The sequence below is a fragment of the Companilactobacillus sp. genome (assembly GCF_022484265.1).
Lineage (GTDB): Bacteria > Bacillota > Bacilli > Lactobacillales > Lactobacillaceae > Companilactobacillus.
Map to the genome: position 1 here is coordinate 1 of NZ_JAKVLR010000001.1, position 57,671 is coordinate 57,671.

49 protein-coding genes, 5 tRNA genes, 2 rRNA genes, 2 riboswitches and 1 other annotated feature (1 of these 59 running past the window's edge) are annotated in these 57,671 nt (G+C 37.8%); of the genes, 36 read left to right on the forward strand and 20 right to left on the reverse strand.

The genetic code is table 11. The features are described from left to right. Nucleotides 1-106 precede the first annotated feature (106 nt). The 4 genes from LKF16_RS00005 (at nucleotide 107) to LKF16_RS00020 (ending at nucleotide 3,406) form a co-directional block, all read left to right on the forward strand. A 23S ribosomal RNA gene (locus LKF16_RS00005) occupies nucleotides 107-3,024 on the forward strand. 75 nt (nucleotides 3,025-3,099) lie between these two features. Beyond that, nucleotides 3,100-3,216: ribosomal RNA gene (gene rrf, locus LKF16_RS00010) — 5S ribosomal RNA — on the forward strand. A gap of 11 nt (nucleotides 3,217-3,227) precedes the next feature. Next, nucleotides 3,228-3,300, forward strand: a tRNA-Asn gene (locus LKF16_RS00015). A gap of 15 nt (nucleotides 3,301-3,315) precedes the next feature. Beyond that, nucleotides 3,316-3,406 (forward strand) — tRNA-Ser (locus LKF16_RS00020). A 197-nt stretch (nucleotides 3,407-3,603) separates the two neighbouring features. Here LKF16_RS00020 and dapF read toward each other — a convergent pair. Together dapF and LKF16_RS00030 are read right to left on the reverse strand one after the other, a co-directional pair. Further along, the gene (dapF, locus tag LKF16_RS00025) at nucleotides 3,604-4,581 is read right to left on the reverse strand and encodes a diaminopimelate epimerase (protein ID WP_291471748.1); all 978 of its coding nucleotides are present in this window, start codon (nucleotides 4,579-4,581) and stop codon (nucleotides 3,604-3,606) included. Nucleotides 4,582-4,583: 2 nt separating this feature from the next. Continuing rightward, entirely contained in the window at nucleotides 4,584-5,957 is a 1,374-nt protein-coding gene (locus LKF16_RS00030; protein ID WP_291471750.1) for an aspartate kinase, read from the reverse strand. Between the two features lie 163 nt (nucleotides 5,958-6,120). Further along, nucleotides 6,121-6,302: riboswitch (Lysine riboswitch) on the forward strand. Nucleotides 6,303-6,406: 104 nt separating this feature from the next. Here LKF16_RS00030 and lysA point away from each other — a divergent pair. From lysA to LKF16_RS00085, 11 genes are all read left to right on the forward strand, one after another. Continuing rightward, entirely contained in the window at nucleotides 6,407-7,708 is a 1,302-nt protein-coding gene (lysA, locus tag LKF16_RS00035) for a diaminopimelate decarboxylase (RefSeq protein WP_291471752.1), read from the forward strand. A 17-nt stretch (nucleotides 7,709-7,725) separates the two neighbouring features. Next, nucleotides 7,726-8,430 (forward strand): 2,3,4,5-tetrahydropyridine-2,6-dicarboxylate N-acetyltransferase, encoded by a 705-nt coding sequence (dapD, locus tag LKF16_RS00040; protein ID WP_291471754.1) that lies wholly within the window; start codon nucleotides 7,726-7,728, stop codon nucleotides 8,428-8,430. A 2-nt stretch (nucleotides 8,431-8,432) separates the two neighbouring features. Next, entirely contained in the window at nucleotides 8,433-9,581 is a 1,149-nt protein-coding gene (locus LKF16_RS00045) for an N-acetyldiaminopimelate deacetylase (RefSeq protein WP_291471755.1), read from the forward strand. Between the two features lie 11 nt (nucleotides 9,582-9,592). Then, nucleotides 9,593-10,480, forward strand: coding sequence for a 4-hydroxy-tetrahydrodipicolinate synthase (dapA, locus tag LKF16_RS00050; RefSeq protein ID WP_291471756.1), 888 nt, complete (start codon nucleotides 9,593-9,595; stop codon nucleotides 10,478-10,480). Further along, nucleotides 10,477-11,253 carry a 4-hydroxy-tetrahydrodipicolinate reductase gene (dapB, locus tag LKF16_RS00055; protein ID WP_291471757.1) on the forward strand — a complete coding sequence of 259 codons (777 nt, stop codon included), beginning with the start codon at nucleotides 10,477-10,479 and terminating at the stop codon, nucleotides 11,251-11,253. Before dapA ends, dapB begins: the two co-directional genes overlap by 4 nt. A gap of 17 nt (nucleotides 11,254-11,270) precedes the next feature. Beyond that, nucleotides 11,271-12,473, forward strand: a complete 1,203-nt coding sequence (locus LKF16_RS00060; protein ID WP_291471759.1) for an aminotransferase class I/II-fold pyridoxal phosphate-dependent enzyme — start codon at nucleotides 11,271-11,273, stop codon at nucleotides 12,471-12,473. A gap of 19 nt (nucleotides 12,474-12,492) precedes the next feature. Continuing rightward, nucleotides 12,493-13,677: an aminotransferase class I/II-fold pyridoxal phosphate-dependent enzyme gene (locus LKF16_RS00065; RefSeq protein WP_291471761.1), complete on the forward strand. Its 1,185-nt coding sequence runs from the start codon at nucleotides 12,493-12,495 to the stop codon at nucleotides 13,675-13,677. A gap of 39 nt (nucleotides 13,678-13,716) precedes the next feature. Continuing rightward, the gene (locus LKF16_RS00070; RefSeq protein WP_291471762.1) at nucleotides 13,717-14,913 is read left to right on the forward strand and encodes an aminotransferase class I/II-fold pyridoxal phosphate-dependent enzyme; all 1,197 of its coding nucleotides are present in this window, start codon (nucleotides 13,717-13,719) and stop codon (nucleotides 14,911-14,913) included. Between the two features lie 30 nt (nucleotides 14,914-14,943). After that, nucleotides 14,944-16,008, forward strand: coding sequence for an aspartate-semialdehyde dehydrogenase (locus LKF16_RS00075; RefSeq protein ID WP_291471764.1), 1,065 nt, complete (start codon nucleotides 14,944-14,946; stop codon nucleotides 16,006-16,008). 105 nt (nucleotides 16,009-16,113) lie between these two features. Then, nucleotides 16,114-16,824, forward strand: a complete 711-nt coding sequence (locus LKF16_RS00080) for a hypothetical protein (RefSeq protein WP_291471765.1) — start codon at nucleotides 16,114-16,116, stop codon at nucleotides 16,822-16,824. 113 nt (nucleotides 16,825-16,937) lie between these two features. After that, nucleotides 16,938-18,737 (forward strand): heavy metal translocating P-type ATPase, encoded by a 1,800-nt coding sequence (locus LKF16_RS00085; protein ID WP_291471766.1) that lies wholly within the window; start codon nucleotides 16,938-16,940, stop codon nucleotides 18,735-18,737. Here LKF16_RS00085 and LKF16_RS00090 read toward each other — a convergent pair whose 3' ends face one another. Next, nucleotides 18,738-19,376: a DNA-3-methyladenine glycosylase gene (locus LKF16_RS00090; RefSeq protein WP_291471767.1), complete on the reverse strand. Its 639-nt coding sequence runs from the start codon at nucleotides 19,374-19,376 to the stop codon at nucleotides 18,738-18,740. A gap of 102 nt (nucleotides 19,377-19,478) precedes the next feature. Between LKF16_RS00090 and LKF16_RS00095 the strand changes: the two genes are divergently transcribed. Together LKF16_RS00095 and LKF16_RS00100 are read left to right on the forward strand one after the other, a co-directional pair. Continuing rightward, nucleotides 19,479-19,550 (forward strand) — tRNA-Glu (locus LKF16_RS00095). Between the two features lie 6 nt (nucleotides 19,551-19,556). Next, nucleotides 19,557-19,629 (forward strand) — tRNA-Val (locus tag LKF16_RS00100). Between the two features lie 13 nt (nucleotides 19,630-19,642). Here LKF16_RS00100 and LKF16_RS00105 read toward each other — a convergent pair. Then, nucleotides 19,643-19,828 (reverse strand): hypothetical protein, encoded by a 186-nt coding sequence (locus LKF16_RS00105; protein WP_291471769.1) that lies wholly within the window; start codon nucleotides 19,826-19,828, stop codon nucleotides 19,643-19,645. Nucleotides 19,829-19,963: 135 nt separating this feature from the next. Beyond that, the gene (locus LKF16_RS00110) at nucleotides 19,964-20,638 is read right to left on the reverse strand and encodes a hypothetical protein (RefSeq protein ID WP_291471771.1); all 675 of its coding nucleotides are present in this window, start codon (nucleotides 20,636-20,638) and stop codon (nucleotides 19,964-19,966) included. Between the two features lie 90 nt (nucleotides 20,639-20,728). Beyond that, a riboswitch (SMK box riboswitch) is annotated at nucleotides 20,729-20,811 on the forward strand. Between LKF16_RS00110 and metK the strand changes: the two genes are divergently transcribed. Both metK and LKF16_RS00120 read left to right on the forward strand, forming a co-directional pair. Further along, the gene (gene metK, locus LKF16_RS00115) at nucleotides 20,809-22,014 is read left to right on the forward strand and encodes a methionine adenosyltransferase (protein WP_291471773.1); all 1,206 of its coding nucleotides are present in this window, start codon (nucleotides 20,809-20,811) and stop codon (nucleotides 22,012-22,014) included. Its footprint overlaps the riboswitch before it by 3 nt. A gap of 66 nt (nucleotides 22,015-22,080) precedes the next feature. Further along, nucleotides 22,081-23,559 (forward strand): MDR family MFS transporter, encoded by a 1,479-nt coding sequence (locus LKF16_RS00120; RefSeq protein WP_291471775.1) that lies wholly within the window; start codon nucleotides 22,081-22,083, stop codon nucleotides 23,557-23,559. Here LKF16_RS00120 and LKF16_RS00125 read toward each other — a convergent pair. Further along, a complete protein-coding gene (locus LKF16_RS00125; protein WP_291471777.1) occupies nucleotides 23,494-24,159 on the reverse strand; it encodes a phosphatase PAP2 family protein in 666 nt (221 codons plus the stop codon). The two genes, LKF16_RS00120 and LKF16_RS00125, sit on opposite strands and share 66 nt — an antisense overlap. 78 nt (nucleotides 24,160-24,237) lie before the next feature. On the opposite strand from LKF16_RS00125, the gene LKF16_RS00130 reads away from it, so the two are divergent. The 3 genes from LKF16_RS00130 (at nucleotide 24,238) to LKF16_RS00140 (ending at nucleotide 30,090) form a co-directional block, all read left to right on the forward strand. Then, nucleotides 24,238-25,587, forward strand: a complete 1,350-nt coding sequence (locus LKF16_RS00130) for a glucosaminidase domain-containing protein (RefSeq protein WP_291471779.1) — start codon at nucleotides 24,238-24,240, stop codon at nucleotides 25,585-25,587. Continuing rightward, nucleotides 25,585-25,801, forward strand: a binding site (T-box leader). (Overlaps the previous gene by 3 nt.) Before the next feature lie 42 nt (nucleotides 25,802-25,843). Next, on the forward strand, nucleotides 25,844-28,264 hold the full coding sequence (gene leuS, locus LKF16_RS00135; RefSeq protein ID WP_291471781.1) for a leucine--tRNA ligase: 2,421 nt from the start codon (nucleotides 25,844-25,846) through the stop codon (nucleotides 28,262-28,264). 230 nt (nucleotides 28,265-28,494) lie between these two features. After that, on the forward strand, nucleotides 28,495-30,090 hold the full coding sequence (locus LKF16_RS00140) for a putative polysaccharide biosynthesis protein (RefSeq protein ID WP_291472176.1): 1,596 nt from the start codon (nucleotides 28,495-28,497) through the stop codon (nucleotides 30,088-30,090). Nucleotides 30,091-30,262: 172 nt separating this feature from the next. Here LKF16_RS00140 and LKF16_RS00145 read toward each other — a convergent pair whose 3' ends face one another. Beyond that, the gene (locus LKF16_RS00145; protein ID WP_291471783.1) at nucleotides 30,263-31,102 is read right to left on the reverse strand and encodes an NAD(P)H-hydrate dehydratase; all 840 of its coding nucleotides are present in this window, start codon (nucleotides 31,100-31,102) and stop codon (nucleotides 30,263-30,265) included. Nucleotides 31,103-31,159: 57 nt separating this feature from the next. Between LKF16_RS00145 and LKF16_RS00150 the strand changes: the two genes are divergently transcribed. Beyond that, nucleotides 31,160-31,243, forward strand: a tRNA-Leu gene (locus tag LKF16_RS00150). 49 nt (nucleotides 31,244-31,292) lie between these two features. On the opposite strand, the gene LKF16_RS00155 is transcribed toward LKF16_RS00150, so the two are convergent. The 4 genes from LKF16_RS00155 to LKF16_RS00170 all read right to left on the reverse strand — a co-directional run bounded on the left by LKF16_RS00155 (nucleotide 31,293) and on the right by LKF16_RS00170 (nucleotide 35,259). Then, nucleotides 31,293-31,976 (reverse strand): type 1 glutamine amidotransferase domain-containing protein, encoded by a 684-nt coding sequence (locus LKF16_RS00155; RefSeq protein ID WP_291471784.1) that lies wholly within the window; start codon nucleotides 31,974-31,976, stop codon nucleotides 31,293-31,295. 65 nt (nucleotides 31,977-32,041) lie between these two features. Next, the gene (locus LKF16_RS00160) at nucleotides 32,042-32,488 is read right to left on the reverse strand and encodes a GNAT family N-acetyltransferase (RefSeq protein WP_291471785.1); all 447 of its coding nucleotides are present in this window, start codon (nucleotides 32,486-32,488) and stop codon (nucleotides 32,042-32,044) included. A 375-nt stretch (nucleotides 32,489-32,863) separates the two neighbouring features. After that, a complete protein-coding gene (locus LKF16_RS00165) occupies nucleotides 32,864-34,321 on the reverse strand; it encodes a catalase (protein WP_291471787.1) in 1,458 nt (485 codons plus the stop codon). Nucleotides 34,322-34,464: 143 nt separating this feature from the next. Next, nucleotides 34,465-35,259, reverse strand: a complete 795-nt coding sequence (locus LKF16_RS00170; protein WP_291471789.1) for an SDR family NAD(P)-dependent oxidoreductase — start codon at nucleotides 35,257-35,259, stop codon at nucleotides 34,465-34,467. A 225-nt stretch (nucleotides 35,260-35,484) separates the two neighbouring features. On the opposite strand from LKF16_RS00170, the gene LKF16_RS00175 reads away from it, so the two are divergent. After that, nucleotides 35,485-37,728: an LPXTG cell wall anchor domain-containing protein gene (locus tag LKF16_RS00175; RefSeq protein ID WP_291471791.1), complete on the forward strand. Its 2,244-nt coding sequence runs from the start codon at nucleotides 35,485-35,487 to the stop codon at nucleotides 37,726-37,728. A gap of 63 nt (nucleotides 37,729-37,791) precedes the next feature. Here LKF16_RS00175 and LKF16_RS00180 read toward each other — a convergent pair whose 3' ends face one another. The 3 genes from LKF16_RS00180 to LKF16_RS00190 form a co-directional block, all read right to left on the reverse strand. Then, entirely contained in the window at nucleotides 37,792-38,091 is a 300-nt protein-coding gene (locus tag LKF16_RS00180) for a hypothetical protein (protein WP_291471793.1), read from the reverse strand. 157 nt (nucleotides 38,092-38,248) lie between these two features. After that, the gene (locus LKF16_RS00185; protein ID WP_291471794.1) at nucleotides 38,249-39,184 is read right to left on the reverse strand and encodes a DHH family phosphoesterase; all 936 of its coding nucleotides are present in this window, start codon (nucleotides 39,182-39,184) and stop codon (nucleotides 38,249-38,251) included. A gap of 85 nt (nucleotides 39,185-39,269) precedes the next feature. Further along, nucleotides 39,270-40,046: a metallophosphoesterase family protein gene (locus tag LKF16_RS00190; RefSeq protein WP_291471796.1), complete on the reverse strand. Its 777-nt coding sequence runs from the start codon at nucleotides 40,044-40,046 to the stop codon at nucleotides 39,270-39,272. A 355-nt stretch (nucleotides 40,047-40,401) separates the two neighbouring features. On the opposite strand from LKF16_RS00190, the gene LKF16_RS00195 reads away from it, so the two are divergent. The 3 genes from LKF16_RS00195 (at nucleotide 40,402) to LKF16_RS00205 (ending at nucleotide 41,759) form a co-directional block, all read left to right on the forward strand. Further along, nucleotides 40,402-40,638: a P8 family protein gene (locus tag LKF16_RS00195; RefSeq protein WP_291471798.1), complete on the forward strand. Its 237-nt coding sequence runs from the start codon at nucleotides 40,402-40,404 to the stop codon at nucleotides 40,636-40,638. A 287-nt stretch (nucleotides 40,639-40,925) separates the two neighbouring features. Further along, complete coding sequence (locus LKF16_RS00200) at nucleotides 40,926-41,126, forward strand: cold-shock protein (protein WP_291471800.1); 201 nt, start codon at nucleotides 40,926-40,928, stop codon at nucleotides 41,124-41,126. Between the two features lie 246 nt (nucleotides 41,127-41,372). After that, nucleotides 41,373-41,759, forward strand: a complete 387-nt coding sequence (locus LKF16_RS00205) for a DNA-directed RNA polymerase subunit beta (protein WP_291471801.1) — start codon at nucleotides 41,373-41,375, stop codon at nucleotides 41,757-41,759. A 45-nt stretch (nucleotides 41,760-41,804) separates the two neighbouring features. Here the strand turns inward: LKF16_RS00205 and LKF16_RS00210 are convergent, their stop codons facing one another. Both LKF16_RS00210 and LKF16_RS00215 read right to left on the reverse strand, forming a co-directional pair. After that, nucleotides 41,805-42,140 carry a DUF1048 domain-containing protein gene (locus LKF16_RS00210; protein WP_291471802.1) on the reverse strand — a complete coding sequence of 112 codons (336 nt, stop codon included), beginning with the start codon at nucleotides 42,138-42,140 and terminating at the stop codon, nucleotides 41,805-41,807. Between the two features lie 2 nt (nucleotides 42,141-42,142). Further along, a complete protein-coding gene (locus LKF16_RS00215) occupies nucleotides 42,143-42,463 on the reverse strand; it encodes a PadR family transcriptional regulator (RefSeq protein ID WP_291471803.1) in 321 nt (106 codons plus the stop codon). Between the two features lie 167 nt (nucleotides 42,464-42,630). Between LKF16_RS00215 and LKF16_RS00220 the strand changes: the two genes are divergently transcribed. The 4 genes from LKF16_RS00220 (at nucleotide 42,631) to LKF16_RS00235 (ending at nucleotide 47,576) form a co-directional block, all read left to right on the forward strand. Beyond that, complete coding sequence (locus LKF16_RS00220) at nucleotides 42,631-43,923, forward strand: Y-family DNA polymerase (RefSeq protein WP_291471805.1); 1,293 nt, start codon at nucleotides 42,631-42,633, stop codon at nucleotides 43,921-43,923. 199 nt (nucleotides 43,924-44,122) lie between these two features. Beyond that, on the forward strand, nucleotides 44,123-44,788 hold the full coding sequence (locus LKF16_RS00225; protein ID WP_291471806.1) for a TetR/AcrR family transcriptional regulator: 666 nt from the start codon (nucleotides 44,123-44,125) through the stop codon (nucleotides 44,786-44,788). After that, entirely contained in the window at nucleotides 44,781-46,568 is a 1,788-nt protein-coding gene (gene lepA / locus LKF16_RS00230) for a translation elongation factor 4 (RefSeq protein WP_291471808.1), read from the forward strand. The genes LKF16_RS00225 and lepA overlap by 8 nt, the downstream gene beginning before the upstream one ends. A gap of 870 nt (nucleotides 46,569-47,438) precedes the next feature. Next, entirely contained in the window at nucleotides 47,439-47,576 is a 138-nt protein-coding gene (locus LKF16_RS00235) for a hypothetical protein (RefSeq protein WP_291472185.1), read from the forward strand. A gap of 98 nt (nucleotides 47,577-47,674) precedes the next feature. Here the strand turns inward: LKF16_RS00235 and LKF16_RS00240 are convergent, their stop codons facing one another. Continuing rightward, entirely contained in the window at nucleotides 47,675-48,025 is a 351-nt protein-coding gene (locus LKF16_RS00240) for a hypothetical protein (protein ID WP_291471810.1), read from the reverse strand. Between the two features lie 215 nt (nucleotides 48,026-48,240). On the opposite strand from LKF16_RS00240, the gene mscL reads away from it, so the two are divergent. From mscL to pnuC, 5 genes are all read left to right on the forward strand, one after another. Next, entirely contained in the window at nucleotides 48,241-48,633 is a 393-nt protein-coding gene (mscL, locus tag LKF16_RS00245) for a large-conductance mechanosensitive channel protein MscL (protein ID WP_291471811.1), read from the forward strand. Nucleotides 48,634-48,794: 161 nt separating this feature from the next. Continuing rightward, a complete protein-coding gene (locus LKF16_RS00250; protein ID WP_291471813.1) occupies nucleotides 48,795-50,021 on the forward strand; it encodes an argininosuccinate synthase in 1,227 nt (408 codons plus the stop codon). After that, complete coding sequence (argH, locus tag LKF16_RS00255; RefSeq protein ID WP_291471814.1) at nucleotides 50,021-51,403, forward strand: argininosuccinate lyase; 1,383 nt, start codon at nucleotides 50,021-50,023, stop codon at nucleotides 51,401-51,403. Before LKF16_RS00250 ends, argH begins: the two co-directional genes overlap by 1 nt. A gap of 143 nt (nucleotides 51,404-51,546) precedes the next feature. Continuing rightward, nucleotides 51,547-52,494 (forward strand): phosphatase PAP2 family protein, encoded by a 948-nt coding sequence (locus LKF16_RS00260; protein ID WP_291471815.1) that lies wholly within the window; start codon nucleotides 51,547-51,549, stop codon nucleotides 52,492-52,494. Nucleotides 52,495-52,621: 127 nt separating this feature from the next. Beyond that, nucleotides 52,622-53,344, forward strand: a complete 723-nt coding sequence (pnuC, locus tag LKF16_RS00265) for a nicotinamide riboside transporter PnuC (RefSeq protein ID WP_291471816.1) — start codon at nucleotides 52,622-52,624, stop codon at nucleotides 53,342-53,344. Between the two features lie 40 nt (nucleotides 53,345-53,384). Here pnuC and LKF16_RS00270 read toward each other — a convergent pair whose 3' ends face one another. The 3 genes from LKF16_RS00270 to LKF16_RS00280 form a co-directional block, all read right to left on the reverse strand. Next, nucleotides 53,385-55,862 (reverse strand): hypothetical protein, encoded by a 2,478-nt coding sequence (locus tag LKF16_RS00270; protein ID WP_291471817.1) that lies wholly within the window; start codon nucleotides 55,860-55,862, stop codon nucleotides 53,385-53,387. Nucleotides 55,863-56,039: 177 nt separating this feature from the next. Continuing rightward, nucleotides 56,040-57,335: a hypothetical protein gene (locus tag LKF16_RS00275; protein ID WP_291471818.1), complete on the reverse strand. Its 1,296-nt coding sequence runs from the start codon at nucleotides 57,333-57,335 to the stop codon at nucleotides 56,040-56,042. Between the two features lie 58 nt (nucleotides 57,336-57,393). Continuing rightward, a protein-coding gene (locus LKF16_RS00280; protein WP_291471820.1) for a hypothetical protein crosses the window boundary here: on the reverse strand, nucleotides 57,394-57,671 show its 3' end. The gene runs 1,420 nt beyond the window's last position; 278 of the gene's 1,698 nt are visible here — the last part of the coding sequence; its start codon lies beyond the right edge, outside the window; its stop codon occupies nucleotides 57,394-57,396.

A 57,671-nucleotide genomic window follows, 5' to 3' on the forward strand; every position in this document is an offset into this window, starting at 1 on the left:
ACCTCGTACCTTGAAAACTGGATATTAAGAAATAATGAATTAAAGAAACACCGAAAACTGCGGACAGAGTAAAATCTGTCAAAAAAGAATTACCTTTGTAATTTAAGGTTAAGTTATAAAGGGCGCACGGTGGATGCCTAGGCACTAGGAGCCGAAGAAGGACGTAACTAACGACGATACGCCTCGGGGAGCTGTAAGTAAGCTATGATCCGGGGATTTCCGAATGGGGGAACCCAATCATCGTAATGGATGATTACTTGCAAGTGAATACATAGCTTGTAAGAGGAAGACGCAATGAACTGAAACATCTAAGTAGTTGCAGGAAGAGAAAGAAAAATCGATTCCCTGAGTAGCGGCGAGCGAAACGGGAACAGCCCAAACCAGAGAGCTTGCTCTTTGGGGTTGTAGGACTGATGTAGTGAGAACAAAAGGCAAGGATAGTAGAATCAGTTGGAAAGCTGAGCCAAAGAGAGTGAAAGCCTCGTAAATGAAATCCGAACCACTCCAATCAGTATCCTGAGTACGGCGGGACACGAGAAACCCCGTCGGAATCTGGGAGGACCATCTCCCAAGGCTAAATACTCCCTAGTGACCGATAGTGAACCAGTACCGTGAGGGAAAGGTGAAAAGAACCCCGGAAGGGGAGTGAAATAGATCCTGAAACCGTGTGCCTACAAGTAGTCAAAGCCCGTTAAGGGGTGATGGCGTGCCTTTTGTAGAATGAACCGGCGAGTTACGTTAACATGCAAGGTTAAGATGAAGAGTCGGAGCCGGAGCGAAAGCGAGTCTGAATAGGGCGACTAAGTATGTTGATGTAGACCCGAAACCAAGTGACCTACCCATGTCCAGGTTGAAGATGCGGTAAAACGCATTGGAGGACCGAACCCATGTATGTTGAAAAATGCTGGGATGAGGTGTGGGTAGCGGTGAAATTCCAAACGAACTTGGAGATAGCTGGTTCTCTCCGAAATAGCTTTAGGGTTAGCCTCGGGGAAAAGGATCGTGGAGGTAGAGCACTGTTTGGACTAGGGGCCCGTCTTGGGTTACTGAATTCAGATAAACTCCGAATGCCATAGATCTATACCCGGGAGTCAGACGGTGAGTGATAAGATCCATCGTCGAAAGGGAAACAGCCCAGATCACCAGTTAAGGTCCCAAAATTCATGCTAAGTGGAAAAGGATGTGGAAATGCACAGACAACTAGGATGTTGGCTTAGAAGCAGCCATTCATTCAAAGAGTGCGTAATAGCTCACTAGTCGAGTGATTCTGCGCCGAAAATGTACCGGGGCTAAGCATGATACCGAAACTGTGGATGTATCGTAAGATACGTGGTAGGAGAGCGTTGTAAGAGCATTGAAGCTGTACCGTGAGGAGCAGTGGAGTTCTTAGAAGTGAGAATGCCGGTATGAGTAGCGAAAGATCAGTGAGAATCTGATCGGCCGAAAGACTAAGGTTTCCTGGGGAAGGCTCGTCCTCCCAGGGTTAGTCGGGACCTAAGATGAGACCGAGAGGTGTAATCGATGGAAAACAGGTTGAGATTCCTGTACTAGTTTATATTGTTTGAACGATGGAAGGACGCAGGAGGATGATGTGTGCATACGGCTGGAAAAGTATGTTCAAGCAGAAAGTCTTGGAAAGAGTCAAATGCTTTTACCTATAAGGACAATCTGTGATGAGGAGCGAAATTTAAGTAGCGAAGCACAATAACTCACACTGCCGAGAAAAGTTTCTAGTTAGATATAAACTACCCGTACCGCAAACCGACACAGGTAGTCGAGGAGAGAATCCTAAGGTCAGCGAGTGAACTCTCGTTAAGGAACTCGGCAAAATGACCCCGTAACTTCGGGAGAAGGGGTGCTGGTGTAACAGCCAGCCGCAGTGAATAGGCCCAAACAACTGTTTATCAAAAACACAGGTCTATGCTAAATCGTAAGATGACGTATATGGGCTGACGCCTGCCCGGTGCTGGAAGGTTAAGAGGATCAGTTAGCTTATGCGAAGCTGAGAATTGAAGCCCCAGTAAACGGCGGCCGTAACTATAACGGTCCTAAGGTAGCGAAATTCCTTGTCGGGTAAGTTCCGACCCGCACGAAAGGCGTAATGATTTGGGCACTGTCTCAACGAGAGACTCGGTGAAATTATAATACCCGTGAAGATGCGGGTTACCCGCGACAGGACGGAAAGACCCCATGGAGCTTTACTGTAGCTTGATATTGAGTTTTTGTGTGACATGTACAGGATAGGTAGGAGCCATTGAATTCGGAACGCTAGTTTCGAAGGAGGCGTTGGTGGGATACTACCCTTGTTATATGAAGGCTCTAACCTACACCAATAATCGTGGTGAGGGACAGTGTCTGGTGGGCAGTTTGACTGGGGCGGTCGCCTCCTAAAAAGTAACGGAGGCGCTCAAAGGTTCGCTCAGAATGGTTGGAAATCATTCGCAGAGTGTAAACGTATAAGCGAGCTTGACTGCGAGACTGACAAGTCGAGCAGGGACGAAAGTCGGAGTTAGTGATCCGGTGGTACCGAATGGAAGGGCCATCGCTCAACGGATAAAAGCTACCCTGGGGATAACAGGCTTATCTCCCCCAAGAGTTCACATCGACGGGGAGGTTTGGCACCTCGATGTCGGCTCATCGCATCCTGGGGCTGTAGTCGGTCCCAAGGGTTGGGCTGTTCGCCCATTAAAGCGGTACGCGAGCTGGGTTCAGAACGTCGTGAGACAGTTCGGTCCCTATCCGTCGCGGGCGTAGGAAATTTGAGAGGAGCTGTCCTTAGTACGAGAGGACCGGGATGGACATACCTCTGGTGTACCAGTTGTTCTGCCAAGAGCATCGCTGGGTAGCTACGTATGGACGGGATAAACGCTGAAAGCATCTAAGTGTGAAGCCCCCCTCGAGATGAGATTTCCCATTCCGTTAAGGAAGTAAGATCCGTTAAAGAATATGACGTAGATAGGCTGCGGGTGGAAGAGTAGTGATACTTGGAGCTGAGCAGTACTAATAGATCGAGGACTTAACCGCAGTCAGCAGTAAGTAAGAGTTTGTTTAATCATTATAATTAATATCTAGTTTTGAAGGTACGAGGGAACACCAAAGTGTGGTGGCGATAGCAAGAAGGATACACCTGTTCCCATGCCGAACACAGAAGTTAAGCTTCTTCACGCCGAAAGTAGTTGGTGGGAAACTACCCGCGAGGATAGGTAGTTGCCACGCTTGGTTTTAATTCCGGTTTAGCTCAGTTGGTAGAGCACCTGACTGTTAATCAGGTTGTCGTCAGTTCGAGTCTGACAACCGGAGTTTTTTTTTATTTCTGGAGAATTGTCCGAGTGGTTGAAGGAGCATGATTGGAAATCATGTATACGGGTATTAACCTGTATCGTGGGTTCGAACCCCACATTCTCCGTTACAGAAATATTTAAAACATCAGAAACTATTCCCAAAAGAAGCCCGTTAATTAAGTTTAACGAGCTTCTTTTGTGTTTATGGTAAAGATGTAACTGTATGATTATTCATTGTTCTTATAGAAGGTTAGTATGCTTAAATTATGGTAGTAAAAAAGGTTCGATCCAACTGATTTAATTCAGTGGACCGAACCTTTTTTTATTTTACAAAAGCATCTACAAATGCTTGATACTTGGCTTCTTCTCCGGTTGACTTGATGTCAAACTTATCAAAATCTAACTTATGAAAATCAGCTTCGGATATATCAAGTGTATCTGTAAAAGTAGCATTTCCAATTAAATGAATATTGGCTTCTTCCTTAGTGTTTTCAAGTGTAACGTGAGTTTTTACCATTCCGCCTGGGTTATATACTGAGATATCTTTCGTCTCATCAAAATCATTCGGATGGAGCATTGCAAATGCTAGACTAGTTGCTGACATACCTGTACCGCAAGCATTGGTAAAGCCAACACCACGCTCGTAGGTTTGAACGAACAATTTGTTCTTACCTAGAATCTCAGCAAAACTCACATTTACGCCTTCAGGGAAGTATTCATTAGGTGAGTTAAGGTATTTACCTAATTGTCCTAATTCCTTCTCGTTGATCTTATCAAGGAAACTTATCAAATGTGGATTGGGAACCGCAATTGAGGTAAATGTTTGAGCAGGTAAAAATTCTGGAACTTTTTCATTGATCATTTCTGACATATTCTGGTAAGAGAAAGGTAAGTCTTTAGCTGCAAAAGAAATGGGTTTGATCTGAACGCTAAATGCTGGAACGCCATCAGCCAAATCTGCTGATTTCTTTACTTCTAAGTCTGCACCAATTGTCTGAATATTAAAGTCAGTCTCGTTGAATTTTTCAGAGAGATAGCGACTAACTGTTCTTAAGCCGTTGCCACACATCTTAGCTTCGCTGCCGTCAGCATTGATCACTCGCATTTGAGCTAATGCATTGTCGGTTGCGTCATTTACCACGAGAACTCCATCTGCTCCGTTTAAAATGTTATTTTTGGGATCACAGAGTTTAATACCAAGCTTACTGAGTTCTTCATCAGTTAGTTGTTGATTTAGTTGTGTTTGGTCGAAGATAAAAAATTGATTTTCAGAACCGTGTACCTTGAGTAATTGAACCATTGTTATACCTCATCATCGTCATTATTGAAGAATGTATCGTAGATATGGCGAACCGCTTTATCGGCATCTTTTAATCTGGTACCGATCATGATCGAAATTCTGGAAGCACCTTGGTTGATCATATGAATGGCAATATTGTTTTGCGTTAATGAATCAATGATCTTACCCATAGTATCAACAGTATGGGCGATACCTTCACCGACAACCATAATGATTGCGTAATCATCGATCCATTCCATATAGTCAGGATTAAGCGTTTCTTTAATATCATTGCATAAATTCTTTATTGTTGTCTTAGATAATTTACTCCTATCGAAGATAATTGTTAAGTCATCGATACCGGAAGGCATATGTTCATATGAAATTCCATAACGATAAAAGATCTTTAAGAGTTGTAAAGTGAAGCCAACTTCTTTATTTAGCAAGTAACGGTGTAAATAAAGCGCTGAAAAACGTTTAGAACTTGCAATACCTGTAATTGGATTGGCAGGATTGAATAAGAATTGTTCAGGAACAATCAGAGTACCAGGTGCACTAGGGTTGTTAGTGTTTTTAACATTGACTGGCACTTGTCCTTGGACTGCTGGGATAATTGCTTCATCTTGAAAGACTGAGAATCCTGCATAAGATAATTCTCGCATTTCACGATAAGACATCTTTTGAATAGCAACTGGGTCTTTGACAACGTGATTGTTTGCTACGTAAATCGCATCAACATCAGTAAAGTTTTCGTAGAGATCAGCCTTGAATCCACGACTGAGAATTGCACCTGTGATATCTGATCCACCACGTGTAAAGGTATAGATGGAACCATTTTCGCTGTATCCAAAAAATCCTGGAAAGACAATACGTTCATCGCCGAATTTATATTTGCTGAGATTCAAATAAGTATCTTCTAGTACGTCAGCATTGTTAGGTTCTCCGCCCACTAAAAATCCAGCGTCTTTAGGATCGAGAAATTTAGCTTTGATTCCTTCACTGTTTAAAACTGCAGCTAATAAAATTGCATTGAGATATTCGCCATGAGCCTTAAATGCTGCCATGAGGTGATCATCATCTGAAAACTTAGTAGTAGCAAGCGAGTCTAATTTTTGTTTTATTGAATCAATGGTACTATCATCTAACTCGAAATAGTCGCTGATCTCTGCGTATCGAGATAGGATATCATTAACGATATCGCTATATTCTTTTTTATCTAAAACTGCTTCTGCATATTTAATCAATAGATCAGTTACTTTGACGTCACCATCGAATCTTTTTCCAGGAGCAGAAGTTACAACGACCTTTCTATCTGAATCGTCATCAATAATACTTACGACCTTATTAAATTGCTCCCCAGTGGCGAGAGAACTGCCACCAAACTTAACTACTTTCACAAAAATCACCTCAAGATTAATTTAGAAAATTAATATGTTTTTAATAAAACTTTAGCAGTTTTATGCATTAAATCAAGTAAATACTTTTAAAAGTTAGAAAACCGAGTGTTTTTAGTGATTTACACTTGACGAATTATTAGACTTGTTATAATGTTTAAATCAACAAATGAATAGAGGTTGCAACTGACATTAGTACGCAAGGGAGTTCCTGTATGAACTGAGAACTTGTTTAAAGGGGATGTTGCCGAAGCGCTAGGCTATGCAGAACTTAGTGCGCTGGGACGTGTTAACAAGAGGATACGGACTGTCGTAGCAAAAATGTCGGCTACGGTGCGCTTACGACAATTATGATGCAGAATAAATTAACGATTCTTGGATCTCTTTGTTTAATGTAAGCAAAGGGATCTTTTTTTATCCCTTTATTCAAAAATGAAAGGTAGATTAAATTTATGATCAGTAGTGAATTGAATTCAGATAGTAATGGGCATTTGATTCTTGGGGGAGTTGATTCAGTTGAATTAGCCCACAAATACGGAACTCCATTAGTAGTTTACGATGTTGAACAGATCCGCAAGACTATCGGTCAATTTAAACAAAGCTTTGAAGATAGTGGAGTCAAGTATGAAATTAGTTATGCCAGCAAAGCTTTCGCTACCGTTGCTATGTATCAAGTTTTGAAACAGGAAGAGCTGCATACAGACGTTGTTTCAGGTGGAGAACTTTATACAGCCTTACAAGCTGGTTTTCCTGCAAATAAAATCAGCTTTCATGGCAACAACAAATCGAGACAAGAATTGGAAATGGCAGTCGATAATCATATCGGCGTGATCATTTTAGATAATTTTTATGAAATCAAACTTTTGAAAGAAATTTTGGAAGAAAAAGATACTAACATCAATGTTATGTTAAGACTGACACCAGGAATTTCAGCTCATACACATGAGTACATTCAAACTGGTCAAGTTGATAGTAAATTTGGATTTGACGTTCAATCTGATCAACATAAAGAAGCTTTGGAACAAGTTTTAGCAATTCCTCAGATGAACTTGATAGGTATTCATGCACATATCGGATCACAAATTTTTGGAGTGGATGGTTTCACCGCTTTAGCAAAAAAATTAGTTGATATCTCAGCTGATTTTAAAAATGAATATGATTACACTCCGCAAATCTTAAATCTTGGTGGCGGGTTCGGAATCAGCTACACTGACGAAGATGAGCCAATTGGTGCAAACGTATTTATTGATAAGATTATTTCCACTATAAAGGAAGAAACTAAATCAAAGAGTTTAGATTTTCCTGAGATCTGGATCGAACCTGGTCGTTCCATTGTAGGACCTGCCGGCTTTAACCTATACACGGTTGGCTCAAGAAAAGATATTCCTGGTCTTTTATCATACGTTAATGTTGACGGTGGTATGGGAGACAATATCAGACCAGCTTTATACCAAGCCAAATATGAGGCTGTCGTTGCCAATAAGATGAATGCTGATATTGAAGAAGAAGACCACATCGCTGGTAAGTATTGCGAGTCCGGAGATATTTTGATCGACCGCCAAGCTTTACCAAAGGTAGAGCCAGGGGATGTCATCGCAATGCTAGATACTGGAGCCTACGGATATTCAATGGCTTCGAATTATAATCGCAATCCTCGTCCGGCAGTAGTATTTGTTGAAAATGGCAAGGATAAATTAGTTGTAAAACGTGAATCATATGAAGATTTAGTTAGATTAGATCAAAGCTACATTTAAAAAGTGGAGGAATTACAATGAGCAAGATGAATGCAGAAGAAATTATTAATTTTATTGGTAACTCAAAAAAACAAACACCTGTTAAGGCTTATATCAAAGGAGATATTTCGAAATTAGATATTCCAGAATCTGTTCAAGATTTTTCGACCGATTCATTTGGAATGTTGTTCGGTGACTACAAAGAAATTGAACCTTTGTTAAAAAATTCAGCAGTTGAAGATTATTACTTAGAAACTTCGGCTCAAAACTCAGCTGTTCCTTTATTGGATATCAAACATATCAATGCCAGAATCGAACCTGGTGCAATCATTCGTGATCAAGTTGAAATCGGCGATAATGCAGTTGTGATGATGGGCGCAGTTATTAATATCGGTGCTGAAATCGGTAAGGGTACCATGATCGACATGGGTGCTGTTTTGGGTGGACGAGCAATCGTCGGTGAAAATTCTCATATCGGTGCAAATTCAGTCCTAGCCGGTGTGATCGAACCTGCTTCAGCCGATCCAGTAAGAATTGGCAATAACGTCACAGTAGGAGCAAATGCAGTTGTACTTGAAGGTGTTCAAGTTGGCGATAATGCAGTTGTTGGTGCGGGTGCTGTTGTAACTAAAGATGTTGCTGCTAACGAAGTTGTGGTTGGAGTTCCTGCTAAAGTTATTAAAACAAAGGATCAAAAGACCACTGACAAAACGCACATTGAAGATACATTGAGGAAATTATAATTATGAGTTTATCTGCAGAAGAGTTAATCAACATTCGTCGAGACTTACACAAGATTCCCGAATTAGCATTAAAAGAAACTGAAACGCATGAATATTTAAAAAATAAAATAAGTGAATTTCCACAAGACTTTTTACAAATTCATGAATTTAAAGAACTGCCAACGGCACTCTTTGTTCATATTGATGGTAGCAATCCTAAACGTACAATTGGATATCGTGCTGATATGGATGCTTTACCAGTAACCGAAACTAACGATTTGTATTATCGTTCAGTTCATCCTGGCGTAATGCATGCTTGCGGCCACGACTTGCATATGACAGTTGCTTTAGGATTGATCAGTTATTTCGCGGAAAATCAACCAACTGATAACTTAGTGTTTTTCTTCCAACCTGCTGAAGAGGCCGAAAGTGGCGGAAAACAAGCTTATGATCTCGGATTATTCTCAGGTGATTTGAAACCTGATGAATTTTATGGATTGCATGATAATGCCGATCTAGGAACGGGAATTATCGGTTGTCGAAATGGCACGCTCTTTGCTGGAACTACAGAAGTTAACGTGACGATCCATGGAATGAGTGGCCATGCAGCTTATCCACATAAAGCTAATGATGCGGTTGTTATTGCAGCTAGTTTTATCGAACAAGTGCAAACTGTTATTTCCAGAAGTATCGACCCAGTTAAATGTGGGGTCATTACTTTTGGTAAGCTTCAAGCTGGAACGATCAGAAACGTCATTGCCGGTAAGGCAAGAATCGAAGGAACCATCAGAGGTTTAACGCAAGATATGATTGAATACATCCGTCAACGTGTATTGGATATTGCAAAGGGCATTGAAGTATCATTCAATTGCCGGATCGATGTTGAATACAATCAGGGTGGCTATTATCCAGTTGAAAATAATCCTGAATTAACTAAGAATTTTATTGATTATATGCAAAAAGCTGACAATGTTAAATTTCAAGAAACTGAACCTGCAATGACTGGTGAAGATTTCGGATATTTACTATCGAAGATTCCCGGAACAATGTTTTGGCTCGGAGTTGCTAGTCCAGGTGCTTTGCATTCTGTCGACTTTTTACCACATGAAGAAGCAATTATTGATGGCGTAGAAGCCTTTAAAGGATTTTTAAATTATCGAATGAGTATGTAAAGGAGAATATTATGTTTGAAAATGCAGATTTAATAACAGCTATTATTACTCCGTTTAATGACGAAGGAACCGAAATCAATTATCAAGCATTGGAAAAGTTGACCAATCATTTGTTGGATACTGGAACCAAAGGTTTTGTCATTGGTGGTACTACTGGTGAAACTCCAACCTTAACTGAAGAAGAAAAGTTAACGCTTTATACTAGATTTGCTGAAATTGTTGACGGACGTGTTCCAATTATCGCTGGAGCAGGCAGCAACAACACCCAAGGGACAATTGATTTCGTCCAAAAATTATCGAAGATCAATGGTATCGATATGGCGTTAGTAGTTGTTCCTTATTACAACAAGCCTAATCAAAGAGGGATGAAGGCTCACTTTGAAGCTGTTGCTGATGCTACAGATATGCCAATTGTGATCTATAACATTCCTGGCCGTACAGGAGTTTTGATGGAAAAGGAAACAGTTGTTGAATTGTCCAAGTATCCGCACATTGATGGCGTAAAGCAATGCAATACCATGGCAGATCTTCAATATATCGTTGAAAATACTTCAGACGACTTCTTGGTATACAGCGGTGAGGATGCTCAAGCATTATTTGCTAAGGTTATCGGCGCTAACGGCGTGATTTCGGTTGCATCGCATCTATTTGGCAAGGAAATGTCAGAAATGTTTTCTAAGCTAGAAAATGGCGATTATAAAGGTGCCGGAGCATTACAAAGATTTCTAACACCTAAGATGGCAGCATGCTTCATGTATCCATCTCCATCACCAATCAAGGCCGTTTTGAATGACCAAGGTTATAATGTGGGTGTTACACGTTTGCCAATCGTTCCATTGAACGATTCTGAAAAGGCAAAGTTGTACAACGCATTAGATTTAGAGGAGGCAAAGTCGTGATAAAAGCAATCGTTTCAGGATTTACAGGTTCCATGGGTCAAAAAGTTTTGGCCATGATCAACGGGGAGAATGACCTACAATTAGTCGGAGCATTTAACCCAATCGTCAAAAGTCTTGATCCATCAGACTATTACTTGGACAGTTCAGTCAAAGTATTTAATGATTTGTCGCAAATTGATATTGATGCCGATATTTGGATCGATTTCAGTATTCCAACGGCAGTTTTTGAAAATACGAAGTTTGCAATTGAACATGGTATTCGTCCAGTCATTGGTACTAGTGGTATGAGTGAAGATCAAATTGCTGAATTAAAATCATTAGCTGATAGTAAAAAAGTTGGTGGCATTATTGCCTCCAACTTTGGGGTATCTGCAGTCTTGATGATGAAATTTGCCCAAGTTGCTGCTAAGTATTTTGATCATTCAGAGATCATGGAATATCATCACGAAGATAAATTGGATGCACCATCTGGTACAGCCATGAATACAGCCAAACTTATCTATGATGTTCAAGGAAAAGATCAAGACAATAATCCAAACGAGCAAGATAAAATTGGTGCTCGTGGTGGCGACTATCATGGAATCAAGATTCATGCAGTCCGATTACCTGGATTTATTGCTGATGAAGAAGTTATCTTTGGCGGAGCGGGTGAAACACTCACGATTAAACAGAGTACTACCGATCGTGCTTCATTTATGAAGGGCGTCCGGATAGCCATCACTGAAGTCATGAAACGTGACGAATTAATCGTTGGCTTAGAAAAAATCATTTAATAAGCGGGTGAAGCCACATGCCAGAACTAGCAAAGAGTTTACAAAATGTTGAGAATAAATTTTTAAAAACAATCGGGAACAACAAGATCAGGCTTTTTAATGAAGAGTTTTCCAAATATCCTGGGACAATTAAATTAGTTGTCGGCGAACCGGATTTTAATACACCTGAACATGTTAAAAAGGCTGCCGAGAAAAGTATTGAGGATAACTATTCACACTATTCTCCTCAAAAGGGGTTCGATGGACTGAGAAAAGCCATCAGCAATTATTTAAGTTCTCGCTATGATCTAACTTATGATCCGGAATCTGAAATCATCGTTACTGTTGGAGCAACCGAGGCAATTTATGTTTCTGTTGCATCAATAATTAACGTTGGCGACAAGGTGATCATTCCGACGCCGGCCTTTTCATTTTATGCTTCAACTGTTAAAGCTTTGGGAGGAATCCCGATTGAAGTTGATGTTACAGACAATGACTTTAAATTAAGCAGTCAAAAGTTACAGAAAGTAATTGCTGATGAAGGCGAAGATACGATCAAGGCAATTATCTTAAACTTTCCAAGCAACCCTACTGGCGTGGCTTATGATAAGTCTGAAATTGAGGAACTTGCTAAAGTTGTTTCAGGCAAGGGGATTTACGTCATCTGCGACGAAATTTATAGCGAGTTAGTTTATGACGTCAAGCATGTGTCATTTGCTAATGTTTTGCCTGAACAAACGATTTTGATCAATGGCGTTTCTAAATCTCATTCCATGACAGGTTATCGAATTGGCTACATTGCGGCTCCGGCAGCTTTTGTAGCTGAAGCTGATAAGTTGCATGCATTTACTACCACAGCAGCTTCTAACCCAGCTCAATTTGGAGCTCAAGAAGCTTTGGAGAATGGGTTAGATGATCCAATCGAAACTCGCAAAGTCTATAAACAAAGACGAGATTATTTGGTTAAAGAATTAAATGAGATCGGTTATAAAACATTGAATCCACAAGGCGCTTTTTACGTCTTTCCTAGAATTCCGAAAGAATTTGGGCTGGACTCAGAAAGTTTTGCCAGAAAATTAGCAAAAGATGCTCGCGTGGGAGTAATTCCTGGTAGTATTTTTGGTAAGGGTGGAGATAATTATTTTAGAATTTCATATGCCGTTCCACTTGATGACTTAAAAGAGGCTGTGAAGAGAATCAAAAAATTTACTGAAGACTTTGAGAAGGAATCAGTTAATTAATTATTGAGGGGTGACAGAGATGCCAGAATTATCGAAGAGTGTTGCAAATATTGAAAATAAATTAGTTAAACCAATCGGGGATGACAAAATTCTGATGTTCAATTCAGAAATTGCCGGAATTCCTGGAATTGTTAAACTTACCTTAGGGGAACCAGATTTTAATGTACCTGATCACGTTAAAGATGCTGCAGTAAAGAGTATTGAAGACAACGAATCACATTACACACCACAAAAAGGTATTCCTGGTTTGAGAAAAGCCATCAGCAATTACCTTGCTAAAGATTATGATGTTCACTATGATCCTGAAACTGAAGTAATTGTAACAATCGGTGCTACAGAAGCTATTTATACTTCTCTATACACGATCATTAATCCTGGCGATAAGATCTTGATCCCAACACCAGCTTTTTCAATCTATATGGATGACGTTAAGATCCTTGGTGGTACACCTATTGAAGTGGATACTTCAAAAGACGATTTCAAGTTAACTCCTGAACATCTGAAAGAAGTTTTGGCTAACGAAGGTAAAGGCGCTAAAGCAGTTATCATCAACTATCCATGTAATCCAACCGGCGTTGTTTATACTAAGGCTGAAGTTGAAGCTTTAGCAGACGCCATTAGAGATACACCGCTGCTAGTTATTTCAGATGAAATTTATAGTCAATTAGTTTACGGTGAAAAACATACTTCATTTGCTAGCGTATTGCCTGGTCAAACTATCTTGATCAATGGTTTATCGAAGTCCCATGCCATGACAGGATATCGGATTGGTTATATTGCTGCTCCAAAGCAATTTGTTGATGAAGCTGCAAAAGTGCATTCATTTACTGTTACTTGTCCTTCAAATCCAGCTCAATATGCTGCTCAAGAAGCATTAGCAAATGGTTTGGATGATCCTATCGAAATGCGTAAAGTTTATCAAGAACGTCGTGATTATATCGTGGCTGAATTGAATAAATTGGGCTACGAAACTGTCGAACCTGACGGTGCATTCTATGTCTTCCCTAAGATCCCTGCTAAATTCAATTTATCTTCAGACACATTCTGTCGTCGTCTGGCTAAAGAAGCACTAGTTGGGGTTGTCCCTGGCGATGCCTTCGGTGACGCTGGTGAAGGTTTCTTCAGAATTTCATATGCAACCTCAATGGATAATATTAAAGAAGGTATCAAACGCCTCGCTAAATTTACTGAATCATTATCATAATTTATACAAGAAAAATTTTTTAATAGGAGATACAATTACATGCCAAAGTTAGACCCAACCGTAAAAAACGTTGTAAACGAAACAATTGCCCCAATGGGTATTTCACAGATTAGATACTTTGCCCAAAAATTTGCTAAGATTCCTGGGTTGATCAAGTTGACCTTAGGAGAACCTGATTTCAATGTTCCAGAACACGTCAAACAAGCTGCCATCAAGAGTATTGAAGACAACGATTCGCACTATTCTGCACAAAGAGGAACCTTAGGATTACGTAAAGCTATTTCTGGATATCTGAATAAACGTTTCGACGTTAACTATGACCCAGAATCAGAAATTATTGTCACGATTGGTGGAACTGAGGCAATTTTCGTTTCATTAGCTGCAATCATTAACCCTGGCGACAAGGTTATTGTCCCAACACCTACATTTGCACTTTATATTCCAATCATCAAAGTACTTGGCGGAATTCCTGTTCAAGTTGACACTACACCAGATGGCTTCCAATTAACTGGTAAGAAGCTCCAAGAAGTTATCGACCGTGAGGGTGAAGATAAGGTCAAAGCTATGATTTTGAACTTCCCTGGAAATCCAACTGGATTTGAATACAGTAAGGATCAACTACAAGAGATCGTCGATGTGATCAAAGACAAGTCAATGTACATCATTACTGATGAGATTTATGCTGAATTAACCTATGGTGTAAAACATACTTCAATGACACAACTACTACCTGGAAAAACTATTTTAGTTAATGGTTTGTCAAAATCACATGCTATGACAGGATACAGAATTGGTTATGTTGCTGCACCTGCAGACTTCGTTGAAAATGCCGGAAAGATGCATGCCTATACTGTTACATGTCCATCAAACCCAGCTCAATACGCCGCTCAAGAAGCATTAACTAATGGTATCGATGACCCACTAGAAATGAGAGATATTTATCAAAAACGTCGTGATTATATCGTGGCTCAATTAAACGATATTGGTTATAAGACAATCATGCCACAAGGTGCTTTTTATACATTCTCAGAAATTCCAGCCGAATTTGGACTAAGTTCAGTTGAATTTGCTGAAAAATTAGCCGAAGAAGGTAAAGTCGGCGTTACTCCAGGCGTTGCCTTTGGCGAGGGTGGCGAAGGTCACTTCAGAATGTCTTATGCATCATCAATGGAAGATATCGAAGAAGCTATGAAACGTCTTCGTGTATTCACAGAAAACTTAAAAGCAGAAGTCTAAGACAAAAGTATAAATAAGGGATGAAAAAATATGAGTGAAGGTTTTGAGGTCGCAATATTAGGTGCTACTGGCGCCGTGGGAACACGTTTAATACAACAATTGGAACAATCAACTATTCCAGTATCAAAGATCAGATTATTGGCATCAAGTCGTTCAGCTGGTAAGACTCTTCAATTCAAGGGTCAAGATGTCACAGTTGAAGAAGCTAAGCCAGAATCATTTGAAGGAGTCGATATCGTTTTAGCATCAGCTGGTGGTAGCGTATCAAAGAAATTATTGCCAGAAGCTGTTAAGCGTGGTGCTGTCTGTGTCGACAATACTAGTGCATTTAGAATGGAACCAGATGTTCCGCTAGTAGTTCCAGAAGTTAATGAAAAAGCTTTGTACAAGCATCATGGAATCATTGCCAATCCAAATTGTTCAACGATTCAAATGATGGTTGCACTTGAACCAATCCGTAAGGAATTTGGTTTGAAGCAAATTATCGTTTCAACTTATCAAGCTGCATCAGGTGCTGGTCAATCAGCACTTAACGAATTAAAGGAACAAGCTCAAGAATTTCTTGATGGCAAGGATATGGAAGCTAATATTTTCCCAACAAAGGGTGATAAGAAGCATTATCCATTAGCATTTAACTTGTTGCCACAAATTGATGTTCTAGAGGACAATCTCTATTCTCATGAAGAGTGGAAGATGATCCACGAAACTAAGAAGATCATGTTAGATGACATGGATTCTCCTGATATCAAGGTCACGGCTACTTGTGTTCGTGTACCTGTTCCAATTAGTCATGGTGAGTCAATCTGGATCGATACTGTTGATCACGAAAATGCATCAGTTGACAAAATCAGAGAAGCTGTTGCTAACTTCCCAGGCGCTGTTCTGGAAGATGATCCTGCAAACCAAATTTATCCACAACCAATCAATGCGACAGGCAAGCGTGAAACATTTGTTGGACGTATTCGTCCTGACCTTGAAAACAAAGGTGCATTCAATCTTTGGGTAGTTTCAGATAACTTACTTAAAGGTGCAGCTTGGAATACTGTTCAAATCGCAGAACGCTTAGTTGCCGACGATTTAGTTCATGTAAATTAATACCACTTAAAAAATCGACTAACTCTATTTTGAGGATTAGTCGATTTTTTGAATTAGATTGATATAATGATGTCAGTAATTAAAATTTTTTTGTCGAGGGATGTTATGAGCAGTTCAGAATATTTTGAGATTCAAGAAGTTGATAGTTTCGGAAATGATAATCGCATGGACCCATACATGGCTATGGACCTTGAATTCACATTTGGCGTGATGGATACCGAAGAAAACTATGAAACTTTTCGTAAGCAATATGATAAATTAGATGATAAACGTTTTAAACGGATGATTTCTGACTCAGTCACAGTACCAATGAAGTCATTAGGAATGGATCCATGGTTTGATGATTACTTTTTAACCGTTAAGGATCAAATGACTTTGGATAACTTTAAGCAAAACGTTGACCAAGTGTTGAATTCACCATATGATGCTCCAACAAAATTAGTCGGTGAACAATTAATGGTTGCAATCGTTGAAGGCCTTCCAAGCGTCGGTCATGATGAATTTTTACAGACGAAAAACGCCATGGCACAATCTTCAGCCGATAAAGTATATCGCGTTTATGGAGTAGGGACAGTTGGCTTTAATTTCAGTGATTACGATATTGCATTGCAAGTAGCAGAAGCAATGTATAAAAAGGCTAGCGTGAAGTTAAACGACATCGTTCCAGAAATGAAAATCGAATCTAGCATGTTATTAGATTATCCATTGCATATTGTGACTTATGATCGTAATAAAGATGGAGATTATGAAGCAATCACGCCGATTCAAAAATTGGTTCCTAAAAAGGATCCTAGTGAGATCAAAGATTATAAGTAAATTGACAACCCAGATGGGTTGTTTTTTTGTTTTATCTATTGTTATTCACTTTAGCCCTTTCATAAAAATTATAATATGCTAATCTTAAATTAAAGAGAGGGGAGGGGCTTTTTATGAACTCTAATAGAATCAAACTTTATGGTACTTTGACTATTGGTGTGATTGCGTTTATTCTTCAATTTGCATTTCATCAGGCATTAGCAGCCCAATGGATTATTAGTATTTTAGGGACAATTTTAGCTCTGATCATGTTTATTGATATGATCAAAGTTTTAAAATCTGGTAATTTTGGAGTCGATTTATTGGCTATTACTGCCATCGTTGCAACGATTGCTCTCGGCGAATATTGGGCTGGTTGGATCGTGCTTCTGATGCTTACTGGTGGAGATACTTTGGAAGAATATGCAGCCAACAAAGCTAAGAGCGAACTCAAGTCATTGCTAGATAATTCTCCGTCTAAAGCACATGTCTATCAGGGGGAAAGTATCAAAGATGTTGATATTGAACATGTCAAGGTCGGCGACAAACTACTGATCAGACCAAAGGAACAAGTCCCAGTCGATGGTATTGTCTATGAGGGTAATTCAAGTGTTGACGAATCATCGCTGACAGGTGAGTCCGTTCCAGTAGATATTGAAAAAGGTTCACATGTTATGTCAGGATCCATCAACGGCGAAGTTCCCTTCAAGATCACAGCTGAAAAGATTGCTGCTGAAAGTGAGTATCAGGCCATTGTTAAATTGGTCAAGGAGTCTGAAACTAACCCCGCACGTTTTGTTAGATTAGCTGATCGTTACGCGGTTCCATTTACGATCATCGCTTATATCATTGCTGGATTGGCTTGGTATTTGTCTGGAGATCCGATAAGAATCGCTCAGGTACTAGTTGTTGCTTCGCCATGTCCATTGATTTTGGCAGCTCCAATAGCTTTCGTATCAGGAATGAGTCGTAGCAGTAGAAATGGCATCATCGTTAAATCAGGTACTGCACTTGAAAAAATTTCTTCGGCAAAAACAATGGCATTTGATAAAACCGGAACGATTACACGTGGTCATTTGGTAGTTCAAGATGTCAAAATCTCACCCGATTTTATGCCAGAAACAGTCTATCAGTATGCAGCTTCGATTGAACAAAATTCAAGCCACGTCATGGCTGAAGCAATTGTTGACTACGCTTTAGCTCAACAAATTGAAATGAAAGATGTGGATGACGTAAAGGAAATTACCGCTGAAGGTATCGTTGGGGTTATTGATGGTCATTACGTCAAAGTTGGTAACCCTGAATTCGTTACTAAATATCCAGTTGAAAAAGTCGAAGGATCATCAGTTTATGTTTCAATTGACGAGCGGTTTGCCGGCGTTTATAGTCTGGTCGATGAGATTCGTCCTGAAGCTAAAGAAACGATTGCACGTCTCAAAACATATGGATTCAACAACATCTTAATGATTACAGGCGACAAAAAAGAGACAACTGAAAAGGTTGCCTCCGAAGTGGGTATAACTAAAGCATATCCATCAAGTTTGCCTGCTGACAAAGTTAAAATTATTCAAACCTTGCCTAAAGAGTATCATCCTGCTGTCATGGTAGGAGATGGCGTTAACGACGCACCTGCCTTGGCATTAGCCGATGTCGGTATTGCTATGGGCTACAAAGGTGCCAATGCCGCTAGTGAATCGGCTGATGCGGTAGTTTTAAAAGATGATCTCGGTAAAGTTGCTGAAGTTGCCAAGATATCTGACGATACCTTAAAAGTTGCTAAGCAAGCTGTTTTAATAGGTATTTTGATCTGTATCATCTTGATGCTGATTGCTGGTTTTGGTTTAATTCCAACAATCATCGGTGCCATGCTTCAAGAGGTTGTCGATACTGTCACGATTCTTTACGCATTGCGTGCTAGAAGCGATAATCTGTGATTATTTCCAACCATAGGTTTCTAAATTCATATCACGTTTATACATTTTGGAAACGTAAGGATTTCCATCAACAATGAAACGCATCTTTTTATCAGTCCATTCGCCTTTATTGGGCACTCCAATTCTTGGAGTTTCCAATATATTTGCAGGTGTTTTGGACTTTTTTAATTCAAACTGGAAATTGGCACTATTGAGCATTGTCCCGGAAAGCTCCTTATCCATAATTCCAAATGCTCGGATCCATTTTGCAGGGCCGTTAGTAGTGTCAAAGTCAGTTTTCTTTCGATTCAGATCCATGATATCTTTACCGTCGATTGGTTCGATGCCACGAATAAGGACGCCGTTGGGCAGTCCTTTTTTTTGGATGCTGATATCCATATCCAACCAGCTGTGAATCGAATAAATATAAATTGTGCCACCTTGTTGGTAAAGTGGGTCATTAGCTTCTGAGTGTCTGCCACCATAACTGTGGGCGGCCATATCATCTGGTCCCAAATAAGCTTCGGTCTCAACGATTATTCCTGACAATAATCCTTGCTCTGAATGATAGGTTAGCTTATGTCCCAACATTTCTTTGGCAATTTGAATTGTTGAACCAGTTTGAAAAAAGTCGTTTGTGGTAGTAATTAAGTCAGTCAAAATAGGTACCTCGAAAAAAGTTTAGATATTTAGCAAAAATTACTTGCGTTGGTTCTCATACTTAATATATAATACTCTTTGTGCTTACGAAAGAAAGCAAATGACCCCTTGGTCAAGTGGTTAAGACACCGCCCTTTCACGGCGGTAACATGGGTTCAAATCCCGTAGGGGTCACTATTTGGAGGATTAGCTCAGCTGGGAGAGCATCTGCCTTACAAGCAGGAGGTCACAGGTTCGATCCCTGTATCCTCCACTAAATAGACAAGCTAGAAATCATCGATGATGGTTCCTAGCTTTTTTTCTGTCTCGAAAAGATTGTCTTTAGAAATCTGTTCATTAGTTGGAGATAACTGAACCGCGTTTACTTGATCGCAATTGATCAAAGAAAATGCGTAAAATGCTGTGATCAGTATTGCTAGTAAAATTAAGCCACTTCTGATAACTATTGTCATTTGAATATCTCCCAAGTTGATTTATTTTCAAATTTAGATTAACACCGTAATGAAAATTTTGAGTCAATTTTTTGTAAAATTTGTGTAAAAAAATCCAGACATTAGTTCAATACTAATTGTCTGGAAGAATTTAATTTAAATTATTAGCATGATATTTCCAATGAATCGATAGATAACGTCGGTCGTTGAAAATTTATTGAATACTTTTAGTAAGACCATTATCAAAGTAAAAGCGATAACCGCAATGGTTGCCAGCAAGTTGATATATCCTAAGAAGAATAGGACTACGGTAGCAATTGCGATTGCAATGATCTGAATGGCTGAGTTCATTTCGCCATCGAAGTAAGTGATCATGACTGCAGTGATGTTGATCAACAGCAGCGGAACTACAAAATTTATTGAGATAAAGTGTGAATAGTAGAAGAATATTGCAATCGAGACAAAACTTGGAACGATAAAATCGTTGATCAAAGTAGTCAGCATTGAATATTTTTGCGGAATGTAACGAGTTGAGAATAAAAAGGCGATTTGGGCAAATATCAAGATCATGACGAAAATATTCATCGACTTGAATCCAATTGCACAAATTAAAATGTAGATCACCGAATAGGTGATACTAAATAATATATTTGGCTTTAGCGGAAGCATGAATTCCTTATATAGTGCAACCATCGCTACTAGTGCTAATAAATAATAGTTGATCGAGTTATTAGGCAGATGATGAATTAACACGAATGCGACCGCGAAAACGTGAAAACTAACTAGTTCGATCAATGACTTGATCAAATTTTTGACTCTTGTGTGATCCATGTGTAGCTCCTTTACATATGAATTTATACTAATTGACTGTACGACAAATTTCAATTCAATCTTTTTATGAAAAAATCATTTTTTGTGGTAATCTAGTAAAAGGTTCCTGATGGGATCCTTTTTTGTTTAACAAAGGAGAGGCCCTGTAACCGAAAGGTGGAAAATTTATAATGTCAAAGAATTACTTATTTACATCCGAATCTGTTTCAGAAGGACATCCAGATAAAATTGCTGATCAAATTAGTGACGCAATCCTTGATGCCTTGCTTGAGCAAGATAAGAATGCGCGTGTTGCCTGTGAGACAACCGTAACAACTGGTTTGGTACTCGTAGTTGGTGAAATTTCAACAACAGCTTACGTAGACATCCAAAGCGTTGTTCGTAACACAATTAAAGAAATTGGATACGATGGTTCAAATCCAGGTTTCGACGGTGGAAGTTGTGCAGTTCTAGTAGCTCTAGACGAACAATCTCCCGATATCGCACAAGGTGTAGATGATGCCCTTGAAAAAAGAGAATCAGCTAAAGATGCTGATCCATTGGATCAAATTGGTGCTGGTGATCAAGGTTTCGTATTTGGTTTTGCCACAGACGAAACTAAAGAATACATGCCATTGCCAATCTCTTTAGCACATAAACTTATGCGTAAAACCGCTGAAGTACGTAAAGACGGAACGCTTGATTATTTAATGCCTGATGCTAAATCTCAAGTTACTGTTGAATACGACGAAAACGACAAACCAGTTCGTATCGACACGATCGTTTTAAGTACACAGCACAAAGAAGAAGCAACACTTGATCAGATTCAAAAAGATATCAAGAAATATGTTATTGATGCAGTAGTTCCATCAAACATGATTGATGATAAAACGAAGTATTTGATCAATCCAACTGGTCGTTTCGTAATTGGTGGACCAGAAGGAGATTCAGGACTTACTGGTAGAAAGGTTATCGTTGATACTTATGGCGGATTTGCACGTCATGGTGGCGGTGCTTTTTCTGGTAAAGATGCTACTAAAGTTGACCGTTCAGCTAGTTATGCCGCTAGATATATTGCCAAGAACTTGGTTGCAGCAGGTATTGCTAAAAAGGTCGAAATTCAAATTGCTTATGCAATTGGTGTAGCACGTCCAGTATCAATTCACGTTGATACATTTGGTACTAGTGATTATAGCGAAGAGCAAATTGTTGCTTGCGTCAATAAGAACTTTGATCTTAGACCACTTGGTATCATTCAAATGTTAGATCTACAAAGACCTATCTACAAACAAACAGCGGCTTATGGCCACTTTGGACGTACAGATATTGATTTGCCTTGGGAACAATTAGATAAAGTTGATTCTATTAAAGAATTTTTATCAAAAGTTAAGGACTAATCAACGAGTACAGAGGCGTTCTTTAAAGTTTATACTTTAAAGGACGTCTTTTTTTATGGGGGAAATATGAACGAGAAACAAACACAGTCACATGTTGTAATTGTGACGATTGCGGTATTTATCGCAACATTTATGACCGCAATTGAGGGAACAATCGTATCAACTGCTATGCCAACTATCATTGGAAGTTTGCACGGCGTAAGTTTAATGAATTGGGTATTTTCAATTTATTTATTAATGACAGCTGTATCAACGCCAATTTATGGGAAATTATCAGACGTTGTCGGTCGAAAACCAGTCTTTTTATTCGGTTTAGGATTATTCGTCGTGGGTTCAGTTCTGTGCAGCATGTCTAATTCAATGCTGACTTTGATTTTGGCCCGGGTAGTCCAAGGATTGGGATCTGGTGCCATTCAGCCACTAACATTTACTATTATCGCCGACATTTATCCACTTGAAAAAAGAGCCAAGATCTTAGGTCTAAATGGTTCAGCCTGGGGAATTGCAGCTGTTATCGCACCACTTTTAGGTGGATTCATCGTTGAACAATTAAGCTGGCATTGGGTATTCTTGATCAACTTGCCAGTCGGTATCATCACAATGCTGCTGATTTGGATCTTCTTTAAAGAAAAACGCGAACAAGGACATAAAGTTAAAATTGATTATGTCGGAACTATGTTGCTGATCTTAGTTTTGTTACCAATCATGTTGGCATTGCAATATATCGGGACCGGTTCTCCATTGTTGCCGATTGGCTTGGTAGCAGTTTCGGTAATTTCGATTTTCATCTTCATTCATTTTGAGAGAAAAGTCAGCGACCCAATATTGCCGTTGCACCTGTTCTCAAACAAAACTTTTGTGATCCAAAATGTTATCGCATTGTTAGTCAGCGGTTTCTTGATTGGATTTGAAGCTTATATCCCAACTTGGATGCAAGGAATCTTAGGATTGAGCCCATCAATGGGTGGATTTGCTGTTACTCCTAGTTCAATCGTTTGGATCTTTGGATCATTCTGGGCTGGAAGTTTATTGAAAAAGTTTGCTCCAAATCGTGTGATTTACATTAGTTTGATCTTTTTAGCAACAGCTAACGTATTCTTACTGCTAGCGCATGTGGGAACGCCATTCTGGTACTTCTTAATGTTGGCAGCAATTGCCGGATGCGGTTTTGGTTTAACTATCACGACGACTACAGTAACTGCACAAACAGTCGTGCCTTCAGAGAATGTGGGTGTGGCCACCAGTTTTAATACCTTATTAAGAACTATTGGTATGTCCTTGATGGTTTCAGTAGATGGAATCATCTTGAACACTGCGTTAGCTAATGGTGCTGCTCAGAACAAAAAAATAACTGTCGATATGATGAACAAATTAATTGATCCTCAAACCGCCAGTCAATTGCCAACTGAGTTATTGCCAAAGATGAGAGAGATTCTTTTCTCTGGTCTGCACAATATTTATGTTGCCGGTGCAGTGTTGTTAGTTATCGCTTTGCTTTTGAATGCCTTTGAAATCAAGAACAAAGATATTCTTGGCTCTAAATAAAATTACTGTTGAAGTTAGTACGCTTCCTGCTAGCAAGTATCCGCCAACGATATCGCTTGGATAATGCACTCCGAGGTAGACACGACTGTATCCAATGATAATTATCAGTAAGATACCCAAAGTCGTGATCAATACTCTAGAACCAATTTTTTTAAATATAAAGAAACAAATTATTAATAACGGAATATAAAGGCTTAATGCAGATGAACTGTGTCCACTAGGGTAACTAAAGCTTCCTTCATACATATAATGATGGTGGCTGGGACGAGGGCGTCTGATTAAGTCTTTTATTATTGTGTTGATAATGACGACGACCAATTTATTTGCGGCTAAAAATATTGCTGCATAATAATATTTGAAATACGACAAAATAATCAAAATTACTAGCGTAATTATTACTGTCCAGAAAGTTCCGCCGACTTCAGTCAGAGTCCGAAAAACCAACAATGGAGTAGCAGTGTGGTTTTGATAGATCATGGCAATAAAGAACTTGTCGAACCCATGGATAAAATTAGCCTGAGTTGTTACAGCCCAGGACCATAATATAAATATTATTATCAAAATAATATTTGTGGTAGTCAGAAATTTAGAACTTTTCATTTATTTTTCCCTCTCTATTGTTTAAAAATTGTTTAAGAAATATAATAGTTTCATGAGTATTAAAGGGGTGTTGTTTATATGACAATTTCACGTAGTCAGCGCAAAGCTGAAGAGAACAAACTCTATCGTTCAAATTCGAAAAAACAAGCAAACGCCAACCTGAAAAAGAATGTCACCATCTTAGGTGCAGGTTTATTTTTCAGTGGGGTAGCTGCACAAACTAGTAATGCATTGGCAACACATCAAGCATTTGCCGATACATATGATAATTCAAATAATAATGATCAAAGCAATACCAACAATGCTGATGCTGTTGCGGCCACTAACACCGGCGTGGGGATGCTAACTCCTCGTGGTGTTGGCGACCAAAATTTCATTGACTATATTGGTAATTCTGCTCGCAAATTAGCTGGCAATAATGACTTATATGCATCCGTGATGATTGCTCAAGCCATGATCGAGAGTGGTTGGGGAACTAGTGGTTTAGCTAGTGCACCTAACTATAACTTGTTTGGTATCAAGGGTGCATATAAGGGCACTGCTGTGAACATGCCAACTCAAGAAGACGATGGTTCCGGCAGTCTTTATTCGATTCAATCAGATTTTAAGAAGTATCCTTCTTATAAAGAATCGCTCGAAGATTATGTTTCTTTACTCCGCGGTGGCGTTTCTGGAAACCCACAAATGTATGCCGGCACTTGGAAGAGCAATACTAGTTCATATAAAGATGCCACAGCATTCTTGACTGGTAAATATGCCACGGATACTACTTATGCAGATAAATTAAATAATATCATAGAAAAATATAATTTATCACGATTCGATCAACCTCAAGAATCTGATCAAAATGAAAATTATGTTTTTGCACAAGGAGACACTTTACAGTCTGTAGCTGATAAATTTAATATTCCTCTGGAAACATTAATGGAATTGAATGGTTTAAAGACTTCAAGCTATGTTTATCCAGGTAAGTCATTGATCGTAAATCAAGTTATCGGAACTCCGACTGCATCTGTTAATGATCCTGTCGCAATGGGCAACAAAACTGCTGCCGATGCTTCAAGCAGTGATTCTTCTGATGATGTTTATGGAAATCAACAAGCACCGGTCATTGTTCAAGACGAAACTAACGGAGTTAAGAAGTATGACAAGTCACAATCAACTGCTCAAGTTGCAGTTAATGTTTCAAGCGATACTTCTAATGGACAAGCTAATTCAAGTAACAGTGCAACTGTAAACTCTGGCAGTCAACAAGATCAATCGGCACAAACACAGAGTGCAAGTTCTCAAGACAACACTGTAACAGTTAAAAATGGCGATACTTTAGATGGAATTGCACGTCAATTAGGTGTATCTGTTTCTGATTTAAAACAAGCAAATAATCTCAATTCAGATTTATTGGTTGTCGGACAGCAATTAAAGTTGTAATATATATGCAATGGAAATAGTAGATTTATTTTAATTTTTTTCAGAAAGTGCATGGTCGTTGTGAATGCATAAATTAAATAAATTGAACTCGTCCACCAAGTTTGACCGCTGAACTAACAGTAAGCAGTCACATCTTATCCTTGTTACGGATATCGAGAGTCATGTAGTCTGTCTACATGGAACTTAGGTGGTACCGCGATAATTCGTCCTATGATTAGTTTATTAATCATAGGACTTTTTTTATGGAGGAAAGAATATGTCATACAATCACAATGTCGTTGAGAAAAAATGGCAAAAGTACTGGAAAGAAAATCAAACTTTTAAGACTGGTACTGACAAGAACAAGAAGAACTTTTACGCTTTGGATATGTTCCCATATCCATCTGGACAAGGACTCCACGTTGGACATCCAGAAGGATATACAGCTACTGATATCGTAGCCAGAATGAAACGTATGCAAGGATATAATGTTTTGCATCCAATGGGCTTTGATGCCTTTGGTTTACCAGCAGAACAATATGCTTTAGACACTGGTCATAACCCAGCTGAATTCACTGAAAAAAATATCAATAACTTTAAACGTCAAATCAATTCACTCGGTTTTTCATACGATTGGGACCGTGAAGTGCAAACTACAGATCCTAAGTTCTACAAGTGGACACAGTGGATCTTTGAACAAATGTACAAAAAGGGTTTGGCATATGAAGCCAAAGTTCCAGTTAACTGGAGTCCGGATTTAGGTACAGTTGTTGCAAACGAAGAGGTCATTGATGGAAAAACTGAACGTGGTGGCTATCCAGTTTATCGTAAGCCAATGCGTCAGTGGATGTTGAAGATCACTGCTTATGCTGATCGTCTTTTGGATGATTTGGACTTGATCGACTGGCCTGAATCAATCAAGGAAATGCAACGTAACTGGATTGGACGTTCTGTGGGTGCAGAAATTGACTTCCCAGTAGCTGATACATCAGAAACAGTGCAAGTATTCTCAACCCGTCCAGACACGATCTACGGTGCAACTTATATGGTTTTGGCACCAGAACATGACTTAGTTGAAAAAATCGTTACTCCTGAACAAAAAGCTGAAGTTGAAGCTTATAAAGCTAAAATTGCTAGCAAGTCAGATCTTGAAAGAACTGATTTGAACAAGGATAAAACAGGTGCCTTTACTGGTGCTTATGCTGTTAACCCAGTTAATGGCAAGAAGATTCCAATCTGGATCTCTGACTATGTATTGAGTACTTATGGATTTGGTGCCGTCATGGCCGTTCCTGCTCATGATGATCGTGATTATGAGTTTGCTAAGAAATTTGACTTGCCAATCGTTCAAGTACTTGAAGGTGGAAACATTGATGATGCAGCCTTCACTGGCGATGGCGTTCATATTAATTCTGAATTCTTGGATGGAATGGGTAAAGAAGAGGCTATCGATAAGATGGTTCAATACCTTGAAGACAAGGGTATCGGTAAAAAGAAAGTTAACTACAAACTTCGTGACTGGTTATTCTCACGTCAACGTTACTGGGGTGAACCAATTCCTGTCATTCATTGGGAAGACGGCGAAACAACTCTAGTTCCAGAAGATGAGTTACCTTTGGAATTGCCAGCTGATAGCAATATTGAACCTTCAGGAACACCTGAAAGTCCACTTGCTAACCTGACTGATTGGGTAAACGTCGTTGATAAGAATGGCCGTAAAGGACGTCGTGAAACTAATACTATGCCACAATGGGCAGGTAGTTCTTGGTATTACTTAAGATACATTGATCCACATAATGATAAACAATTGGCTGACTACGACTTATTGAAACAATGGTTGCCAGTTGATCTTTATATTGGTGGGGCTGAACACGCTGTTCTTCACTTATTGTATGCTCGTTTCTGGCACAAAGTTCTTTATGACTTGGGAGTTGTGCCTACTAAAGAACCATTCCAAAAACTATATAACCAAGGTATGATCTTGGGTGATAACCATGAAAAGATGTCTAAGTCAAAGGGTAATGTTGTTAACCCTGATGATGTTGTTGAATCATACGGCGCCGACACATTAAGACTTTACGAAATGTTCATGGGACCTTTGGATGCATCTATTTCATGGTCTGAAGATGGTTTGGCAGGAGCTAACAAGTTCTTGGAACGTGTTTGGAGATTATTCATCAATAACGATGACGAAAACACTGTTAAATCTGACTACTTGACTGATAAAAATGATGGCAAGCTCGATAAGGTTTACAACGAAACAGTCAAGAAGGTCACTGAAGATTATGATTCATTGCACTTCAACACTGCCATTTCACAAATGATGGTCTTTGCTAATGAAGCTAACAAGGTTGATACAATGCCTAAAGAATATGCTGAAGGTTTTGTTAAGATGTTGGCTCCAATTGCACCACATATGATGGAAGAATTATGGAGCAAGTTTGGTCATGATGAATCGATCACTTATGCTAAATGGCCTGAATTTGATGAAAGTAAATTAGTATCTGATACTGTTGAGATGATCATTCAAGTTAATGGTCGTTTACGTGATAAATTATCAATGCCAGTTGATACTGATAAGGAAAAGGTCAAAGAAATTGCTTTGAGCGATGAAAAAGTTCAAAAATTCCTTGATGGCAAAGATGTTGTGAAGGTAATTGTCGTTCCTAACAAGATTGTTAATATTGTAGTAAAATAAATGAAAAAGCTAAGACTCGGTCTTAGCTTTTTTGATAAAAATTATTATATGGTTACTTTGATTTAGTTGATTTTTTCAAGAATAAAGAGTATTTTTAAGTTTCCGAGATTACAAGTTTGCTATAATGGAACAGATAGTTTTTAAGGTGGTGCTAGTATTTGAGCAAGGATAATCAAAGTTCAGAAGAAGCGATCCCGAGATTGGATCCGGAATCTTCTAGCCAAGATACGATGTTAAAAGGCTCAGTTTGGATGACAGCTGGTAGTATTTTTTCACGTGTGCTTGGGGCTATATATATTATTCCTTGGATGGCCTGGATGGGTTCTTCATATCCTTCTGCCAATGCTTTGTTTGCCAAGGGCTACAATATTTACAGCTTGTTTTTAATTATTTCTACTGCCGGGATACCCGGTGCTATTTCCAAACAAATTTCTCACTATAATGCCTTGGACGAATATGCAACAGGTAATAGTTTATTCAAACAAGGCTTAAAGATCATGGCGTTGATGGGAATAATTTTTGGAGCGATCATGTTCTTTGGTGCTTCATTTATTGCATTTCTATTCACTGACAGCGATCCTAACAGTATTCCGGTTATCAAATCATTAGGAGTGGCTGTTTTAGTAATTCCAATCCTCAGTATTTTAAGAGGTTACTTGCAAGGTTATTCTGATATGGCACCTTCCGCTATATCACAATTAGTTGAACAAATTGCTAGAGTTATTTATATGCTGCTCGCGACTTATTTGATCATGCAAGTTCAAAAGGGAAGTTACGTTGATGCTGTTACTCAATCGACTTTTGCTGCCTTTATCGGTGCAATCTTTGCCATTGCAATTTTATTGATCTACATATTTAGAAAATTGCCAAAGTTACGCGAGTTATCTAGAAATGGTAAACCGGCCTCAACTTTGGATAAAAACTTTGCTCGAGAAATATTCGAGCAGGCATTTCCATTTATCATCATGGATGCCGGTATCACATTCTTTAATCTCTTTGACCAGTCAACATTCCAACAATTTATGTTGATGTTCGTAAAAGCTTCAAAGGTCCAATTGGATAACTACTATTCATTATTTGGATTCCAAGCTAATAAGCTGATCATGATCATTGTTTCGCTATCGACAGCAATGGCAGTTACTGCGGTGCCAATCTTATCAGGGTTGTTTGCTAAGGGCGATAAACATGATATCGAAAAACAAATTGCAAATACGATCGAATTGTTCTTCTTTATCATGATTCCTTCAGCATTAGGGATGTACGCCGTAGCACAACCACTGTGGACGACTTTCTATCGCTATGATGCCTTAGGTATCTCAATGCTGCAGTTCTCGTCGATCATGTCGATTTTGTTGGGATTGTTCACAGTTCTATCTGCTGTTCTCCAAGCCTTGTATCGCAATAGACTTGCAATCAGATACTTGGTGATTGGATTCATCGTTAAAGTTCTGATTCAAGTTCCAATGATCGGTATGTTCCATGAATACGGTCCGTTAGTTGCGACAAGTATCAGTATGGCAGTGATCTGCTGGTTGATGCTTAGAAAACTTTATGAGATCTATCCATTTAATATTGAACGAACAGAAAATCGCATCAGTGGAATCATCATTTTTTCAGTGGCGATGTTCATCGTTGTAGCAATTATTAATTGGATTGTTTTCCGATTTGTCGGAAATTCAGACAGAATCGTTAGTTTATTCGTCCTGATCATCGAAGCAATCATCGGTGCTGGAGTCTTCGGTTACTTAGTCTTAAAGACTAAGTTGGCTGATAAGATCCTTGGTTCCAGAGTTGCTCGAATCAGACGGTTAGTAAAAATTAAATAATACAAAAAAGAGAGTGCGACAGAACATGTTCAGCTCCCGAGCATTAATGTAGAAGAGGCCCTAATTCGTATTTTGAATTAGGGCCTCTTTGAAATTAAGCGGAAGGAGCTATGTTTTGTTGCACGTTTATGCCGCATGGGAGTACAAAATAGCAGTTATGTCACAGCTTATTTTACTTTGTTGCGATTTTTTGCATTGTTTTTGGTAATTCCTGAATTAGTTGTTCAGGTAGAATGACGTAATTTTTCTTGAACAATTTATCAGCCACATAGCTGTGTAGGAATAGGGCAGCTTCAACTGTATCTTGTGAGAAATCGAATTGGCCGACAAAGGCTGCAATGATCCCAGTTAAGGTATCGCCCATGCCACCAGTGGCCATCCCAGCATTTCCAGCTGTGATTTGACTGATGCTGCCTTCATAATAAATTTCTGATAAATGTTTTTTAATGATCAGAAGTGCATTGGGTGCAAGTGAATGCAACATCCGTTGATTGTTTTCGGGTGTTTGATCTTTGATAGTTAGATCAGACAGACGGTTCCATTCTCCTTGGTGGGGAGTTAGGACAACATTGGCAGATATCTTTGAGATATCGATATTTTGTTCAGCAATTAAAGTTAATGCAGAGGCATCAAAAATGATGGTCTGACTTTGATTGGTATGATCGATGACTAATTGGACCAATGAATTTGCAGTCGAAGAGGTACCAAGACCAGGACCAATCACAATCACATCTGACTGCTTGATCGAATCTAGCGTGTCCATTAAATTACTGTAATCAATTGTCATAGCTTCGGGTAGTCGAGAATTGATGGCAGCAAATTTTTCTGGAACTGTGGCTACAGTGACTAGTCCCGCACCAGCGTACACAGCTGCACTGGCGGACATAATAGCTGCTCCGCCAAAATGAGTTGAACCGGCAATAATCAAAATTTTTCCAAAATTACCTTTGTATGAGATAGGGTCACGTGGTTTGATAACTTGTGTTAAGATTGATTTATCAATTTTTTGCATTACATATCCTCATTTTTATGGTATCGTTTTAAGGTAAGCATAACACATTATTGCTTTGCTGCTGTGGCGGAATTGGCAGACGCGCAGCGTTCAGGTCGCTGTATGGGTTTCCATGTGCAAGTTCGACTCTTGTCAGCAGCACTAAATCAAAGAGTTTCTCAAGTCATTGATTGGCTTAAGGAACTCTTTTTTACTTCTTTTTAAGATTTTTAACTAATATTTTGGCGACTGCCTTTGGTGAAAAAGGATTTTGACCGGTAATAAATTGCCCATCTTGGATAGCATATTCTGAGTAAGCCCGCTTTTTTTCAAAAATTGCTCCATGCTCTTTAGCAATATTTTCGTTTAAAAATGGTACACGATTTCTCTTGCCACTTAAAATTTCTTCGCTGTTTGTAAAACCGGTAATGTGTTTACCTTTGATCATCCACTCGTCATTCCAATCCTTCATGTACAAAAGAGCGGAAATTCCGTGGCAAACTGAAGTCAAATAGCCCTCATTATTGAAAATATCTAAACTTATTTTATGAAGGATTTCATTATGAGGGAAGTCCCACATGACACCGTGTCCGCCAGTAAAATAAATCGCACAATAGTTCGCTGATTTGATTTCATTTGCCTTCATTGATCTGGCCAAAGCAAAGGTCCTGAAGTCTTCAGAATTATACATTTCTAAATCCTCTGTAGACGCGTATTTAATGCTACGTGGGTCGATTGGAACATATCCACCATTTGGGCTGACGTAATCGACATCGAAACCAGCTTTATTGACCTCGCGGACAAATTCAGTTGCTTCGCCAAGCCAAAGTCCAGTGGCCTCTTTTCGTTTGCCATACTGTGCATAGTTAGTTAAAACTACTAATATTTTTTTCATAAGTGTCTCCCCGTATAAATCTATTTATATTTTAAACGAGTCAAAACCTTATGTAAAAAATATCTTTATTCATTAAATTGATTTTTTTGCCAAACCATTTGAATCTCTGGTTCTCCAGTATTACTGTCGATTCCATCTGATGATTTGGTAAATCCCTGAGCTAGATAGAATTCAATTGCCGATTGGTTTTTTCCATAAACCGACAAATTTAGTACTGAATGAGTGGCTTTTGCATGTTCGATCAGAGATTTACCAAATCCTTGATGCAGGTGATTGCTTTCAACAAAGATTCCTTCGATGTAATTTTTATCCAATCCCATGAATCCCACGATATTATCATTATCGTAGGCAGTGATTATGTCAGCTTCAGCTAATTGCTGCAAGACCATCGGATAATTTTTTTCCCAATAAGATCTTGGAATAAAATCATGGGCTTCAATGTTGCTAGTTAGCCAAATATTGGAAATACGATTTAATTCGGCACTAGTTGGTTTAGTTAATTGTTTGATCATATTGATCCCTCCAAATTAAGTATAGAGTTTCAATATTGGAATATACAGTTTGACGACACAAAAAAAGTTCTCTTTTGGCGAAGAGAACTATAGACGCATAGGGGGGATTCATATTAATTCCGTAATGTGAGGGAGAAACATTCTCAATGAAACTTTGGGTAATGTAGGGGGTTACCCGCTAAACCGGCGTGGCTTCCGGTTCCATTTCTTGAGAACACATTTATAATAACGCGAAAGACATGGTATATAATTTTATCTTTAAACAAAAATATTTATAGAAACTGACTTATATTTAAAACATGCCATTAAATCAGCGTTGAATTTAATCAATAAAAAATCAACAATCGCTGAATGCAATTGTTGATTATTAATTATCTATTTATCGGAAACAATATCGTCGATATTTAATCCCATGGCTTTAGCGACACCTGTTCCGTAATCTTTATCAGCACCGTACATTTGAGTAATCTCAAGTTTGGTGATTTCATCGCTATTTGCAGCAGTTAAACCGCTGGCAACATTTCCAATCAAACGTTCTTTTTCATCGTCAGAAAATAGTCGATATAAATCTCCAGCTTGGGTCGTATTATCAACTTTATAAGAGTATGGCTGATTGCCGATAATTCCCTCAGCTTGGACAGGTGCTACGGAAGCTGTGTGATCTTCTTTTGGACCGTCAAAACTATTTGGTTCATAATTTCCTTCTGATCCTTGGTTGTCAGCTTTCATGTAGCCATCACGCTCGTAATTGTGGACTTCGTTCAATGGACGGTTGACAGGTAAGTCTTCAAAGTTAACGCCTAGACGATATCTTTGCGTATCTTTATATGAGAACAAACGACCTTGCAATAGTTTATCTGGTGATGGTTCGATCCCAGGGACAAAGTTAGCAGGTGAAAAAGCAGCCTCTTCAATATCAGTAAAGTTGTTAGTTGGGTTTTCATTTAAGGTCAATTTACCAACTTTGATCAGTGGGTAGTCTTTGTGAGAAACAACTTTGGTTACATCGAAGATATCCCATTTATAAGTTAAACCTTCGGCATATGGCAAAATTTGAACGTACATTGTCCATGAAGGATAGTTCTTTTGTTCGATTGCATCAAAGAGATCGTTTTGTAAAAAGTCGGTGTCTTCTGAACTCATTTGTGCAGCAGCCTCATTAGACATGTTTTTGACTCCTTGATCGGAGATCAAATGGTATTTGATCCAGAATTGCTCGCCGTCTTTGTTGACCCATTTAAAAGTATGAGAGCCGTAACCGTTCATTTCGCGATAGGAAGCGGGAAGTCCACGGTCGCCCATCAAATAAGTAACTTGATGAAGTGATTCTGGTGAATGTGACCAGAAGTCCCATTGCATTTTTTGCGAACGGCGATTTGTTTTAGGGTCACGTTTTTGTGAATGAATAAAATCAGGGAATTTCAGTGGATCATGAACGAAAAAAACCGGTGTATTATTGCCAACAATATCGTAGTTTCCTTCTTGAGTATAAAATTTGGCTGAGAATCCTCTAACATCACGGTAAGTGTCAGGATAGCCTTTTTCACCAGCCACTTGAGAAAATCTCATTAGGATGGGTGTTTCTTTGCCAACGCCATTGAATAGGTCGGCCTTAGTATATTTGCTCATGTCGTTTTCTAAGACAAATACACCTTTAGCACCAGCACCTTTAGCATGAACGACTCTTTCAGGGATTCGTTCACGGTCAAAGTGAGCTAATTTTTCCAATAAATCGTAGTCTTGCATTAAGACTGGTCCACGTGCACCAGCTGTTTGAGAATTTTGGTTGTCTGCCCAAGGTTGTCCAGTTGCAGTAGTCAATTTTTTACTCATATATACATACCTTCTTCTACAAAATGATTTATTATCTGATAATTGAAAATTGGTACATCTATATCATTAGGTTATTTGGGGAAATAGTCAACGTATCTGCCTAAAAAAAAACTGCTGAAAAAATTTCAGCAGTTTGATCAATATTAAAAGATTGTGGGTACGAGTCCACCGTCTAAGCGTAAGGCTTCACCAGAGAATGAAGATGCATCTGGGCTAGCGACAAATGCAACGAAACGTCCAATTTCTTCTGGGCGGATCAAACGTTGAATCTGTGAACGAGAACGATGATTCTTCATAAAGTCAGCTTCCCATTGATCCTTTGGTATATCGCTATCTTTGTACATTTCATCGATCATGTCTTGAACGCCTTCAGTTAGAGTTGAACCAGGCATGACTGTGTTAACAGTCACATGAGTTGCGACAGTCAACTTAGATAAGCTTTTTGCCAATGATAAGTTCATTGATTTTGTCATACTGTATTGTGGCATTTCACCTGATGGCATCACAGCTTCTTCGCTAGCAATAAAGATGATTCTTCCAAAATCATCAGCTAACATTTTGGGAAGATAAAATTTTGCCAAGGCGTTTCCAGATAAAACATTTACCTTGAAAAATTTCTCCCAGATATCGTCATCGATGTCCCAATATTCCATTGGTTGAAAAATCCCCATGTTGTTAACTAGGATATCTACTTTGGGAAAATCATTAAATAATTTTTTACGACCAGCTTCTTTGGAAATATCAGCAGCTGCTGCTTGTGGGTTAGTGTTAGGGAACTTGGCTTTGATCTCAGCAACGACCTTGTCGACATCCTCTTGTTTACGACCATTAATGATCACGTCGGAACCTTCTTGCGCCATTTGTATGGCGATAGCTTTACCAATTCCTTTAGTAGAACCAGTTATCAGAGCTAATTTATGAGTTAAATGTAAATCCATTTTGAACCTCCCAAAAATTAATTATTATCTTAACTATATACCCGGCGTGATTAAAAAAATAGTAGGCACTTTTAGGTGCGTATTGGAATTTGGTTAAAAAAATCAAAATTTATTATGATATTTTCTTGTAAAATAAATTATCACCTGATAATCAACCTCAATCCGGTTGTGTAATATGTAACTAGTCATATAATTATAATTGTAATTGGAAGAAGGGGGGAGAAAATGAAAATTACGAAAAGAATAATTAGTATTGCAATTGCTATATTTGGTCTTTTCATATTGGTCACGACTGCTAAGTCTAATACTGCTTGTGCGGCAACTAACTACACTAGTAGCGATATGATAACCAGTGGATCGATCATTGACCAGGATAAGACTTATAGCATGAACAGTACTGTCGGCATTCAATACGAATACGATACGACGGGATTAGATCTTCAAAATGGCGATACATTGACTATTGATGTTCCAGAGCCTTTGAAAGTATCCAATCCTGGCGAATCGTTTAATATCACTGATGATGCCGGCAATACAATTGGAACTGCTGTATTAAACAGCAATAATCAAATTGTTGTGACTTTCACTGACGTTGAAAATCTTCACGACGTGAAGGGAAGTTTAACAGTTAATAGTGGTGTCACTGTTGACCGTAATAAGGCAGAAGTCGGCTCGCAAAACGTTGAATTTCCTATCAAAGATGGTCAAGTTCAAGATAGTAATTTAACGACTAAGTTAAGTACTAGCGAGGCCAACATTTCCAAAAAAGGTGTCCTTGGAAAAGACGAAAATGGCGATGCTGTCGTTACTTGGACGATTCTAGCTAACAGAAATGAGTTGAATTTAAACAATTTAAATATTTCTGATACTATCACTGATCCCAATCTGGAGTATATTCCAGGTTCAGTGATCGTCTATGAGGCAAGTTGGAAGGACCGCGATAGTGGGACTTATTCCCGTGACAAGGTCGTATCTTCTGGCAACTACACTCTTAACGAGCACAGCAATGGCTTTGATCTGACAATTCCAAAGGCCCAAGATCAAATGTACGCTATCAAATTCCAAACTAAGTTAACAGATGATAGTCAAGCTAGTGATGGAACAGTCTTTAGAAACGATGCCTCAATGGATGCTACTTTAGCTGGAAACGGCTCAGGTGGCTCAGCCATTGAAAATTCCGCTAGTGCTAAAGTTGTTGGAAAAGACAATTCTGGTAACGGTAGTGGGAATGTATTAGGTGGAGTACTTTTGACCAAAGAGGATGAAAGTTCTAATGAAGTCCTACCTGGCGCAGTTTATTCCTTGTATAAAGTTGGCTCTGATACACCGATCAAGACTGGCTTAACGACTGACGAGAATGGACAGATCAACGTTGGTAATTTAGCAGCGGGAGATTATTACTTCAAAGAAACGCAAGCTCCTGAAGGCTATCAACCTAACGATAATGAAGTTCCATTTACGATCACCGGACAAACGACTACTCCAGTTCAAGTAACACCCAAAGATGAACCAAAGGCTGAAGAACTAGGCTCAGTCGTCATTGAAAAAATCGATTCTGAGACTGGCTACAAACTAGCTGGTGCGGAATTTGATGTTGTTAATTCTGATGGTGAAGTCGTTGGACATATTACGACTGATCGACTAGGAATTGGTCACTTATATAATTTGCCAATTGGCGAATATACATCAAAGGAGACCAAAGCCCCCGATGGTTATATGTTAGGCAATGATATTAACTTTAGTATTACGGCTAATAATTTAACTCCGGCATTGATCTCGATTGAAAATGAGAAGATCATCGGTATCGATGGCGACTACTCAGCATTCTTGCAGAAATTTGATACAGATCGTCCCCAAATTGGCGTACCTGGGGCAGAATATACTCTGTATGATGAGAATGGCGATGTAGTGACAACTGCCCTAACAAATGAGTACGGTGTATTAAGGGTCGATAATTTGAAACCTGGCAAATATTATTTCCAAGAAACTACTGCACCAAATGGTTTTGATATCAATCCTGAAAAAATCTCATTTGAGATAACTGACAGTGACGTTAGTTTAGGCCAATTAACTACCTCTGACAGCGAAACAGAAACTGGTGGAGAAGTTCCAGATCCAGAACCAACGCCAAATCCTGATCCGGATCCAGATCCAAATCCAACACCAGATCCAGACCCAGAACCTACACCTGATCCAGATCCTGAACCAGGCACTGACGTCGATGGAAATGGTGGAAACGAAGGCTCAACTTCTGTTGACCCAGATCCTGGTAATAATGGAGGATTGATAACAGATCCTTCAACGTCAACATCTGATAACAATTCTTCAGATCCAGCTAGTGTTGTCGATCCCGACAACAGCGTGCTTCCACAGACTGGAAATGATAATAATGTTTTGTTAATGATGATTGGTTTTGCCATGTTGCTGCTTCTAAGCGGTCTGGCTTATGATGTAAAAATAAAGCACTAAGAGACACAAAAATCCTGTCGTGATTAATTTGATTAATCAGACAGGATTTTTAATTTTCATTTTTTAGAAAACGCCAAATAGCTTTTTGTTTTTTTTTAAAACTTGAAAATCATCAGTATCAACATCGATCAAAGTTATAATATCAGCATGATTGAGAGTGGGAATAACGTAATTTGAGCAGGGAACCTTTTGATTAGTTGATTGCAGATTAATAATTTTTTCAGCAATCTTTTGTCTGGCCAATTCCATACCAGACGACACATCAGAAGCATGGATTGAGCAGTTGAAATCAGGAATGTTGATGTAATAGGGGTAATATTCTCGTTTGTATTTGGTCATAATGATTGGATAAACAGCCTTCATAATAGACCTCCTAAAATTCTATTCTTAGTGGTTATCGATATTTTAATAATACGATGAATTTCAGGATAATTATTACTCTTTTTTAAGAAAATAATTTAAAATAAATGAAAATTAAAAATCCAATCACAGAAAAATTAATATCTCTGCGATTGGATTTTTATTGTGCGCTTAATTCGTCCATTGCGGTAACTAAACGATCGACTTCATCATGACTATGTAAAAATACGCCACTAGCCAAGGGATGACCGCCACCACCGAACCTTTCAGCAACAGGGTTGATGGCGATATCCTTAGATCTTAAATTAACCCTGAAACGGTCTTGTTCCTTTTCACTAATAACTGCCCAAGTCCTGACATCTGTGATCGTTCCAATCAATGGGACAACGTTGTCGATCTCGCCAGGGCGCAAGTTAAAAATATCTAAGGTCATTTTATCGATCAGTACATAGGCGAAACCGGAATCTAACAATGTGAAATTTTCCAGGATATAAGCTTCTAATCTAGCAACGTCTAATGACATGCCATCTTCTTTATGACCAATTGCGGACAGGTCGATTCCGGTATCTGCCAACTTGGCGGCGATTGCTAAGGATCTTGCATTGGTATCTGCATATAAGAAGCGGTTAGTGTCGCCAATAATGCCGGCGTATAATTTTTCAGCAATTTCTTTAGTTAGATTCAATTCAGGCGCTGAGTCGATCAATTCAAAAATCATTTCTGAACAACTAGAATAAGTTGTGTCGACCCAGCTGATATCTCCGTAATCATCAACATCGGGATGATGGTCGATTTTAATAATTTTTTTAGCAGCTTGATAATTATTTGGATCGTCGATCCGGATAGTATTTGCGGTATCGACTACGATGATCAAAGCATCTTTATACAAAGCTTGATCAAGATGTTCCATCTTACCGATCCAGTTCAAAATGGGGATATCAGACCCAACTGCAAAAACTTTTTTATCGGGATAAGCTGCTTGAATCGCCAATTTAAGACCTATTTCAGACCCAATAGCATCAGGATCCGGATTTTTATGTCGAGCAATGATAATAGTTTGATTATTTTTAATTTCTGTCAAAATTTCATTGTTCATGGAGTTGCTCCTTAATGATTCAGATTTGAGAGGAAATCGTTAACCTTTTCTTTATAATGATTCTTCTGATTGATTTTTTCCAGTGTTAATTTGTCGTGCGTCGACGTGATACAGTGGTCAGTAGCTTTTTATATAAACTAAGGTAGGGATGGCCAAGTGTTTTGGCATGGGATAATTCTGTATTGAGATCATATGGTACTTTGCGGAAGTTGATATTGTCGATATTTTCGCCAGAAATAGTTAGAAGCAGGTAGCTGGCATCTCGGTCATGCATAAATTTTTTGCGAGTGTACCAAGGTTGGCCAACAGAACCAGGATTAAATATCATTTGACCAATCGTAGTGTAACGCCAAACTGGAGTATGCGTATGACCATAAATAGCGACATCCATATCTTCTCCAATATTTAACTCATTGAAACTTGCTTCGTCGCCATAGGGGAACAATGTGCCACCGTGATTGCTATTCGGCAAATTATGTGTCAACGAAAAAATTAAACCTTGTTCAACTTTTTTACCAGTCATGGGAAGATTTTGAATTTGCTTGCGACGGTTTGGACTAAAATTTTCTTGGTCGTATCTAACTAAATTAGCGAAGTAGACGTTAGTAGGGTTATCGAAATCAACTTGGTCGCCATCGTTCATAATTTTATTATAAACTGATTCCCAATTTCCCAATAGATATTGAGTCGTGTTGACTTCTTCCAACATCTGAAAACATTCCTCAGTTGATGATCCGCCGAAGCCGATATCTCCAATCGACCATATTTCTGTCGCATTATTTTTTTCAGCGTCTTGTAAAACAGCTTTTAAGGCAGTAGCATTACCGTGGCTGTCAGCGACAACAGCGATAGTTTTCGTCATTTGTATTACTCCTCATAAAAAAATTGTATCAACGATTATTTGTGAATTGATTATTTAATTAAAGTTTAGAACACTAAATAACAAAAACATAGTTAAATTCAGATAAAAATAATTACGTGGGGCTATTTTAAAATGGCAAAATTGAGAAATTTTTTGGATCCGAGAAATTTGATTTACAAAATGATCAAATTAGCTTAATAGTTGATAACTATAGGGGAATAGTATTTTTCACGATGTTCAAATATATATTAGTTAACAATTATGATATATATCATATAAAAAAATGAGCATTTTATGTGCCACTTTTTCATATTAGCCTTATAATGGGGTCGTAAATTCAAGGAGGTTATTTGACATGACAGAAATTTTAAATGACGCAGACATTGCAAAGGAACCTGAAATTTTGAATACACCAATGAAAGATGCATTTGACTGGAGCGACGACAAGACCGACGTTCGTGATGCAATTTGGGACAACTTTATGGAAAACAATAACCATAGCACAGACAAGACTGTTGAAGCTATGAAGCCATTTTTGGATATGAGCGAAGATGACGTAAGAGACTACGTTGAAAAGAATTTGAAAAAATAATAAAAACGCATAATAATTATAAAAAATCTCTGTGATCGAAAGATTCAGAGATTTTTTGTTTGTTCTAAAATTAAAGAAATAATGGTCAAATAGCCGTCATTTGACGAAAATAAAAATAAATTTGAGTAAAAACAGCAAATCAGTATCTATTTTTGTCAAAAACATGTATACTCACATTATTGTATTAAGAGTTGGTTAGAGATTTAATTTTTCGTACGAATGGTTAACTTCTGAACTTAGCTTAACAATGCAAAAATATTGCGCAAAAGCGCTGGAGGTTCTCATTCATGGAACAAGGAACAGTTAAATGGTTTAACCCTGATAAAGGTTTTGGTTTTATTACTCGCGAAGATGGTAGTGACGTATTTGCTCACTTCTCAGCTATCCAAGGTGAAGGATTCAAGACTTTAGACGAAGGTCAACACGTAACATTCGACGTAGAAGACGGCGAACGTGGACCACAAGCTGCTAACATCGTTAAAGACTAATTAGTAGTTTACTTAAGAAAGACACGATAATTCGTGTCTTTTTTTTCTACTTAGACTAAGCACCAAGGGTGCTTAGTCTAAGTATACGGCGATGTTCAAAGAACATCGGCGCTTCCTTTAAAAAAAATATAGAAATTCCAGATAGTTAGTACAACGCTAATTGTCTGGAATTTTTTTTGAGATCAATAATCGCTTGAAAATACGAACACATGTTCGTATAATGAATTTAAAAGGTTGGTGATTTCAATGGAACGAATTGTCCCGCGGGATAAATGGCTATATAACGATCGTGGCATGATGAAGTGGATGGGCTGGTTGTTGAGTGATCACAGTGCATTTATGGAAGGAGAAAAGAATAAGGAGAACTTACAGCCAATATTGCCACAAATGGGAGTTGTTGATATCAGCGACCGTTTGCAACAAGCATGGGAATCAGCTGATTATGTCTCAATTCAATTAAACGTTTTGAATCACGATAACTTTGTCCCTGAGTTAGTGGGGGTAGTAGTCGGATTTGATGCAGGTAGGATTTATTTGCAAATGGATAGCGGGGAAACCAAATTACTTAGAGTAGAAGAAATTCGTTCAGTTATTCCAGTCAGAGAAGATAAATGGTGGAATGATGATAAATAAAAAAAGCCGAACCAGTTTTATCTGGTCCGACTCGTGATAGGGAAATTAATCTGTAATTTCTTTGATTTGTTTTCTAAGTTTATTTTGATAAGTGATGATCCAGAGGTCATTAGGATATTGAGCCATGATATTATCACAAAATTTGACCGGATCAGATCCGATGATATTTTCAACTGGAACATTTTCAGCTGAACTCTCTTGGAACATATGCAAGACAGCTTCAAGGGCGTCCATGAATCCCTCGCCCTTAGCAAAATTCCACATATATTTTTCGATGGCCTTCATAGCCTCATCATATGGTTGTGGCAAAGCATCAGTATCTTTTTTAAAATTGCGATAACGTTGCTTGTCTCCTAAGATTTTTTTTAAAAAGTTTGGCATGTTTATTTATCCTCCAATTGCTGCATTTTTTCTGCCAAAAAAGTCCATTTGGTCCAGAATTCTTTTAAATATTTTTCACCATTTTCGTTTAGTCGATAAAATTTTCGTTGTGGACCGACATCTGACTTTCGACGTTCAACCGTCAATAAATTCTTTTTCTCAAGTCGTAGGAGAACTGTATAAACAGTTCCTTCCACAATATCTTCAAATCCAAAATCAATCAGATAATTGGTGATCTCATACCCGTAAGTTTCGCCTTTGCTGATATGCTGCAAGACGATTCCTTCCAGTGATCCTTTTAGTAGCTCAGTTAATCCTTTCATGACTTATCCCTTCATTTACCAGCAGCAAAGACACTACTGAGTATTGCTAAGTACAGGTACATAGTATTACACAGTAGTGTGACTGTCAACAATTATTTTTGGATGATCATATTGAAAATACGAACACATGTTCGTATAATTATTTTTAAAAGATGAGGTGAGTACTAATGGTAAACCCACTTGATGATCCTGAGCGCTTGCCAGTCAGAGATATTATGTGCATTGACTGTAAGTCATTCTATGCCAGTACGGAAGCCATTAGACGCGGAGAATTTCCCTTGGCGGCTAAAATAGCAGTCCTGTCTCGTGCTGAATCAAACGGTGGACTGATTTTAGCAGCTTCTCCAGATACTAAGAAAGATTATGGAGTTAAATTGGGAACGCGTAAATTTGAGATTACTCCTGATATGGATATCGAATTAGCAGCTCCGCACATGGCTGATTACATCAAATTGAATTATCGAATCAACAAAATTTTTCGACAATTTACAGATGATCAGCATTGGTATGTATATAGTGTCGACGAGTCATTTATTGACTGCACCCATAGTCATGATTTGTTTGGAAGCAATGAAGAGATCGCAGATAAAATCCAAAAGAAAGTTTTTAAGGAAACAGGGATCGTTACCACGATTGGCATTGGTCCTAATCCATTGATGGCCAAGTTAGCTTTAGACAATGCTGCTAAGGTTAAAGCTCCTTGGCGGGCTACATGGAGCTATGAGGACGTTCCTGAGACGATTTGGAAGATTGGTTCGTTAACTGACTTTTGGTCGATTGGAGCGAAGACAGCAGCCAAATTGGAACATATGGGGATACATTCTATTTATGACTTGGCACATTCTGATCGAAAAAAGCTTAATCAGAAGTTCGGAGTTTTAGGAGACGCTCTGTATTTTCACAGCTGGGGAATCGATTATTCAGATCTAGCTAGAAGATACGTACCACGTGAGGACAATAAAGGTTACGGAAACAGTCAGGTCTTGATGCGAGATTATTCTACTGTTGAAGATATTGAAACAGTCTTATTTGAAATTGCTGATCAAGTGGCGACGAGACTGCGTAAACATAAAGTTCAAGGAGAGGTCATTGGCATTTCGGTAGGATTTTCAGAGCCTAATGAACATAATCAACGCGGATGGAGTGCCCAAACTACTGTCGATCCAACTAATCAAACTAACGATTTGATCAGAGCAGTCAAATATTTATTTGAGAAGAAATGGCAGGGAGAATCGTTAAGAAATTTGGGGGTTCGTGTTAACCGAGTCAGCAAGCCCAGTTCAGTTCAACTGTCGCTATTTGAAAATGCCGAGAAACATGAAGCTAATTTGAAATTGGAGCATACGATTGATCAAATTAGAGATCGTTATGGATACAAATCAATTGTTCGTGGATACAGTAAAAAGGATGCTGGTACCGCAATTGAGAGATCTAAGTTGGTAGGAGGGCATCAAGCATAAAAAATAATTTTAAAATAAATACCGCAATTTTATGATAATTGAAAATTTTGAATAATCTTCATTTAAAAATCAATCTGTAAATAGATTGATTTTTATTTTTATTGATTTAAAAAGAATTATTTAACATTGACCTCCGGTCAAATTTAAATTAAAATACTTGTAAATTGACCAACGGTCATTTATAAAAAAGGGATTTCTTATGACAAACATTTATACATTAGACCAAAAAAACGCTAAACGACAAGCAATTATGAAGGCTGCTGTACGTCTATTTAAAACAAAAGGATATTCTGAAATAACGATGAAACGTATCGCTGAGACTATAGGCATATCAAAAGGAACAACTTTCAATTATTTTTCAACTAAAGAAGATCTTTTTATGAGTATCCTTTTAGAAAGTTATCAACAATTTTTTGCTGATTTGTTGATCAAAATGGATGGATATGAATCTATTGATCAAAAAACGTATATCAATTTTATGGTTGAACAAACCGAAAATCTAATTCAAAACTATGATGTTTTAGTTCGATTGAATTCAATTAGAGGTCCAATCTTAGAGGGAAATGCAAATATGGATGAGACGGTTGTAAAGCGTAATGATTTATATGAAATTAGCAAAAAATTAGGCCAGAAATTAGTTGAGAAGACTAATGGTTTGTTGAATCAAATGCAATTTAGTCACATGTTTGTTATTCAAAGTGGAATTATTAGTGGTTTGATGAATATGTCATCACTTGCAAAGTTTAATCACGAGGATTTAAAAGTTGATTATCCAGATTTTGAAATTAAATTGGTACCAGAGGCGCAACAACAAATGCGCTATTACTTAACAGAATATTTAAAGGAATTAAAGAAAAATGAATGAAGAACAAATAAGAAATTTTGCAATTATTGCTCATATCGATCATGGCAAATCGACATTAGCCGATAGGATCATGGAACTTACGCATACTGTCAGCAAAAGAGACAGTCAGGCACAATTGTTAGATGATATGGAAGTAGAAAAAGAGCATGGGGTTACCGTTAAAGCCCGAACAGTAAGAAATTATTATTCAGCAAATGATGGAAAGGAATATGAATTTAATTTGATCGATACTCCTGGTCATGTAGATTTTAATTATGAGGTATCAAAAAGTCTTGCCGCTACTGAAGGTGCAATTCTTTTAGTTGATGCTACTCAAGGAGTCCAAGCTCAAACAATTGCTAATTATCGGATTGCTAAACAAAATGATCTAGTTATTATTCCAGTTATTAATAAAGTAGATATAGATTCCGCAGATATCGAACAGACCCAAAAGCAATTAAATGACTTAGATCCGTCTTTTACTAAGGAAAATATATTATTGATCTCTGCCAAAACTGGAGATGGCGTTCCTTTGGTATTAGAGGAAATCAAAAATCGTATACCTGCTCCGCAAGGTGATGATACTAAAACTTTAAAGGCTTTAATTTTTGACTCCATATACGACTCTTATCAAGGAATAATAGTTTATGTTCGCCTGATTGACGGAAATATACACCAAAATGATGAATTATATTTAATGCAGGCACAAACGGCCTTTAAGTTAAAATCATTAGGAACCTTTTCTCCTGATTTACACGTAAAAAATGATTTAACTGCAGGTGAAGTTGGTTATGTTGTAACAGGATTAAAAGATCCTAAGGCAATTCGGGTTGGAGATACGCTTACTTTAAAAAACAATCCCACTTCTAAACCAGTAGTAGGATATCATCCAGCAAGTCAGATGGTATTTGCGGGGATTTATCCTAAAAATAATGATTACCCAGCTTTAAAAAACGCTATTTTGAAATTAAGTTTAAATGATACATCTTTTTTATTTGTCGAGGAACGTTCTGAAGCACTGGGAATGGGATTCCGATGTGGTTTTTTAGGTGCGTTTCACTTACAAATAATTCGAGAAAGGTTGTTTGATGAATTTCAATTAAATGTCTTAACAACAGCACCCAATGTAACGTATGAAGTTCTATTGAAAAATGGTCAAAGAATGAAAATAAACAATCCAGTTAATTTTCCTGTTTTTGGCTTAATTCAAGAGGTAAAGGAGCCTTTTGCCAAAGCTGAAATTACCACTCCAAATGAGACTTTAAATGCAGTTATGAAGTTGATCGACTCCCACAAGGGACAACTGCTTGATATGGGAAATGATGGTAATTTAATTGTTCTTACAATTAAGATCCCTTTGTCAGAGATTGCTTATCGATTTTTCTCAGAACTAAAATCTGTTTCACATGGTTATGCCAGTTTAAATACGGAGTTCTTGGATTATGAAGTCAGTGATTTAGTAAAAGTTGAAATCGATATGAATTATACGTCTGTTGATGCCTTGTCATTTATTGTTCACCGAAGCGACGTAAATGAAATGACTCAAAACTTAGTTCAGAAATTAAAATATGCTGTTCCCAGACAGCTTTATCCCACGCCTGTCCAAGCAATTGTTGAGGGTAAATCCATTGCTCGAGTTGATGTGCCACCATTAAGAAAAAATGCAGCTGTTAATGGAGAGTCGCGGAGCGTTTCAAAAAAAGCTGCATTGTTGAGACGACAGAGTATGAACAAACGTCGTTCCGCTAAAAGCAAAATAAAATTGCCACAAGATGTGTTTAATACAATTTTGGAACTATAGAATAAATCGATTCTGAATATACATTAAAAAAGGGCTTATCAGGGGTTTTATCATCTAAAATATGTGTTTTTGCACTACATTAAAATAGCTAAATAGAAGATTATTATGATGATTTCAGATTTAAAATATTTAGTTTGTAAAAGATGTTTATGTTGATTCACGGAACATATGTTCGTATAATTTGTTTGTATAGCTTTTCAATGGAGCAAAACTTGGATATTTGAAAGTTGTATTTGCTCGATATGAACAGATTTTTAAGGAGATATTGTTTTGTTATCGGAGTCAAAAGATTTAATCGAGAATTTTGATAAACACTTTTTAAGAAAGTATAAGTGGCGTTACAAATTATTGGTCGTCGACAATCACTTATTTAATTGCTATTCATTTTTTCTTCAAGCATATAGGTATGGCGATAAATTGCTCCACAGCTATGATCTATTGCAAATTCCGCATGATGAAAAATTATATCAACAGGTTTTGACGGATTTAAAGGCACATACGCAATTAAGCATTGAATTTCGGGATACGCATAAGCTAGTTCATCCGGGTAGGGAGATAACTGTCGATAAGAATCACGGACATTATTCTGGGTAAATAACATGCTATGTGAAAGTATTATCATGAGGTTAAAAGAAAACAAAATACTTAAAATTATTTTTTTGAATATTTTCTAAATAGACCAATTTGATTGAAAAGTTGATATGAAAACGTTTTTACAAACTATTTATGCAACCGTAGCCATCGTTGTTATATCAAACGGTATCCGATTTTGGAAAATATTTGTAAATTAATTTGACAAAATAATCACAAACACATAGAATACAATGTATTCGCTACCAGAATAATATTAATGATAAATGGAGGTAAACAATGATTATGAAATATCGTGTATATTTAGATACAGATTCACAATTGTTTACTGTCGTAGATACTAACAACGAAAACGTTTCTGCCAACGGTACAACAATTGAAGAAGCTGTCAGCAATTTAAAAGCAAAAGTAGCCTAACTAAAAAAAGCGTTGAAAACTCGTTTGAGCTTTCAACGCTTTATCATTTTAAAATGAATATGAATGTAAAACTAAAAGCAGACCGCAAGGTCTGCTTTTTAAGATTGAGTAAGTTTTTGATGGTTAGCATACAATACGCCCCAGATTCCAGGGATGAAGTAAAGCGATGAACCAAAGAAAGCTAGTACGATCAAGATGATAGGATAGATGTAAGAATTATCTCGGTGAAGATACTTGATCATGAAGAACGCCAATACCTGTTCACAAATGAAGAATATTGCCATGCCGATCACAGCAACAATCAAAATCATTTTTTCATTAGGAGCGTAATGATAATTAGGCACTCCCAACAGTAGTAAAGCAACGCCAATAACTGCGAATATAAAAATTACCGTAGAAATCCACCAAACGATCCATCCGGATTTTTGAACACTAGTAGAATTTTTCATTTAAATCCTCCCAAATACAGTTAATATTTAATTTAATTGTAGCATGCAATAATTATTTAAATTTATTGCGCAAAAATCTTGAAAAAACCTTAATATGCGCTGGATTTATTGAAATGACAGGAATGAAAATTGCATAATCATAGTAAGTACTCATCGGTCAAATGTGGGGAGTTTGTCCGATGATACTGTGAAAAAATGTGATTGGAGTTTTAAAAATGTTAAAAGAATTTCGAGATTTTATTAGTCGTGGCAATGTCATGGACTTGGCAGTCGGTGTAATTATGGGGGCTGCTTTCACGGCAATCGTAACATCATTGGTATCTAATTTGATCAACCCCTTGATCGGTTTGATTCTTGGAAAAATTGATTTATCGAACATGGTCGTAAAAGTTGCAGGTGCCAATTTTAAATATGGTAGTTTCATAGAATCTATCATCAATTTCTTGATCATCGCCTTGGTGGTATTTTTCTTAGTCAAAGGTGTAAACAAATTAATGCGGACTTCAAAGCCTGAAGAAAAAGCTGAGGAACCTTCAAAAGAAGACGAAATGATCAAATACTTAAAGAAAATCTCAGAGTCTGTAGATGCAAAAGATACAGAAAAATAAATATACTTTTACTGAAAATTAGAAGTATTCAAATCAATTAAATATGAAGAAAAACAGCTTTAAACCAATAATTTCTCTTTATTGTCTTGTAAAAAATGAAAATTCGAGTTACTATAATTAACACAAAATTAATTTTTTTCTAATCAGTGGAGGGAATAGATATGACAGATACAAAGAAAGTAGTACTAGCTTATTCAGGAGGTTTGGATACTTCTGTAGCCATTCCGTGGCTAAAAGATAAAGGATACGACGTTATTGCATGTTGTATTGATGTCGGCGAAGGAAAAGATCACGACTTTATTGAAAAGAAAGCTATTCAAGTAGGAGCCGTTGACGCTGTAACAATCGACGCAAAGGAAGAATTTGCTGACAATTATGCATTAGTTTCATTACAAGGTAACACTCTTTATGAAGACAGTTATCCTTTACTCTCTGCTCTATCCCGACCACTGATAGTTAAAAAATTAGTTGAAGTTGCAAATGAAAAGGGTGCTGTAGCCATTGCTCATGGTTGTACCGGAAAAGGTAACGACCAAGTTCGTTTTGAAGTAGGTATTCATGCTTTGGCTCCAGATTTGGACGTTTTGAGCCCAGTTAGAGATTGGCACTGGTCACGTGAAGAAGAAATCGACTATGCTAAGAAACATGACATTCCAGTTCCAATTAGCTTAGATTCACCATATTCAATCGATGCTAATATTTGGGGACGTGCTAACGAAGCCGGTGTTCTTGAAGATCCATGGGTTGAAGCACCAGAAGATGCATTTGGTTTAACAAAGCCAATCGAAGAAACACCCGATGAACCTACAACTTTGACAATCACTTTTGATAAAGGTGTTCCAGTTGCAGTTAATGGCGAAGAAATGTCATTTGCAACTATCATCGAAAAATTAAACGTTATTGCAGGAGACAATGGTGTCGGTAGAATTGACCACATCGAAAACAGACTTGTTGGTATCAAGTCACGTGAAATTTACGAATGTCCTGCAGCTATGGTCTTGATCAAAGCTCACAAGGAACTTGAAGATTTAACAACAGAACGTGACTTAGGTCATTTCAAACCAGTTATTGAAAAAGAATTAACAGAAATTATCTATAATGGTCTTTGGTTCTCACCATTGATGAACTCATTGTTGGCATTCTTGAAGGAAAGCCAAAAGAACGTTACTGGCGATATCAGATTAAACTTGTTCAAAGGTAATATCTGGATCCTTGGACGTAAATCAAAGAGCTCATTGTATGATAAAGATCTTGCTACATATACTTCAGCCGATTCATTCGACCAAGAAGCAGCTAAAGGATTTATCAAACTTTGGGGACTTCCAACACAAGTTCAAGCTCAAGTTGATGCCAAAAATGGTAAGAAACTAGTTAACGAGGACAAATAATGAGTACCAAAAAATTATGGGGTGGTCGTTTTCAAGCTCAAGCTGAAACTTGGGTCGATGAATTCGGTGCATCAATAAGTTTTGATCAACTCATGGCAGACGAAGATATCGAAGGTTCTTTAGCACACGTTAAGATGCTCAAAGAAACTAAGATCTTAAATGAATCAGATTGTGATCAGATTATTGCTGGGTTGGAAAATATCCAACAAGAGCTACATGATGGCAAACTTGATTTCACAGTTGAAAACGAAGATATTCATATGAATATTGAAAGTATTTTAACTGATGAGATTGGCCCGGTTGCAGGTAAATTGCATACTGGACGTTCAAGAAACGACCAAGTAGCGACTGATTTTCATTTGTATGTTAAGAATCGTCTACCTAAGATTATTGAAGAAATTCAAACGATTCAAAAGACATTGGTAGAATTAGCTGACAATAATGTCGAAACAATTATGCCGGGCTATACTCATCTTCAACATGCCCAACCTATTTCGTATGGACATTATTTGATGGCTTATTATTCAATGTTTAAGCGTGACGTTGAACGTTTCCAATTCAATATGAAACATGCTGACATTAGTCCATTGGGAGCTGCAGCCTTAGCTGGAACAACTTTCCCAATTGACCGTGAATTCACAGCTAAAGAATTAGGATTCGGCGATATTTATAGTAATTCGTTGGATGCTGTTTCTGATCGTGATTTCGCTCTCGAATTTTTGAGTAATGCATCGATTTTGATGATGCATCTATCGAGATTTTGTGAAGAAATCAGTATGTGGGTCAGTTACGAGTTCCAATATCTTGAACTCAGCGACAAGTACACCACGGGAAGTTCAATCATGCCACAGAAGAAAAATCCTGATATGGCTGAATTGATCCGTGGTAAGAGTGGACGTGTTTATGGTCACTTGCTAGGCTTGTTATCAACGATGAAATCATTGCCATTAGCCTATAATAAAGACCTTCAAGAAGATAAAGAGGGTACTTTTGACACGGTTAAGACGTTATTGCCTGCTTTGCGAGTATTTAACGGTATGATTTCAACGCTTAAGGTCAAAAAAGATAATATGCGTCATGCTACTGAAAATGATTTTTCAAATGCAACTGAACTGGCTGATTATTTAGCAACCAAGGGTATTCCTTTTAGAGAAGCTCATGGTATTGTTGGGCAATTAGTACTGAAGGGGCTAGAAACTCATCAAAATCTTCAAGACATCACTATGGAGGACTTCAAGAAGATCTCTCCTAAGATCGAAGAAGACGTTTATGAAGTTTTGAAACCAGAAGTAGCGGTTGAAAGAAGAAATTCATTAGGTGGTACAGGATTTGCTTCAGTGAGAAAGCAAATTGCGGACGCTAAAAAAGAATTAGATATTTAATGAAAAGAGCATAACCACTAGGGTTGTGCTCTTTTTTTGTGCAATTATTTAAACATTTCTTAAAACGATAAGTGAAATGATTAACGTTTAATTACGAATGCTATTATGTAAGCGTATTAAAAATATTATAGGGGTGAAACATTATGAGCGTTAAAGTAAGTAAGTTCATGTCCTCGCCAAGCAAGGTGTTCTACACTGCAGCATTGACAATTATTGTCATCATGTTGATTGGTACAGGATTTGACTGGCAGATTTCTCAAGCGATTATGAACCAAAATTCATGGTATGGAACAATTTTCCAAGACTTCGGTCTTTGGCCAATTCCATTTATTATCATGTTGAGTTCAATGGTCATTATTAATTATGGCTGGCGTTCTAAGAACAAGCCATGGTTTGTTCGTTGGAGCATGATCATTGGTGCATTCGTATTGTCAGGTTGGCAATTATGGGCTAATTATTTAAAGACGACCGTTTATTACGCATTAACTTTGAATGACAATATTAAAAAAGGATTACCAGTGGGGACTGCTAATAGCGATGGTGGTAATCTACATCTTTCATTTTTAGGCAATTTTACAGTTTGGATCATTATTTATTTAGTATTTTTCTTCATTACTCAAATTTGGCTTTCACATAAGTCAGATGAACAAATGGATTATTTAGTTAAGGTTGCAGTTGTTGCAACTTTAGCAGCAATCGTAGCCAACGATATGAACAGCGCTATGAAGACTTATTGGGGCAGATGGAGACCTTATGAGTTAGCAGGTAATCATACTCACTTTACTAATTGGTTCCAACCAAATGGTGCCAATGACCATATGAGTTTCCCATCAGGTCACACAACAGCTGCGGCAGGTATTATGTTGTTGCCAATGTTCGTTGATCGTGCCAACGTTAAATTGCAAAAGATCACATTCTGGTGCGGTTTGGCATATTGTATCTTGATGTGGGCTTCACGTGTTCGTGTTGGCGCACATTTCTTAACAGATGCTACTTCAGGTCTATGGACAGTTTGGTTCGTATTCTTCGTTGTATTAAGCATCACAGGTATGCATTTGGTAGAGTGGAAGAAAGATCCAATTCTCCAATAAGCACTATATATGGTGTATACCGAATTCAGTTATCACTATATATATGTAATAATTCTGGTATTTATATTTTTTGAATGATACACTAATAATCGTTGTTTTTAAAAAACGTTTAGAGGGTGTATTTAGTATGATGGTAATTAACGACTTCAAAGGATGGAGTAAGTCGAGTTACGGATTGTTAGCATTAGGGATCATCATGCAGGCAGTTATCTTAGTCACAGCAGGCGATTATTCGCCAATGACTTTGATCACCACCTTAGGTGCTGTCCTAGGTGTGACCTGTGTTTTAATGATCAGTAATCGTAAGGCAAGTAACGGAATTTTTGGGATTATCTCAGCCGTGATCATTATTGTGAATGCAATTATCAACAAAGTGTACGCTGATGCATTATTGCAATTCGCATATATTTTCGTACTGGATATTCCAGTATTGGTTGCTTGGACTAAGCATGAAGATGATACAGGTAGTGCCGAAGTATCTAAACCGCTACAAGGCTTTTTACAATGGGCCTATGCCATTGGTGGCATGGTATTGATCTGGGTAGTTTCATATTTTATTTTGAAACAATTTGGCGATACACAACCAGTTATGGATGCATTAGGTTTTTCAATTGGTATGATTGCATCGATCTTGTGCGTTAGAAGAATCAAAACACAATTTATCTTCTGGTTCGTCCAGGGAGTCGTTTCAATGATCCTTTGGATCAGAGCTTCGATGATAGCCGGAAACGGTCTGTTAAGTCCACTAGGCTTCATGTACGTTATCTACATGTTGAATGACTTAGTCGGATGGATCACTTGGACCAGAGCAGAACATAAAGAAAATGTAGCTGCACAAGCAGTTGATTAAAAAAACGGGACTTAATTCGTAATGAATTAGGGCCCGTTTTTTAGATGGAATCAGTTGCTTCCCATTGCCAATGGCTGTTGAATAAATTAGCTTGATGCGGATTGGCTATGTTCTTGTCAGTAGTTATTTTTAATGAAAGGTTGTCGTCAATTTCTTGAGAAAAATCTGTTGTATGCAAACGATTATTGTGGTCTGGTGCAGCGATCGTTGTGATATTGAACTTTTTTCCAACGGGAATGACAGAATTTTTCCAATAGACTGTGGCATTTAATTTTTGTTTATTTGAAGAATGTTTATTCGAATTCAAATAAAAATCCCCAATGGTTAAGTTGATTCTGACCCTGGGATCTTTAACCGTACGAGTGTCATTTACTAAAAACTGACCATCATAAGAAGGTTTAACTGAGACTGATCGATTGGGAATTAAGTTATGAGAGCCAAAATTGATTTTTCTAGGAGCGAAAAGAGATATTTTCCCCTCGGATAATTTGAAGAAAAATTTTGTCTGACCTTCATGACCATCAGGATCACGAATGATGAATTTGAGTGTGTGGACTTCATTGTCGTTGATGTCATTGACTGAAAAATCTTCAAACTCCCAACGATTAGCTTTACCAATTAGTTTGTTTTTTTCGCTAATTAAAACTGGTACTTCTGATTGATTGTCGATCTGGTAGAAAATATCAACCGTCTTACTATCAGCATCAGACCAAGCACCTGAAAAGTTGATCTGTTCATAATTAGGGGTATATGGATCATTCTTGGATGTGAATGAATCAGGTGATAGTACCTCAATTTGAGGTTCCTTCGTTGCTTTTGAGTCGATTAAAAAGACGGTTTTATGGACGTCCGAATCGTGATGGATTTTTTCGCCATTTTCTCCAATGCTAGTACTTCTAGCAATGACTCGGACAATATGTACACCAGCATTTAGATTATTTAATGGGATGTCAAAGCTCCAAGGATGGTTTTTGCCTTCGCTCATTTCAGAATCAGTTTGTGTATTCGATGATATTTTCTTGGCGTGATCCATATTTTTATCATCCAAAGTGTATAAGATATCAACTTTATTGTTAAGGTAGTCAAACCAACTTCCTTTTAATGAATAAAATTTAGCTTTATTTTCTGTTATGTCGGGATCATCTTCAGTTCCATAATCTGCTAAGACAATATTTGGATGCTGCTTAGCTTTGATATCAAGATGAGTCGTGTATGACATGCTGACTTTCTCATTTAAATCTAAATTTGTATTTTCAGTATGCATTGAGACTCCAGAATTAAAGTGTCGGTTGATCCATGGTTCACCTGCTCCAGGGTCTTTTCTGGCTTTATCACCTTGATCATAAATATTTTTGAAAACATTTGGCAGATTATCCATCGAAGAATCTTTTGCCGACCAAGGGAATTGTTCATTGATAAAATACCAGGGTCTTGTACCACGACCAGCCCAAGCGTAAGGAGAGTCATGTTCACGATTTAATTTAAATTCTAATTTTCCACCAAAATCAGGATTGACAGCATAAAGTCCTTCGTGTACTCCCAGAGAATGCAAAATATTATTTGAACCATTTTTAACGATTTTATCGTTTTTTATGAAAGTAATGTCACGAAAAATATAGCCAGTGAAATTATTCAATTTTTGATTACCAACATTTATGAAGTCAGTATGTACTTCGACGTCATTATTATTGTTGAAACGTTGCGTGATTTGAATTTTTATTTGATATTTCTTTTTACTCAACCAATTTGGTCGATAGAACTGTTCAAATACTAACCGTTGTTCTTCAAGTCCCGTTTCAGGATCAATTCGGGAAAATAATTTCACGGAGTTAGCCTTAATACCTTCATCACCAATGCCTAATGCGTCTGGGCCACTGATATTTGGAGTCAATGAATTTCGATTAGTATGATCGTAATTGCGGATGTTAGTGGTTGTGAAATTGTAAAACGAACCTGAGTTGCCATTAATTGGCGCATCTCCATTAGTGGTCGTGTAATAGGTGTTTTTTGATTTTTCATCCATATCTTCATAAAGATCCCCATTTTGTGGAACAGTAATAATACCCGAATTTGCAGCAGTGACGTTGTTGATTCTTGGTCCATTGCCCCATACAGTAGTTTTATTGACAGCATTTTTTATCGTCATATTTTGAAGCGCGTAATTCAAGGATCCAAAATAGAGGACGGGTGTATTAATACAACCATCCGATTGTGCTTTTGAAGGAAATCCAGAGCTGACAAATAGGCGGTCTTTTGCTTTCCAGCCATCATCTTTGCTGCGCTGATCATAATCATCTATCTGAGGAAGCGTGTCATCTTCAGCTTCATTAATGATTTCTTCTTCAGTCGGTAGGTTAGTTTCAGTTTCGTTAGTCTGATTTGTTTCGGATGTTTGCGTTGTGGTTTCTGTGTTCAAATGTTCCTTAGTTTCTGATTTGGATGAAAATCCATATAAAATAATGCAAAAACATAGGCAGATCATAGTTAACAGAAGAGGTAAGTGTTTAATGCTTTTCATAGTTATCTCCTTTGTAAGCGAAATCAGTCTGAATCTCACATTAACATGGAAGTTGATGGGAAAAGTATTAATATACGTTGAATATCGTATGGATTGGTGGATCGAATTTTATTTTGAAAATTGTATGCTGAATAAATGGAATAATAAAAAACCACTCGTCATGAGTGGCTTAAATTCTTAAAGCGATTCAGTTAATGACCAAGTCCATTCACTTATGAAGTGACCTTGCTTAACAGGTTTGTCGCTCTTTATTTTTAAATGAATATTTTTTTTAAAGAGATCGTTCAATATTACTCGATTCTTTTTCTCAAAGTTTTCGAAAGTGTATTCTTCTTGTTCTCTTAATTCGCGATTTTTCCAATACAATTGGGTATCTAGGATATTATCAGAATCATTTTTAAGCTTAAATTCTTCTGTTTTAAAGCTAATGTTGACTGGTGTATCACGTTTTTCCATTCTACGGTGGTCATCAACAATCAAATTTTCAGTAAAACTGGGTTTAGCGTCTGTCTCTGAATTAGGTGCCATATGTTTTACACCAAAATTGATATCTCCTGGTGCATATATGCTAATGGTTCCATCTGGAAGATTGTGTTCATCATTATTTTTCATCTGAATATACAACGTTTTAGATACTACCATTCCGAAGTCATTTCTTACGGTAAATTTAATTGGAATGATTCCTTGATAAGTCATAAATTCAGATAAATCAAGGTCTTTCAAGTGCCAAGGAACTGGTTTATTGTTTCCTTTCACATCATCAGGAATCTCTAATGGTTTTTCGTCTCCACCATTAACCTGATAGGTAAGCCAGAAGTTATTTGTTTGTTCTGCTGAAGAATCTTTGTTCTGAACAATACCTGAAACGTCGATTGAATCAACAAAATCTAAATCTTTTCTAGGTTCGTATGGATCTGATTCAGAATGACCACTAATCGGTCTGAAAATTTTTAGTTCTAATTCAGGGATGATCTCTTCACGTTCAGGTATCATCACATAAAAGCTTTCAATTTTTGATACGCGTTTCGATTTATTTTCATCAAGTTTTCTTGAAGATACCGGTTCATCATCTGCGTTATTTGGATCTAATTCTTCGACATTTTCAACAGCATCATAGGCAACAACGGATATCTTTTGTAGGCCTGAACCTAATTCATTTAGTGGGATTGTTTTGTCCCAATTTTGAGGAACACCGTTATGCATATCATCTTTAGATTGGTGATATGGATTTTCTTGAACGAATTTACCATTTTTGATAATTTTTTCTGGCGTTAATCCATCATCCTCATCGATTGCATCTTCAGTATGATATTTAATATTTACATCTTGATTTCGATCATATCTCCAATCACCAAGTAATTTGATTTCATTTTCTTCAGGTTTTAATACATAAGGTCGACCTTTTGTACCTTCGTTTTCCAAATTTAAGATAGGGGCTTCGTCTTTTTCAATCATATTCACTGCATATGTCATCGAGACCTGATCTTGTAAATGGAGAGGTTGATTTTTTGTATGCATAGCGATACCAGAGTCAGTTGTATGTTTGGAATCCCATCCATGAGTTTCCGAAACCAGGTTCAGAACCTTTATCTCCAACATCATCGATATCTTCAAAAGCATCATTATATGTATTAAATAATCCTTTGCTGTTCCATGGGAAATGATCTTTTCGTGATGATTGGTAGAATGATGAACGAGTACCACGCCCACTCCATGCATATGGTGAATCTGGATATCCTGATAACTTAAATTCAATTCTTGATCCGAACTCACCATTTCTACTAGCATAAACTCCACGATTTTTACCCA

Coding starts and splice junctions, on each gene's coding strand:
- LKF16_RS00250 (WP_291471813.1), top strand. CDS start 48,795: ATGACAGATACAAAGAAAGTAGTACTAGCTTATTCAGGAGGTTTGGAT.
- LKF16_RS00275 (WP_291471818.1), bottom strand. CDS start 57,335: ATGACATATGCAGTGAATATGATTGAAAAAGACGAAGCCCCTATCTTA.
- LKF16_RS00145 (WP_291471783.1), bottom strand. CDS start 31,102: ATGCAAAAAATTGATAAATCAATCTTAACACAAGTTATCAAACCACGT.
- LKF16_RS00110 (WP_291471771.1), bottom strand. CDS start 20,638: ATGGATCACACAAGAGTCAAAAATTTGATCAAGTCATTGATCGAACTA.
- LKF16_RS00235 (WP_291472185.1), top strand. CDS start 47,439: ATGATTATGAAATATCGTGTATATTTAGATACAGATTCACAATTGTTT.
- LKF16_RS00065 (WP_291471761.1), top strand. CDS start 12,493: ATGCCAGAATTATCGAAGAGTGTTGCAAATATTGAAAATAAATTAGTT.
- LKF16_RS00070 (WP_291471762.1), top strand. CDS start 13,717: ATGCCAAAGTTAGACCCAACCGTAAAAAACGTTGTAAACGAAACAATT.
- LKF16_RS00240 (WP_291471810.1), bottom strand. CDS start 48,025: ATGAAAAATTCTACTAGTGTTCAAAAATCCGGATGGATCGTTTGGTGG.
- LKF16_RS00130 (WP_291471779.1), top strand. CDS start 24,238: ATGACAATTTCACGTAGTCAGCGCAAAGCTGAAGAGAACAAACTCTAT.
- mscL (WP_291471811.1), top strand. CDS start 48,241: ATGTTAAAAGAATTTCGAGATTTTATTAGTCGTGGCAATGTCATGGAC.
- LKF16_RS00140 (WP_291472176.1), top strand. CDS start 28,495: ATGTTAAAAGGCTCAGTTTGGATGACAGCTGGTAGTATTTTTTCACGT.
- LKF16_RS00155 (WP_291471784.1), bottom strand. CDS start 31,976: ATGAAAAAAATATTAGTAGTTTTAACTAACTATGCACAGTATGGCAAA.
- LKF16_RS00225 (WP_291471806.1), top strand. CDS start 44,123: ATGACAAACATTTATACATTAGACCAAAAAAACGCTAAACGACAAGCA.
- LKF16_RS00120 (WP_291471775.1), top strand. CDS start 22,081: ATGAACGAGAAACAAACACAGTCACATGTTGTAATTGTGACGATTGCG.
- dapD (WP_291471754.1), top strand. CDS start 7,726: ATGAGCAAGATGAATGCAGAAGAAATTATTAATTTTATTGGTAACTCA.
- LKF16_RS00175 (WP_291471791.1), top strand. CDS start 35,485: ATGAAAATTACGAAAAGAATAATTAGTATTGCAATTGCTATATTTGGT.
- LKF16_RS00220 (WP_291471805.1), top strand. CDS start 42,631: ATGGTAAACCCACTTGATGATCCTGAGCGCTTGCCAGTCAGAGATATT.
- lepA (WP_291471808.1), top strand. CDS start 44,781: ATGAATGAAGAACAAATAAGAAATTTTGCAATTATTGCTCATATCGAT.
- lysA (WP_291471752.1), top strand. CDS start 6,407: ATGATCAGTAGTGAATTGAATTCAGATAGTAATGGGCATTTGATTCTT.
- LKF16_RS00180 (WP_291471793.1), bottom strand. CDS start 38,091: ATGAAGGCTGTTTATCCAATCATTATGACCAAATACAAACGAGAATAT.
- LKF16_RS00205 (WP_291471801.1), top strand. CDS start 41,373: ATGGAACGAATTGTCCCGCGGGATAAATGGCTATATAACGATCGTGGC.
- LKF16_RS00270 (WP_291471817.1), bottom strand. CDS start 55,862: ATGAAAAGCATTAAACACTTACCTCTTCTGTTAACTATGATCTGCCTA.
- leuS (WP_291471781.1), top strand. CDS start 25,844: ATGTCATACAATCACAATGTCGTTGAGAAAAAATGGCAAAAGTACTGG.
- dapA (WP_291471756.1), top strand. CDS start 9,593: ATGTTTGAAAATGCAGATTTAATAACAGCTATTATTACTCCGTTTAAT.
- LKF16_RS00170 (WP_291471789.1), bottom strand. CDS start 35,259: ATGGATTTACATTTAACTCATAAATTAGCTCTGATAACTGGTTCTACT.
- argH (WP_291471814.1), top strand. CDS start 50,021: ATGAGTACCAAAAAATTATGGGGTGGTCGTTTTCAAGCTCAAGCTGAA.
- LKF16_RS00215 (WP_291471803.1), bottom strand. CDS start 42,463: ATGAAAGGATTAACTGAGCTACTAAAAGGATCACTGGAAGGAATCGTC.
- LKF16_RS00190 (WP_291471796.1), bottom strand. CDS start 40,046: ATGACGAAAACTATCGCTGTTGTCGCTGACAGCCACGGTAATGCTACT.
- LKF16_RS00125 (WP_291471777.1), bottom strand. CDS start 24,159: ATGAAAAGTTCTAAATTTCTGACTACCACAAATATTATTTTGATAATA.
- LKF16_RS00075 (WP_291471764.1), top strand. CDS start 14,944: ATGAGTGAAGGTTTTGAGGTCGCAATATTAGGTGCTACTGGCGCCGTG.
- dapF (WP_291471748.1), bottom strand. CDS start 4,581: ATGGTTCAATTACTCAAGGTACACGGTTCTGAAAATCAATTTTTTATC.
- pnuC (WP_291471816.1), top strand. CDS start 52,622: ATGATGGTAATTAACGACTTCAAAGGATGGAGTAAGTCGAGTTACGGA.
- LKF16_RS00185 (WP_291471794.1), bottom strand. CDS start 39,184: ATGAACAATGAAATTTTGACAGAAATTAAAAATAATCAAACTATTATC.
- LKF16_RS00060 (WP_291471759.1), top strand. CDS start 11,271: ATGCCAGAACTAGCAAAGAGTTTACAAAATGTTGAGAATAAATTTTTA.
- LKF16_RS00085 (WP_291471766.1), top strand. CDS start 16,938: ATGAACTCTAATAGAATCAAACTTTATGGTACTTTGACTATTGGTGTG.
- LKF16_RS00195 (WP_291471798.1), top strand. CDS start 40,402: ATGACAGAAATTTTAAATGACGCAGACATTGCAAAGGAACCTGAAATT.
- LKF16_RS00260 (WP_291471815.1), top strand. CDS start 51,547: ATGAGCGTTAAAGTAAGTAAGTTCATGTCCTCGCCAAGCAAGGTGTTC.
- metK (WP_291471773.1), top strand. CDS start 20,809: ATGTCAAAGAATTACTTATTTACATCCGAATCTGTTTCAGAAGGACAT.
- LKF16_RS00045 (WP_291471755.1), top strand. CDS start 8,433: ATGAGTTTATCTGCAGAAGAGTTAATCAACATTCGTCGAGACTTACAC.
- LKF16_RS00160 (WP_291471785.1), bottom strand. CDS start 32,488: ATGATCAAACAATTAACTAAACCAACTAGTGCCGAATTAAATCGTATT.
- LKF16_RS00165 (WP_291471787.1), bottom strand. CDS start 34,321: ATGAGTAAAAAATTGACTACTGCAACTGGACAACCTTGGGCAGACAAC.
- LKF16_RS00200 (WP_291471800.1), top strand. CDS start 40,926: ATGGAACAAGGAACAGTTAAATGGTTTAACCCTGATAAAGGTTTTGGT.
- LKF16_RS00105 (WP_291471769.1), bottom strand. CDS start 19,828: ATGACAATAGTTATCAGAAGTGGCTTAATTTTACTAGCAATACTGATC.
- LKF16_RS00210 (WP_291471802.1), bottom strand. CDS start 42,140: ATGCCAAACTTTTTAAAAAAAATCTTAGGAGACAAGCAACGTTATCGC.
- LKF16_RS00080 (WP_291471765.1), top strand. CDS start 16,114: ATGAGCAGTTCAGAATATTTTGAGATTCAAGAAGTTGATAGTTTCGGA.